This window comes from Dorea formicigenerans, assembly GCF_025150245.1.
Classification (GTDB): Bacteria; Bacillota; Clostridia; order Lachnospirales; family Lachnospiraceae; genus Dorea; species Dorea formicigenerans.
The window spans coordinates 1,407,746-1,465,416 of the sequence record NZ_CP102279.1; the positions used below are offsets into that span (position 1 = coordinate 1,407,746).

56 protein-coding genes, 1 tRNA gene, 1 pseudogene and 1 riboswitch (2 of these 59 running past the window's edge) are annotated in these 57,671 nt (G+C 42.4%); of the genes and pseudogenes, 55 read left to right on the forward strand and 3 right to left on the reverse strand.

What is annotated here, in order from left to right:
* The 16 genes from ffh to NQ560_RS07015 all read left to right on the forward strand — a co-directional run.
* On the forward strand, window positions 1–87 hold the final stretch of the coding sequence (gene ffh, locus NQ560_RS06940) for a signal recognition particle protein (protein ID WP_005333015.1). The gene continues 1,272 nt to the left of window position 1, outside the view; the window shows 87 of its 1,359 coding nt (coding positions 1,273–1,359); the start codon falls outside the window, past its left edge; the stop codon is at window positions 85–87.
* A gap of 79 nt (window positions 88–166) precedes the next feature.
* A complete protein-coding gene (gene rpsP, locus NQ560_RS06945; RefSeq protein ID WP_005333014.1) occupies window positions 167–412 on the forward strand; it encodes a 30S ribosomal protein S16 in 246 nt (81 codons plus the stop codon).
* Between the two features lie 25 nt (window positions 413–437).
* Window positions 438–668, forward strand: coding sequence for a KH domain-containing protein (locus NQ560_RS06950; RefSeq protein WP_005333013.1), 231 nt, complete (start codon window positions 438–440; stop codon window positions 666–668).
* 146 nt (window positions 669–814) lie between these two features.
* Window positions 815–1,321 carry a ribosome maturation factor RimM gene (gene rimM / locus NQ560_RS06955; protein WP_005333007.1) on the forward strand — a complete coding sequence of 169 codons (507 nt, stop codon included), beginning with the start codon at window positions 815–817 and terminating at the stop codon, window positions 1,319–1,321.
* A gap of 11 nt (window positions 1,322–1,332) precedes the next feature.
* Window positions 1,333–2,109 carry a tRNA (guanosine(37)-N1)-methyltransferase TrmD gene (trmD, locus tag NQ560_RS06960; protein ID WP_005333004.1) on the forward strand — a complete coding sequence of 259 codons (777 nt, stop codon included), beginning with the start codon at window positions 1,333–1,335 and terminating at the stop codon, window positions 2,107–2,109.
* Between the two features lie 205 nt (window positions 2,110–2,314).
* Window positions 2,315–2,662: a 50S ribosomal protein L19 gene (gene rplS / locus NQ560_RS06965; protein WP_005333002.1), complete on the forward strand. Its 348-nt coding sequence runs from the start codon at window positions 2,315–2,317 to the stop codon at window positions 2,660–2,662.
* Window positions 2,663–2,738: 76 nt separating this feature from the next.
* Window positions 2,739–3,446 carry a signal peptidase I gene (gene lepB, locus NQ560_RS06970; RefSeq protein WP_005333000.1) on the forward strand — a complete coding sequence of 236 codons (708 nt, stop codon included), beginning with the start codon at window positions 2,739–2,741 and terminating at the stop codon, window positions 3,444–3,446.
* A 4-nt stretch (window positions 3,447–3,450) separates the two neighbouring features.
* A complete protein-coding gene (gene ylqF, locus NQ560_RS06975) occupies window positions 3,451–4,305 on the forward strand; it encodes a ribosome biogenesis GTPase YlqF (protein WP_005332998.1) in 855 nt (284 codons plus the stop codon).
* A 36-nt stretch (window positions 4,306–4,341) separates the two neighbouring features.
* Window positions 4,342–4,905, forward strand: a complete 564-nt coding sequence (gene lepB, locus NQ560_RS06980; protein ID WP_005332996.1) for a signal peptidase I — start codon at window positions 4,342–4,344, stop codon at window positions 4,903–4,905.
* Window positions 4,898–5,557 (forward strand): ribonuclease HII, encoded by a 660-nt coding sequence (locus NQ560_RS06985; RefSeq protein WP_005332994.1) that lies wholly within the window; start codon window positions 4,898–4,900, stop codon window positions 5,555–5,557. The genes lepB (NQ560_RS06980) and NQ560_RS06985 overlap by 8 nt, the downstream gene beginning before the upstream one ends.
* Complete coding sequence (locus NQ560_RS06990) at window positions 5,550–5,918, forward strand: YraN family protein (protein ID WP_005332992.1); 369 nt, start codon at window positions 5,550–5,552, stop codon at window positions 5,916–5,918. The genes NQ560_RS06985 and NQ560_RS06990 overlap by 8 nt, the downstream gene beginning before the upstream one ends.
* 74 nt (window positions 5,919–5,992) lie before the next feature.
* Window positions 5,993–6,829 carry a peptidoglycan editing factor PgeF gene (pgeF, locus tag NQ560_RS06995; RefSeq protein ID WP_005332991.1) on the forward strand — a complete coding sequence of 279 codons (837 nt, stop codon included), beginning with the start codon at window positions 5,993–5,995 and terminating at the stop codon, window positions 6,827–6,829.
* Window positions 6,830–6,880: 51 nt separating this feature from the next.
* A complete protein-coding gene (locus NQ560_RS07000) occupies window positions 6,881–7,837 on the forward strand; it encodes a mechanosensitive ion channel family protein (RefSeq protein WP_005332990.1) in 957 nt (318 codons plus the stop codon).
* Window positions 7,838–7,945: 108 nt separating this feature from the next.
* Window positions 7,946–8,018, forward strand: a tRNA-Thr gene (locus NQ560_RS07005).
* 117 nt (window positions 8,019–8,135) lie between these two features.
* The gene (locus NQ560_RS07010) at window positions 8,136–9,485 is read left to right on the forward strand and encodes a sensor histidine kinase (protein ID WP_161597502.1); all 1,350 of its coding nucleotides are present in this window, start codon (window positions 8,136–8,138) and stop codon (window positions 9,483–9,485) included.
* Window positions 9,482–10,300 carry a LytR/AlgR family response regulator transcription factor gene (locus tag NQ560_RS07015; RefSeq protein ID WP_005332989.1) on the forward strand — a complete coding sequence of 273 codons (819 nt, stop codon included), beginning with the start codon at window positions 9,482–9,484 and terminating at the stop codon, window positions 10,298–10,300. The genes NQ560_RS07010 and NQ560_RS07015 overlap by 4 nt, the downstream gene beginning before the upstream one ends.
* 122 nt (window positions 10,301–10,422) lie before the next feature.
* Here NQ560_RS07015 and thiC read toward each other — a convergent pair whose 3' ends face one another.
* Window positions 10,423–11,733: a phosphomethylpyrimidine synthase ThiC gene (thiC, locus tag NQ560_RS07020; RefSeq protein ID WP_005336130.1), complete on the reverse strand. Its 1,311-nt coding sequence runs from the start codon at window positions 11,731–11,733 to the stop codon at window positions 10,423–10,425.
* A 116-nt stretch (window positions 11,734–11,849) separates the two neighbouring features.
* Window positions 11,850–11,960, reverse strand: a riboswitch (TPP riboswitch).
* Between the two features lie 246 nt (window positions 11,961–12,206).
* Here thiC and lepB (NQ560_RS07025) point away from each other — a divergent pair.
* The 18 genes and pseudogenes from lepB (NQ560_RS07025) (at window position 12,207) to NQ560_RS07110 (ending at window position 29,175) form a co-directional block, all read left to right on the forward strand.
* Window positions 12,207–12,767, forward strand: coding sequence for a signal peptidase I (gene lepB, locus NQ560_RS07025; RefSeq protein ID WP_005332986.1), 561 nt, complete (start codon window positions 12,207–12,209; stop codon window positions 12,765–12,767).
* A gap of 45 nt (window positions 12,768–12,812) precedes the next feature.
* Window positions 12,813–14,213 carry a uracil-xanthine permease family protein gene (locus tag NQ560_RS07030; protein ID WP_005332984.1) on the forward strand — a complete coding sequence of 467 codons (1,401 nt, stop codon included), beginning with the start codon at window positions 12,813–12,815 and terminating at the stop codon, window positions 14,211–14,213.
* A 308-nt stretch (window positions 14,214–14,521) separates the two neighbouring features.
* Window positions 14,522–15,277 carry a nucleotide-binding protein gene (locus tag NQ560_RS07035; protein ID WP_040015488.1) on the forward strand — a complete coding sequence of 252 codons (756 nt, stop codon included), beginning with the start codon at window positions 14,522–14,524 and terminating at the stop codon, window positions 15,275–15,277.
* Window positions 15,278–15,281: 4 nt separating this feature from the next.
* Window positions 15,282–16,604, forward strand: a complete 1,323-nt coding sequence (locus tag NQ560_RS07040; protein ID WP_081445665.1) for a nitrogenase component 1 — start codon at window positions 15,282–15,284, stop codon at window positions 16,602–16,604.
* Window positions 16,604–17,812, forward strand: a complete 1,209-nt coding sequence (locus NQ560_RS07045; protein ID WP_005332976.1) for a nitrogenase component 1 — start codon at window positions 16,604–16,606, stop codon at window positions 17,810–17,812. Before NQ560_RS07040 ends, NQ560_RS07045 begins: the two co-directional genes overlap by 1 nt.
* A gap of 2 nt (window positions 17,813–17,814) precedes the next feature.
* Window positions 17,815–20,211, forward strand: a complete 2,397-nt coding sequence (hypF, locus tag NQ560_RS07050) for a carbamoyltransferase HypF (RefSeq protein ID WP_005332975.1) — start codon at window positions 17,815–17,817, stop codon at window positions 20,209–20,211.
* A 35-nt stretch (window positions 20,212–20,246) separates the two neighbouring features.
* Window positions 20,247–20,456, forward strand: coding sequence for a HypC/HybG/HupF family hydrogenase formation chaperone (locus NQ560_RS07055; RefSeq protein WP_005336157.1), 210 nt, complete (start codon window positions 20,247–20,249; stop codon window positions 20,454–20,456).
* Window positions 20,456–21,514 carry a hydrogenase formation protein HypD gene (hypD, locus tag NQ560_RS07060; RefSeq protein ID WP_005332973.1) on the forward strand — a complete coding sequence of 353 codons (1,059 nt, stop codon included), beginning with the start codon at window positions 20,456–20,458 and terminating at the stop codon, window positions 21,512–21,514. Before NQ560_RS07055 ends, hypD begins: the two co-directional genes overlap by 1 nt.
* Before the next feature lie 20 nt (window positions 21,515–21,534).
* The gene (gene hypE, locus NQ560_RS07065; protein ID WP_005332972.1) at window positions 21,535–22,554 is read left to right on the forward strand and encodes a hydrogenase expression/formation protein HypE; all 1,020 of its coding nucleotides are present in this window, start codon (window positions 21,535–21,537) and stop codon (window positions 22,552–22,554) included.
* Window positions 22,555–22,592: 38 nt separating this feature from the next.
* Complete coding sequence (locus tag NQ560_RS07070) at window positions 22,593–22,865, forward strand: TM1266 family iron-only hydrogenase system putative regulator (protein WP_005332971.1); 273 nt, start codon at window positions 22,593–22,595, stop codon at window positions 22,863–22,865.
* On the forward strand, window positions 22,859–23,614 hold the full coding sequence (locus NQ560_RS07075) for a nitrogenase iron protein NifH (protein ID WP_005332969.1): 756 nt from the start codon (window positions 22,859–22,861) through the stop codon (window positions 23,612–23,614). Before NQ560_RS07070 ends, NQ560_RS07075 begins: the two co-directional genes overlap by 7 nt.
* Window positions 23,615–23,677: 63 nt before the next feature.
* Window positions 23,678–25,096 (forward strand): nitrogenase component 1, encoded by a 1,419-nt coding sequence (locus NQ560_RS07080; protein WP_040015464.1) that lies wholly within the window; start codon window positions 23,678–23,680, stop codon window positions 25,094–25,096.
* Window positions 25,093–26,253 (forward strand): nitrogenase component 1, encoded by a 1,161-nt coding sequence (locus NQ560_RS07085; RefSeq protein WP_005332965.1) that lies wholly within the window; start codon window positions 25,093–25,095, stop codon window positions 26,251–26,253. Before NQ560_RS07080 ends, NQ560_RS07085 begins: the two co-directional genes overlap by 4 nt.
* Before the next feature lie 104 nt (window positions 26,254–26,357).
* On the forward strand, window positions 26,358–26,915 hold the full coding sequence (locus tag NQ560_RS07090; protein WP_005332963.1) for a DUF3841 domain-containing protein: 558 nt from the start codon (window positions 26,358–26,360) through the stop codon (window positions 26,913–26,915).
* Window positions 26,891–27,469: a DUF3841 domain-containing protein gene (locus NQ560_RS07095; RefSeq protein ID WP_005332961.1), complete on the forward strand. Its 579-nt coding sequence runs from the start codon at window positions 26,891–26,893 to the stop codon at window positions 27,467–27,469. The genes NQ560_RS07090 and NQ560_RS07095 overlap by 25 nt, the downstream gene beginning before the upstream one ends.
* A 360-nt stretch (window positions 27,470–27,829) precedes the next feature.
* Window positions 27,830–28,057 (forward strand): annotated as a pseudogene (locus NQ560_RS15765) (DUF3841 domain-containing protein); the annotation flags it as partial.
* A gap of 142 nt (window positions 28,058–28,199) precedes the next feature.
* The gene (locus NQ560_RS07105) at window positions 28,200–28,373 is read left to right on the forward strand and encodes a hypothetical protein (RefSeq protein WP_005332957.1); all 174 of its coding nucleotides are present in this window, start codon (window positions 28,200–28,202) and stop codon (window positions 28,371–28,373) included.
* A gap of 19 nt (window positions 28,374–28,392) precedes the next feature.
* Window positions 28,393–29,175, forward strand: a complete 783-nt coding sequence (locus NQ560_RS07110; protein ID WP_005332948.1) for a prepilin peptidase — start codon at window positions 28,393–28,395, stop codon at window positions 29,173–29,175.
* A gap of 302 nt (window positions 29,176–29,477) precedes the next feature.
* Here the strand turns inward: NQ560_RS07110 and NQ560_RS07115 are convergent, their stop codons facing one another.
* Both NQ560_RS07115 and NQ560_RS07120 read right to left on the reverse strand, forming a co-directional pair.
* Window positions 29,478–30,287: an ABC transporter permease gene (locus NQ560_RS07115; protein WP_005332947.1), complete on the reverse strand. Its 810-nt coding sequence runs from the start codon at window positions 30,285–30,287 to the stop codon at window positions 29,478–29,480.
* A complete protein-coding gene (locus tag NQ560_RS07120; protein WP_005332946.1) occupies window positions 30,280–31,047 on the reverse strand; it encodes an ABC transporter ATP-binding protein in 768 nt (255 codons plus the stop codon). Before NQ560_RS07120 ends, NQ560_RS07115 begins: the two co-directional genes overlap by 8 nt.
* 194 nt (window positions 31,048–31,241) lie before the next feature.
* On the opposite strand from NQ560_RS07120, the gene NQ560_RS07125 reads away from it, so the two are divergent.
* The 21 genes from NQ560_RS07125 to NQ560_RS07225 all read left to right on the forward strand — a co-directional run.
* Window positions 31,242–31,850 (forward strand): epoxyqueuosine reductase QueH, encoded by a 609-nt coding sequence (locus tag NQ560_RS07125; protein WP_040015463.1) that lies wholly within the window; start codon window positions 31,242–31,244, stop codon window positions 31,848–31,850.
* A gap of 75 nt (window positions 31,851–31,925) precedes the next feature.
* Complete coding sequence (argH, locus tag NQ560_RS07130) at window positions 31,926–33,305, forward strand: argininosuccinate lyase (RefSeq protein ID WP_005332943.1); 1,380 nt, start codon at window positions 31,926–31,928, stop codon at window positions 33,303–33,305.
* A gap of 16 nt (window positions 33,306–33,321) precedes the next feature.
* Complete coding sequence (gene asd, locus NQ560_RS07135; RefSeq protein WP_005332942.1) at window positions 33,322–34,407, forward strand: aspartate-semialdehyde dehydrogenase; 1,086 nt, start codon at window positions 33,322–33,324, stop codon at window positions 34,405–34,407.
* A gap of 21 nt (window positions 34,408–34,428) precedes the next feature.
* The gene (locus NQ560_RS07140; protein WP_005332941.1) at window positions 34,429–35,124 is read left to right on the forward strand and encodes a FadR/GntR family transcriptional regulator; all 696 of its coding nucleotides are present in this window, start codon (window positions 34,429–34,431) and stop codon (window positions 35,122–35,124) included.
* Window positions 35,125–35,410: 286 nt separating this feature from the next.
* Complete coding sequence (locus tag NQ560_RS07145) at window positions 35,411–36,631, forward strand: MalY/PatB family protein (protein ID WP_005332939.1); 1,221 nt, start codon at window positions 35,411–35,413, stop codon at window positions 36,629–36,631.
* 16 nt (window positions 36,632–36,647) lie between these two features.
* Entirely contained in the window at window positions 36,648–37,973 is a 1,326-nt protein-coding gene (locus NQ560_RS07150) for an APC family permease (RefSeq protein WP_005332937.1), read from the forward strand.
* Between the two features lie 122 nt (window positions 37,974–38,095).
* On the forward strand, window positions 38,096–39,376 hold the full coding sequence (locus NQ560_RS07155; RefSeq protein ID WP_005332936.1) for an NAD(P)/FAD-dependent oxidoreductase: 1,281 nt from the start codon (window positions 38,096–38,098) through the stop codon (window positions 39,374–39,376).
* Window positions 39,373–41,511: a molybdopterin-containing oxidoreductase family protein gene (locus tag NQ560_RS07160; protein ID WP_005332934.1), complete on the forward strand. Its 2,139-nt coding sequence runs from the start codon at window positions 39,373–39,375 to the stop codon at window positions 41,509–41,511. The genes NQ560_RS07155 and NQ560_RS07160 overlap by 4 nt, the downstream gene beginning before the upstream one ends.
* Before the next feature lie 4 nt (window positions 41,512–41,515).
* The gene (locus NQ560_RS07165) at window positions 41,516–42,028 is read left to right on the forward strand and encodes a 4Fe-4S dicluster domain-containing protein (RefSeq protein ID WP_005332932.1); all 513 of its coding nucleotides are present in this window, start codon (window positions 41,516–41,518) and stop codon (window positions 42,026–42,028) included.
* A 24-nt stretch (window positions 42,029–42,052) separates the two neighbouring features.
* Window positions 42,053–42,925, forward strand: coding sequence for a DMT family transporter (locus NQ560_RS07170; protein ID WP_005332926.1), 873 nt, complete (start codon window positions 42,053–42,055; stop codon window positions 42,923–42,925).
* Between the two features lie 52 nt (window positions 42,926–42,977).
* A complete protein-coding gene (locus NQ560_RS07175; protein ID WP_040015462.1) occupies window positions 42,978–43,358 on the forward strand; it encodes a RidA family protein in 381 nt (126 codons plus the stop codon).
* A gap of 330 nt (window positions 43,359–43,688) precedes the next feature.
* The gene (locus NQ560_RS07180) at window positions 43,689–44,972 is read left to right on the forward strand and encodes an ATP-binding protein (protein WP_005332924.1); all 1,284 of its coding nucleotides are present in this window, start codon (window positions 43,689–43,691) and stop codon (window positions 44,970–44,972) included.
* Window positions 44,965–47,070, forward strand: a complete 2,106-nt coding sequence (gene ppk1 / locus NQ560_RS07185) for a polyphosphate kinase 1 (protein ID WP_040015461.1) — start codon at window positions 44,965–44,967, stop codon at window positions 47,068–47,070. The genes NQ560_RS07180 and ppk1 overlap by 8 nt, the downstream gene beginning before the upstream one ends.
* An 88-nt stretch (window positions 47,071–47,158) precedes the next feature.
* Window positions 47,159–49,369: a DNA topoisomerase gene (locus tag NQ560_RS07190; RefSeq protein WP_005332921.1), complete on the forward strand. Its 2,211-nt coding sequence runs from the start codon at window positions 47,159–47,161 to the stop codon at window positions 49,367–49,369.
* A 58-nt stretch (window positions 49,370–49,427) separates the two neighbouring features.
* Complete coding sequence (locus NQ560_RS07195; RefSeq protein WP_005332919.1) at window positions 49,428–50,096, forward strand: LbetaH domain-containing protein; 669 nt, start codon at window positions 49,428–49,430, stop codon at window positions 50,094–50,096.
* Window positions 50,097–50,356: 260 nt separating this feature from the next.
* Window positions 50,357–51,946 (forward strand): sodium:solute symporter family protein, encoded by a 1,590-nt coding sequence (locus NQ560_RS07200; protein WP_005332918.1) that lies wholly within the window; start codon window positions 50,357–50,359, stop codon window positions 51,944–51,946.
* A gap of 173 nt (window positions 51,947–52,119) precedes the next feature.
* Window positions 52,120–54,108 (forward strand): 2-isopropylmalate synthase, encoded by a 1,989-nt coding sequence (locus tag NQ560_RS07205; protein WP_040015460.1) that lies wholly within the window; start codon window positions 52,120–52,122, stop codon window positions 54,106–54,108.
* A 212-nt stretch (window positions 54,109–54,320) separates the two neighbouring features.
* Complete coding sequence (locus NQ560_RS07210) at window positions 54,321–55,760, forward strand: acyl-CoA carboxylase subunit beta (RefSeq protein ID WP_005332916.1); 1,440 nt, start codon at window positions 54,321–54,323, stop codon at window positions 55,758–55,760.
* 14 nt (window positions 55,761–55,774) lie between these two features.
* Complete coding sequence (locus NQ560_RS07215; RefSeq protein WP_117656984.1) at window positions 55,775–56,545, forward strand: OadG family transporter subunit; 771 nt, start codon at window positions 55,775–55,777, stop codon at window positions 56,543–56,545.
* A 24-nt stretch (window positions 56,546–56,569) separates the two neighbouring features.
* Window positions 56,570–56,935, forward strand: coding sequence for a biotin/lipoyl-containing protein (locus NQ560_RS07220; RefSeq protein WP_005332914.1), 366 nt, complete (start codon window positions 56,570–56,572; stop codon window positions 56,933–56,935).
* A 34-nt stretch (window positions 56,936–56,969) separates the two neighbouring features.
* A protein-coding gene (locus NQ560_RS07225) for a sodium ion-translocating decarboxylase subunit beta (RefSeq protein WP_005332909.1) crosses the window boundary here: on the forward strand, window positions 56,970–57,671 show its 5' portion. 450 nt of this gene lie beyond the right edge of the window; only the first 702 of its 1,152 coding nucleotides appear in the window; its start codon is at window positions 56,970–56,972; its stop codon lies beyond the right edge, outside the window.

Below are 57,671 nucleotides of genomic sequence, written 5' to 3' on the forward strand. Positions count from 1 at the left end.
ATGATCAAGCAGTTCAACGAAGCAAAGAAGATGATGAAGACATTTGCAAAACCAGGCAAAAAAGGCAAGTTCAAGTTGCCTTTCTAAAAATGGTATATGGTGCAAGGCACTTTATATAAATAAAACTATTAAAAATAAATATTTTCATTTATGGAGGAAAAGAACAATGGCAGTAAAAATCAGATTAAGAAGAATGGGACAGAAGAAAGCACCTTTTTATAGAATCGTAGTAGCAGATTCCAGAGCCCCAAGAGATGGAAAGTTCATCGAGGAGATTGGAACATATGATCCAAACCTTGAGCCAAGCGGAATTTCTGTAGACGAGGAAGCAGCTAAGAGATGGTTAAATACAGGAGCTCAGCCGACAGAGGTTGTAGGAAAGATCTTTAAAGCAGCTGGAATTGAGAAATAGATAATTCGTGCCTGGAGGTACAAAGATGAAAGAGTTAGTTGAAGTCATTGCAAAAGCTCTTGTCGATGATCCGGAAAGCGTAACGGTAAACGAACGCACGGAGAAGAAGACAACTATCCTGGAAGTACGTGTTGCAGATTCTGATATGGGGAAAGTAATCGGAAAACAGGGACGTATTGCCAAGGCTATCCGTTCAGTAGTAAAAGCAGCGGCAGCGAAGGAAGACAAGAAAGTGATTGTAGATATTCTGGATTAATCAGGATGGATATAGGGACAGACCGGGTTTTACCAGGCCTGTCTCTCTTTATGAAGAAAGAAATGTGTCCGCCAGAACAGTGAAAGTTCTTCGGACGTTACCAGATATAGATTTATACGAATTGATTCGAAAAAGCGGAGGAATGTATGGAACAGTTATTGCAGGTAGGTGTCATCACACAGCCACACGGGGTGCGCGGAGAAGTGAAAGTCTTTCCGACTACAGATGATCCGGTAAGATTTAAGAAACTGAAAAAAGTAATTCTGGATACGGGAAAAGAAAAGCTGGATCTGGAAGTGGAACATGTGAAGTTTTTTAAGCAGTTCGTTATTGTAAAATTTAAAGAATTTGACAATATTAATGATATTGAGCGTTATAAACGCTGTCCGTTGCTCGTGACGAGAGAAAATGCTGTGCCGCTGGAAGAAGATGAGTATTTTGTTGCAGACATGATCGGCATGAAAGTTATAACAGAAGATGGAACAGAATTCGGAACACTGAGTGACGTGATGGAAACAGGGGCGAATGATGTCTATGTGATTGATTCAAAGGAGCATGGAGAGGTTCTTATGCCTGCAATTAAAGAATGTGTTCTGAACGTAGATATGGAAAGTGGGATCATTACTGTTCATCTGATGAATGGTCTGATTTAAGGAGTGTAATCATGCAGTTTTATATTATGACATTATTTCCGGACATGGTGATGGACGGTCTGAATACAAGTATTATCGGACGTGCCATGGATAAAGGACTTTTGGATATAGAAGCGGTAAATATCAGAGACTATGCATTTAACAAACACAACAGCGTAGATGATTATCCTTATGGTGGGGGAGCAGGTATGCTGATGCAGGCAGAGCCTGTGTATCAGTGCTATGAGGCTGTGAAAAAGAAAATAGAAGTGAAAGCTTTGCTAAGCAATCCGGGTACCAGGAAAAGCCCGCGTGTGATTTATCTGTCTCCACAGGGGAAGACATTTAACCAGACGATGGCAGAGGAATTTGCCCAGGAAGAAGATCTGGTATTTTTGTGCGGACATTATGAAGGAATTGATGAACGGGTATTAAATGAAGTTGTCACAGACTATGTGTCGATTGGAGACTATGTCCTGACTGGCGGAGAGCTTCCGGCTATGATTATGATCGATGCGATTTCCAGACTGGTGCCGGGGGTTCTGCATAATGATGTGTCCGCAGAATTCGAGAGCTTTCAGGATAATCTTCTTGAGTACCCACAGTATTCCAGACCGGAGATCTGGCATGATAAGCAGGTGCCAGCCATACTTTTGTCCGGTCATCATGCGAATATAGAAAAATGGCGCAGAGAGCAGTCTGTGATCCGCACAGCAAAGAACCGTCCGGATCTGATTGAAAAAGCCAAACTGACAAAAGAAGAGCAGAAGTTGGCGAAAGAAATTATGCTTGAAGCTACAGGACAGTAGAATTTAGAAAACTGTCAATTTACAATCTGGAAAGATTAAAAACATTGAATGGATTGCCGGAAAAATAAATGAAAAAATAAAATTAAAAACTTCTTGCAACATAAAGAAGTTTGTGATAAAATATAGCATGTTGTGAAGAAAAACGAGATGGTCCTCTGGTACATTTTGTATTAAGAACGTCCAATTAAACAAGGAGGTCACACAGATGAACGATATTATTAAGAATATTGAGGCAGCTCAGTTAAAAGAGCAGGCTCCAGAATTCAGAGTTGGAGATACTGTAAAGGTTTACGGTAAGATTAAAGAGGGTAACCGTGAGAGAATTCAGATTTTTGAAGGAACTGTTCTTAAGAGACAGGGTGGCGGTTCAAGAGAGACATTTACAGTTAGAAAGACATCTAACGGAATCGGTGTTGAGAAGACATGGCCAGTTCACTCACCTAACGTAGAGAAGGTTGAAGTAGTAAGAAGAGGTAAAGTAAGAAGAGCTAAACTTAACTACTTAAGAGACCGCGTTGGTAAGAAAGCTAAAGTTAAAGAGCTGGTAAAATAATTAAACGAAGAGAACAGAGTAAAAAAGGACAACTACATACATGTAATTGTCCTTTTTCTGATATAGGGATAAATCTATGAAAAAAAGTTCGATAAGGGGTAATTTTACGGGCAGAGAGAATGCCAGAAAAAGGGCGGCAAAGAAACGCCGGAAACAGCGGGAAGCTAAGAGAAGAAAGCTTTTAAGACAGCAGAAGAGAATGCAGCAGCCGACAAAGAAAAAAGTTGTAAAGCTGTTAAGAAACATAGACTGGTCTTTAATCCCAGTTATTGGAAAGTGGATTTTTCAGATTGCATTGACAATACTGATCGCATTTGTGTGTGTATGGTATTTCGGACAGCGTGTGAGTGTTGTCGGAGATTCCATGAAGCCGGTTCTTGAAAACGGGGATATTGTGCTCGCCAACCGGATTGTGTATAATGCAAGCAAGCCGAAGCGTGGCGATGTCATTATATTTAAACCAAAGGGAAATGAAAATTCCCATTATTATATTAAGCGGATCATTGCTCTTCCAGGAGAGAGCGTGGAGATTGTCGAAAATTCAGTCTACATCAATGGTGAAAAGCTGCAAGAAGATTATGAGACTTCCAAGATTGATGATGTCGGCATTGTAAATGAAAAGATAAAATTAGGCAGTGATGAATATTTTGTTCTTGGTGACGACAGGCAGAACAGTGAAGACAGCCGTAATGCCAATGTAGGAAATGTGAAATACAGCTACATTTACGGAAAAGCCTGGTTTGTCATCTCGCCAAAAACACACTTTGGATTTGTAAAGGAGTAGAAATATGCATTTTCAGTGGTATCCGGGTCATATGACAAAAGCAAAGCGTATGATGCAGGAAAATATTAAATTGATTGATTTGATCATTGAGCTTGTAGATGCCAGGGTTCCGTTATCCAGCAGGAATCCGGATATTGATGAGCTTGGTAAGAATAAAGCGAGACTGATCATTTTGAATAAATCAGATCTGGCAGAGGAAAGATGGAATGAGGCATGGACCGAATATTTTAAGAAAAAAGGATTCCATGTTGTGAAAGTAAATTCAAGAAAAGGCGGCGGAGTAAAATCCGTACAAAGCGTGATCCAGGAGGCATGTAAGGCGAAGATCGAGCGCGACAGAAAGCGTGGGATTCTGAACCGTCCGGTTCGTGCCATGGTCGTTGGAATTCCGAATGTAGGAAAGTCTACATTTATTAATTCACTTGCCGGAAAAGCAGCCGCTAAAACCGGTAACAAGCCAGGTGTAACGAAAGGAAAACAATGGATCCGCCTGAACAAACAGGTAGAGCTTCTGGATACACCGGGAATTCTTTGGCCAAAATTCGAAGATCAGACAGTAGGATTGCGGCTTGCGCTGATCGGTTCGATTAAGGATGAGGTGTTACAGACAGAAGAGCTGGCAGCAGAGTTGATCCGTTTTCTGGCAGCAAATTATCCGGGTGTACTGGAGAATAAGTATACCATTACAGCTGCCCCAGACCCATATGTAATGCTTGGGCGTATTGCAGAAAGCAGACATTGCCTTGTTCGTGGAAATGAACTGGATACGGAGAAGGCAGCCATGATTTTGATGGATGATTTCCGGGAAGGAAAGCTTGGACGACTTACGCTTGAGTATCCACAGACAGAAGAAGCGTAAAGGTAAATAGAAATCAGAAAGGGGAACTTACTTTCTATGTCAAGAAGACGAAGAAGGAGAGAGCCGGGAATTATAAGAGAGATATTAGGGTGGATTTTTTATATTATAGTCATTCTTGTCTTAACATATGTCATCATTACTTATGTGGGACAAAGAACAAGTGTCAGCGGGTCATCCATGGAGACGACTCTAAGCGATGGAGATCAGCTTCTGGTGGACAAGCTGTCTTACCGGTTCCAAGATCCGAAACGTTTTGATATTATTGTATTTCCATATCAGTATGAGGAAAATACTTACTATATAAAACGTATTATCGGGCTGCCGGGAGAGACGGTACAGGTAGTAGACGGTTATGTCTATATCAATGGCAGCCGCTTGGAATCAGACATTTATGGAAATGAACTGATGGACGATCCGATGGCGGCATCGCAGCCAATTACCCTTGGAGAAGATGAATATTTTGTACTTGGCGATAACCGGAATCACAGTCAGGATAGCCGTGACCCGAGTGTAGGAGAAGTGAAGAAAGATACGATCATGGGAAAAGCGTGGGTGCGTATCTATCCATTTGACAAGATGGGAGTGATCAGGCATGAATAAGCGGGAAGAAGAAAAGCTGAAAAAACAGCAGGAACGTCTGGAAAAAGAGATTGCAAGAACAAAAGCAATGAGCACATTTGAAGAAGAATACAAGGATTATCCGTACATTTGCGGGATTGACGAGGTCGGACGAGGACCGTTGGCAGGTCCGGTCGTGGCAGGAGCTGTGATTCTGCCCAAAGATGATATGATCTTGTATCTGAATGATTCAAAAAAGCTGTCCGAAAAAAAGCGTGAAATGCTGTATGACGAGATCATGAACCGCGCGGTAGCAACGGGGATTGGTATGGCAAGTCCTGCGAGAATTGATGAAATTAATATTTTGCAGGCCACTTATGAAGCAATGCGTATGGCAATTGATAATCTGAAAGTGCGTCCGGACATTTTGTTAAATGATGCGGTGACGATTCCACAGGTAGACATTTTGCAGGTGCCGATCATCAAAGGTGACGCGAAAAGCATTTCTATCGCGGCAGCGAGTATTATTGCAAAAGTGACGAGAGACCGGCTGATGGTGGAATATGACAAGGTACTGCCGGGGTATGATTTCGCAAGTAATAAAGGATATGGAACGAAAGCACATATTGCAGGGTTAAAAGAACTGGGACCGACACCGATCCACAGAAGATCTTTCATACATAATTATGTATAAGAAGAATAATCGCAGGACAGGCACCGGCTATGAAAGGAAAGCAGGTGCTTATCTTGAATCTTTGGGATACAAGATTGTGACATATAATTATCGCTGCAGGCTGGGAGAGATCGATCTGATTGCAAGAGACGGAGAATACCTTGTCTTTGTAGAAGTGAAATATAGAACTACGGGTGTAAGCGGCTATCCGGCAGAGGCAGTCGATGCCCGTAAACAACAGACTATCGCAAAATGTGCCATGCATTTTCTGATGAAGCAGGGGAACGATGACGTACCATGCAGATTCGACGTGGTTGCCATAGCCGGAGCTGAGGGTCAGGAAGAAATCACGCTATATAAAGATGCATTTACACTGATGTAGTTAATGTAGCTTTTGGATTTGAAAATATGTAAATGCAGCAACGAAGTATGGACAGATGAAGTTAGGAGAAATATATGAGTCTTGGATTAAAATATAAGAATAATGAGCAGATATTTGCAGAGCGGCAGCGCGGCGGTGTGCCGTATCTGTCCTATCCGCTTTTTGAAAATACAGGAATCGTCAATCATGGATTTTCTACCAGACTTGGTGGAGTCAGTACCGGGTGCTTCAGTTCTATGAACATCAGCCTGACAAGAGGAGATGATCCGGAGGCGGTGAAAAAGAATCGTGAACTGATTGCGCAGGCAATCGGCGTAGAAGTGGCAGATTTTACTTATACGCAGCAGACACATACGACGAATGTAAAGCGCGTATACGCCAGGGAGAGGGGACAGTCCTTTCCTGAGACAGACGGAATGATTACGGACGTGCCGGGAATCTGTCTTGTAACTTCTTATGCAGATTGTGTACCACTTTATTTTGTGGATCCGGTGAAGAAAGTCATTGGACTGAGCCATTCTGGATGGAGAGGAACAGTTGGAAAGATTGGAAAAGTAACTGTGGAAAAGATGGAGGAAGAGTTTGGTTGTGATCCGGCAGATATTTTAGGAGCGGTAGGACCGTCTATCTGTCAGGATTGTTATGAAGTCAGTGAAGATGTTATTAAAAAATTCCGTGAGAATTATGACGAAAATCTCTGGCCTGAAATTTTTTATCAGAAAGAAAATGGGAAATATCAGTTGAATTTATGGAAGGCAAATGAGTCTGTTTTTTTAGAATCAGGAATTCTTCCGGAGCATATTGCAGTGACCAATGTATGTACACACTGCAACCCGGATATTTTGTTCTCACACAGAACAACAGGAAATGAACGCGGAACATTGAGTGCATTTCTTGCCCTGAAGAAATAGAGAGACTGGATATGAAAATGTAAACTAGAAAGTAAAGCAGGAGACAATAATATGAATAGCATGTTGTTAAAATTGGCAACAACACAGGGAACATCCTTAAAAGTGGATTCAGGGGATGTGTCACAAGGGGTGGCAGATGCGACAAAAGGAGTGACAGATGCAACGCAGGATGCAGTGAATGAGGTGAATCAGGCAACGCAGTATCTGCAGGATCATCTTTCAGACCTGATCGGATTTGGAGTGAAAGTGCTGATCGCAATTGCAGTATTTATGATCGGGCGTGTTCTGATCCAATTTATACGGAAAATTGTGAGAAAATCGCTGGCAAGGTCCAGTGCAGACAAAGGAGTAGAGCAGTTCGTAGACTCTGTTTTGAAATTTTCTTTATATTTTCTGTTGATTTTTATGATTGCAGCAAAATTAGGAGTTGATACAACTTCAGTGGCAGCGATTATTGCTTCTGGCGGTGTAGCAATCGGTCTTGCTCTGCAGGGAAGCCTTTCTAATTTTGCAGGCGGAGTATTGATTCTGCTTCTGAAACCATTTGAAGTGGGAGATTATATTATTGAGGATACAAACCACAACGAAGGGACGGTAAAGGAAATTCAGATTTTTTATACAAAGTTATCGACCGTTGATAATAAAACGATTGTGATTCCAAATGGAATGCTGACCAACAACAGTCTGACGAATGCAACGGCTAAGGCGGAGAGAAAGCTGGATCTGAAAGTAGATATTGCTTATGAAGCGGACTTGCGAAAAGCAAAGGCGGTCATTGAGGAGATTATCAGACAGGACGATGCGACCATCAAGAATGAAGAAATTCTGGTATTTGTCCATGAACTTGCAGAAAGTTCGGTAGTCATTGGTGCCCGTGCATGGGTGAAGAATGAAGATTACTGGAATGCAAGATGGAGGATTCTGGAAGAAATCAAACTGAAACTGGATGAGAATGAGATTGAGATGGCATATCCGCATCTGACTGTCCAGATGGGAAAAGAGAACTGATAAGAAGCAAGAAGTAAAAAATGCTTCAGAAACTAAAAAAGTTCTTGCAAATCTGAGAAGATTCGATATAATAGTAGTTGTGGTTGTCGTACGTCAATCACAACATTTGCTGGAATAGCTCAGTTGGTAGAGCACTTCACTCGTAATGAAGGGGTCGTCGGTTCAAGTCCGATTTCCAGCTTCTTTTTTATATAGATGTGCATATAAGGGTTCTTCGAGAAAGAAGGATCCTTTTCTTTTTACAAAATGTCAAATGATACATAATAATTATACGGATAATAAAAATGGAGGAATTTTTATGTCGGGTGAAATAGCTTTTGCCAATACCGCTTTGGAAAGTTTCGCAGCATTAGTTACATTCGTATTGCTGTTTGCATGTATTGCAAAGATTAAAATGCAACGTGGAATCAAACATGTTACATCGAAGGAAGCAAAGAGGAATACATTAGATTATATTCTGATCATCTGGCTTGTGATTCACATGATCGTACTTACGGCAGATGTACTGAGCTGGACCGCTATGGATTTCGGAAAGAATGAAGTGTGGCTTCTATTTATGTTGAATCTGACTTTTACCTGTCTCTCTCTGGAATGTATGGTCTATACCTATTATGTAAAAGAGACAATCTATCAACACGAGAAGATTGGAAATACTTACGTGTATCTCGTCATGCTGTCAACAGTGATTGCAATCATATTATGGATCACCAGTGATATCAGTGGGAAGTTTTATTATCTGGACACACAGGGGAATTATACAAAAGGTTCGATTTATTGGCTGTGTCAGTTTTATTGTATTATTGTGATGTGTGGAAACATTGTGATTTTGTTAAAACACAGGAAAGCGCTTGTCAGACATGATGTGTTAAGCCTTCTTATGTACGGATTGATACCGATTGCATCGATTCCGGCACAAATGCTTTGGAAATCAACCACATTTAATCTGGCGACAACGCTGGTGCTGATCTATATTTGCATTAGTGTCCATATGGCACAGTATGATCGGATCGTGGAACAGGAAAAGATTCTGATACAGCAGGAACATGAATTGTCCATGAATCAGATGCAGATGATGATTGCCCAGATTCAGCCACATTTCCTATATAATTCGCTGACAGCACTGGCGCAGCTTTGCAGCAAAGATCCAAAAGAAGCGAAGAAGGCAATCATCAATTTTGCGGATTACTGGCGCAATCATATAAACGCAATTGACAAAAAAGAATCAATTCCATTTGAAGAAGAACTAAAATATGTTAAAATATATTTATATCTGGAACAGCTTCGATTTGGAGATGATCTGCATGTAGAATATGATCTGCAGAAAACTGATTTTAAAGTACCAATGTTATCTGTGCAGCCTTTTGTTGAGAATGCAATAAACTGGGGAGTTGGACAGAAAGAAGATGGGGGAACTGTTCGAATTACGACAAGAGAGAATGAAGAACAGATTGAACTTTGCGTCATAGATGACGGAGTCGGGTTTGATATATCAAAGATGGAAGAGCAAAGTGATGGAAGACAGCACATAGGAGTCCGTAACGCAAGAATCCGGTTTCAAAAGATGTGCAATGGAACTGTAGATATTTACAGTGAGAAGGGAAAAGGAACTAAAATACGAATTAATTTACCGAAAGGGGGACAATCATGAACATTATAATAGCGGATGATGAACCATTGGCATTGGAGATGACGTGCGAAGCTGTCCGGGAGGTATGCCCGAAAGCAAATATTTACCCGTTTAGCAAACCGTCCAGATTACTGGAGTTTGCAAAGGAGACGAGATGTAAAATCGCATTTTTAGATATCTGTATGCGTGGTGTGAGCGGCATCGATGTGGCAAAACAGTTAAAAGAAATTATTCCGGACATTAATATTATCTTTGTTACAGGATATGATGAGTACACAAAAGACGCAATGGCAATACATGCCAGCGGTTATATTGAAAAACCAGTAACGGCTGGGAAAGTCAGAAAAGAGACGGAAGATCTTCGCTATCCATTGCCGGCTGAAAATGAACCAAGATTGAAAATTCAGTGCTTTGGCAATTTTGAAGTATATGACAGAACTGGAAAGCCGGCACATTTCAGCAGATCGAAGGCGAAAGAGGTAATGGCATATTTGGTGGATCGCAACGGTTCTTCCTGCTCAGTGAAGGAACTGGCAGCAGTTTTATTTGAAAATGAACCCTATGATAAAAAACAACAGTGGTATATTCAGAAGATTTTGTCATCACTGCAACAGACGTTGAAGGAGCTGGAAGCAGAAGATGTAATAGAGAAAAGCTACAATAATATTGCCATTGTTCCGGAGATGATCGACTGTGACTATTACAAATTCAATAAAAAAGATGCAGAGTTTATGAATGCATATAAAGGGGAGTATATGTCACAGTACGAATGGGCTGCGTACAATAAAAAGTATCTGAATGACATTCATAAGAGATGGAAAAAGGAAAATAAATAAAACGGCTTTTAGAGAAAAAGCTTCCAGATGAAATGTATTTGTATCTGGAAGCTTTTTCTATGTATTCCTTTTTTTATGTATTCTATCTCCTGAGAAGATTCCTGCTATAAGTGGCAGGTGAATTATAAAATATCGATGTATTCGCCGGCAAGTGCTTTGTTCATGCTTCGTACGGCACAGAATTTACCACACATACTGCATGTATCACTGTGGTCATCCTCCGGACGACGGCTGTCGCGGATCGCTCTTGCAGTATCTGGGTCAAGAGCACAGGCGTACTGTGCTTCCCAGTCCAGTTTCTGGCGTGCATCAGCCATTTTATCATCAATATCTCTTGCACCAGGGATACCTTTGGCAATGTCAGCGGCGTGGGCGGCAATCTTAGAAGCGATGATGCCTTGTTTTACATCGTCTACATTTGGCAGTGCCAGATGCTCGGCAGGTGTTACGTAGCAAAGGAAAGCAGCACCGTTCATGGCAGCAACTGCGCCTCCAATGGCAGCAGTAATATGGTCATATCCAGGAGCAATATCTGTGACGAGTGGTCCAAGTGTGTAGAATGGAGCGCCCATACAGATGCTTTGCTGAACTTTCATATTGGCTGCGACCTGGTCAAGTGGTACATGTCCAGGACCTTCGACCATGACCTGTACATTATGTGCCCATGCACGTTTTGTCAGTTCGCCGAGGCGTACAAGCTCTTCAATCTGGCATACATCTGTGGCATCGGCCAGACATCCCGGGCGGCATGCATCACCAAGGGAGATGGTAACATCGTATTCTTCACAGATATCCAGAATTTCGTCGAAATGTTCATAGAACGGATTTTCTTCTCCGGTCATGCACATCCATGCAAATACAAGACTTCCTCCGCGGCTTACGATATTCATTTTACGTTTGTGTTTTTTGATCTGTTCAATAGTTTTGCGGGTGATTCCACAGTGCAGTGTTACAAAGTCCACACCGTCCTCAGCGTGAAGACGTACTACATCGACGAAATCCTGTGCAGTCAGAGTAGCAAGATCTCTTTGATAGTGGATGACGCTGTCATAGACCGGAACAGTTCCGATCATTGCCGGACATTCGTGTGTCAGCTTCTGCCGGAAAGGCTGAGTGTTGCCGTGGCTGGATAAATCCATAATGGCCTCTGCTCCGAGATTTACAGCACTCATCACTTTCTGCATTTCGATATCGTAATCTTTACAGTCTCTTGAGACTCCGAGATTTACATTGATCTTCGTGCGAAGCATACTGCCGACGCCTTCCGGATTCAGACATGTGTGGTTTTTGTTGGCACAGATTGCAACCTTGCCTTCAGCAACGAGCTTCATCATCTCGTCAGTGGACATATGCTCTTTTTGAGCAACGGTCTTGATTTCAGGCGTGAGAATTCCTTTTCTGGCTGCATCCATTTGTGTAGTGTAGTTTCTCATGTTCATTTTGCCTCCATTTTCATTTTTTGTCTGAGTTTTTCTATAGCGGTACAAGGTGGTGTCCCCAATGTATCGCTTGTATAAAAAAAGAAGATGCGTAGAGCATCTTCCTTAATTATCGCGTTAAGATATGTTCCCTACGTTGGCATTATCCAAATCAGGTTATGGGTCGAAGCGGAATTACGCTTCCTCTCAGCCGGTTTTCACCAGCTCCCCGTATGTAATTTTCGGAATGCCCATAGAATGATATGTATTGCATGGAACGTTCCGATTTACCAGTTATTATAGACCTGAAAAAATGTAAAAGCAAGATGAAAATGTGATTTTTGCCATTTTTGCCATAACTGGAAGCATTGAAAAATAGAAATTAGTTTCCTGCATAGGGCAATGTGTGGTAGAATAGAAACATCTTGTGAGCTATAACACATGATATTTTGAAAAGAGAATGTTCAAGTAGAAGGGAAGATATATATATGAGTGGAAAGAAAGGGGAACATGAACCGGAAAAAGAAGGGGTACTTGCAACGATATGGGATTATGCCAAGACATTTCTTATTATTTTTCTGGTCGTGTTTGCACTAAATAAACTGGTCTATATCAATGCGGTGATTCCGTCTGAATCTATGCAGACAACAATTATGAAGGGAGACCGGATCATCGGCAGCCGGCTTGCATACAAATCAAAAGATCCGCAGAGGTTTGATATCGTCATTTTTAAATATCCGGATGATCCATCTAAGATATTTATAAAAAGAGTCATTGGTCTGCCTGGGGAGACTGTGGAAGTGAAAGACGGAAAAGTATACATAGATGGAGCAGAGAAGCCATTGGATGACAGTTTCTGTAACGAAGTACCGATCGGAGATTTCGGACCATATGAAGTTCCACAAAACTGCTATTTTATGATGGGGGATAATCGTAATAACAGTTTGGATTCCAGGTACTGGAAGAAGCATTTCGTAGAAAAAGATGCGATTCTTGCAAAGGCCGTTTTCCGCTACTGGCCGTTTAGTGAGATTGGGAAGGTTGAGTAGACCGGACTAATAAAAGTAAGAAAAAGGATTTGAGAGGGAAAAACAATGAGTACAACAAACAAAGAAGAAAAAGTGGCAGATGTCAGCACGGAGAATATATACCGGCTGAACGGAAGAGTGCCACTGAAAAAAGCAATTCCATTCGGGCTGCAGCACGTACTGGCCATGTTTGTATCAAACCTGGCGCCGGTGCTGATCGTTTGCAGTGCCGCGCTGGTAAGAGGAACAGGGGAACACTTGACTTCTGCAGAGATCACCCAGCTTTTACAATGTGCTATGTTCGTGGCAGGTATCGGAACATGTATGCAGTTATATCCGGTGTGGAAGATCGGGTCTGGGCTTCCGATTGTTATGGGAGTCAGCTTTACGTTTCTTGGAAGTCTGTTAGTAATCTGTACCAATCCGGAACTTGGATATGAAGGGATGGTTGGTGCTGTTATTTTAGGCGGTATTTTTGAAGGACTGGTAGGTCTTAGCGCCAGATACTGGAAGCGCTTCCTGACACCAGTCGTATCCGCGTGTGTAGTTATCGCAATCGGACTTTCGTTATTGTCCGTAGGTATGGATTCCTGGGGCGGCGGAAGCGGAGTTGCTGATTTTGGTGCATGGTATCATCTGGTTGTTGGAGCATTTACACTGATTGTATGCCTGGTAGCCAGATATTTACTGAAAGGGGTATATAAGAATCTGAATGTCCTGGTAGGATTGATTCTTGGATATCTGTTGGCAATCATTTTTACGGTTGCAGGCATTGCGCCGATGGTAGACTTTTCCGGAATTACAAAGACTGTACAGGAAGTTGGAGTCTTCAGTCTGCCGAAGCTGGTCTTTCTGACCAGCCATAAACCAATCTTTGATATGGGAGCATTTTTGACAATTGCTATTGTATTTCTTGTATCTGCGGCAGAGACAACTGGTGCAACAAGCGCCGTATGTACCGGTGCTTTAGATCGCGAGATCAAGATGGAAGAATTGCAGGGGTCACTTGCTGTAGATGGATTCTCCAGTGCACTTTCCGGCTGTTTTGGATGTCTGCCGTTGACTTCTTTCAGCCAGAATGTAGGACTTGTAACGATGACGCAGGTCATCAACCGGTTTACGATTTTGATGGGAGCATTTATTTTGATTTTGTCATCACTTTTCCCGCCGCTGGGAGCATTTTTTAATTCCCTGCCACAGGCAGTTCTTGGCGGCTGTACAGTTATGATGTTTGGTTCTATTATGTATGAAGGAATCAAGATGCTCAAAGAATGTGAGTTCGATGACCGGACGATGGTCATTGTATCACTGGCATTTGCAATCGGTGTAGGACTGACACAGACATCCGGCAACTTCTTCAGTGCATTTCCACATGAGGTGGGAGATATCTTCAATGGAAATGCAGTGGCAGGTGTGTTTGTGGTATCTCTGCTGTTGAGTTTGTTTTTGCCGAAAAAGAAAAAATAATTTTGTGAATAAAATAGCATATGTTGACCAAAAGTAGTTTGGCAGGTTATAATACAAAAAGACAATTTAAAAGAAGATAATTAAAAAAGACTCTGACGGCAAGGTAATCCGAGCGGGAATAGTCGAATATATCGGACACAGGGAAGATGCAGTTGGGGAAAGTGCATCTTCCTTGTACAAGAATCCATCATGCAGAAATCGCATCTGTACAGATTTCTCAGGGTGAATACTACTTTAGTGGCAGATATAAGGACTTTTTTCCGGAAGGAGAAAGGTCCTTTTTCGTTGGGAAAAATTTGGAGGAAGACATGTTAAAGGTAGCGATTTACGGAAAAGGTGGAATTGGGAAATCCACAGTAACTTCGAATCTGGCGGCAGCATTTGCTACAATGGGGAAAAGAGTCATTCAGATAGGCTGTGACCCGAAAGCAGATTCTACAATTAATCTGCTGGAAGGAAAGCCTCTTCGTCCGGTCATGAACTATATGCGGGAGGAAGACGAGGAACCGGAGAAATTAGAAGATATTTCAAAGGAAGGATTTGGCGGCGTACTGTGTATAGAGACAGGCGGCCCGACGCCGGGACTGGGATGTGCTGGCAGAGGTATTATCGCAACATTCCAGCTTCTGGAAGATTTGAGACTTTTTGAGACATACAAGCCGGATGTAGTGCTCTACGATGTTCTCGGAGATGTTGTGTGTGGCGGCTTTGCAGCACCGATCCGGGAAGGCTATGCAGAAAAAGTATTGATTGTAACGTCCGGAGAAAAGATGGCGTTGTATGCGGCTAATAACATTTCCAGCGCAGTTCGCAATTTTGAAGACCGAAGCTATGCACGGGTGTTTGGCATTGTACTGAATCACAGAAACGTGGAAAATGAGGTGCAAAAAGTGCAGGCATTTTCTAAGGAAAGCGGAATTCCAATCGTGGGAGAGATTCCAAGAAGCGATGAGATCATCCGTTACGAAGATCAGGGACAGACGGTGATTGAAGGAAATCCAGAGTCAGAGATTAGTGGAAGATTCTATGACCTCGCAAAAAAATTACTGGAAAGCGAGGAGTAAGGACATGGTGGGAATTACGAAGATGAAAGCAGAAAAACAGAAAGCGGAAAAAGAAGCATTTTTCTGTACAACGAAGGAACTGAGCAGGCTTGGCCTGGAACAGATTCCGACACAGTTTCAGTCACATAAGCATCTGATCTACAGTTCGCCGGCTACACTGGCATTCAATTCACCGGGAGCAGAAGGCTTTGGCGTGAAGCGTGCCGGTCTTGCAGTACCAGATTCCATTATGTTGATCGTGGCTCCGGGGTGTTGTGGAAGAAATACTTCACTGATCAGTTCGATGAAGGAATATAATGACCGGTTCTATTATCTGATGATGGACGAGACCGATATTGTGACAGGAAGACATTTGAAAAAAATTCCAAAAGCAGTAGAGGAAATCTGTAGTGTCTGTCCGAAAAAACCGTCGGTCGTTATGATCTGCATTACCTGTGTGGATGCCCTTCTTGGAACGGATATGGAGCGGGTGTGCAAAAAGGCGGAAGAACAGGTAGAGATTCCGGTCAGACCTTGTTATATGTATGCACTTACAAGAGAAGGCCGAAAACCACCGATGGTACATGTAAGGCAGTCCTTATATTCACTGCTTGAGCCGGGAAAAAAGAAAGGCAATGTAGTCAATCTTTTGGGATTTTTCTCGCCGCTTGTGGATGACTGTGAAATTTATGATCTGCTGCACAGTGCGGGAGTGAAGACGATTCATGAGATTTCCAGATGTAAGGATTATATGGAATATCAGACTATGTCAGAAGCAAATTTCAATCTGGTACTGCACCACGAAGCAAGATTTGCAGCAGAAGATTTTCACAACCGGCTTCAAATTCCATTTATCGAGCTTCGAAGACTTTATCAGATAGACAAGATTGAAAATCAGTATCATGCACTTGGTAATGCACTCGGTGTTGCATTTTATGATGAAAAATATAAAAAGCAGGCAGAAGATGCACTGGAAAAATTCCGGCAGAGGTGTCCGGATGCTTCTTTTGCAATCGGAGAATGCCTGAACGCTGATCCATTTGAACTATCATTAGCCTTGATACGTTACGGATTTTCTGTACCGGAAATTTATGGGACAATCACGGTGGAGAACTTCACATACATTCGTTCTCTGGCAAAAATAAGTCCAGAGACGAAAGTATTTTCCAATATGGAACCGACGATGATTTATTATGACCCGGCGAAAAGCGATGTGAATCTGGCAATCGGAAAAGATGCCTGTTATTATCATCCGGATTGTCCATATGTCATGTGGAACGGGGAAGAACAGCCATATGGATATGCAGGAGTGAGAAGATTATTCGAACAATTACTGGAGGTAGTATAGTGAGAGGACTTAGAAAATATCTGACACCATTTGCACCGGATCAGTCTGGTGCGGTGTCCGTGTTATATGAACTTGGGGGACTGATCGCAATCTGTGACGCCGGCGGCTGTACAGGAAATGTATGTGGTTTTGATGAGCCGCGCTGGTTTGAACAAAAAAGTGCCTTGTTCAGTGCGGGACTGCGTGATATGGACGCAATTCTCGGACGAGATGACCGTCTGGTGGAGAAGCTGGTGGATGCAGCTTCAAAGCTCGATGTAAAGTTTGTAGCAATCATCGGGACACCGGTTCCGGCAGTAATCGGAACGGATTACAAGGCACTTGGAAGAATGTGCGAGAAAAAATTAAATATGCCTGTTATCACCATTGATACAGATGGTATGGAATTATATGATGTGGGCGAAGAAAAAGCATGGCTGGAGCTTTTCCGGACATTTGCAGAAAAGGAAATGATTGATAAGGCAAGTGAAAGAATTAAGCCGAATCTGGATATTGAGAAAAAACAGGGAAAGATCGGGGTTCTTGGATTAACGCCGCAGGACATAAGTGACCTTCAGGCACCAAAGAAGATTCGAGAATATTACCAGGAAAAAGAAGGAAAAGAAGCAATCTGCTACTGCATGGGAGAAAATGTCTGCCGGAGCACGGATGGTCTTGATAATCATCGAACAGCAGGAGAGGTTGAAAAAAATATTGTAGCTTCCCCGGCGGCTCTGGCAGCTGCGAAATATCTGGAAAAAACATTTGGCACACCTTATGAGGTCACTTACCCAATTGTAGAAGAGCTGGTTCCGGATATGGATTATCGGAGAAAGAAAATCCTAATCGTGCATCAGCAGGTTATTGGAAATGCAATGCGTGCAGAAATCAGACGAAGATGCCAGAAAGTAAATGGTGATCCAGCTGTTGATAACAATGCAGTTATTACGGTAGCAAGCTGGTTCATGATGAAGCAGGAACTCTCCGAAGAAGGTGACATTTCACTTCGAGAAGAAGATGATTATATGGAGCTTATCAAGAAAGAGGATTACGACATTGTTTTTGCAGATCCGATGATGAAACGCATGACTGAAGATGCTTATAAAATGGCTGGAACAGGTTGTGTGGCGGATGCACATGAGACGGAAAGAAAAAGAATTTTTATAGATGCCACACATTTTGCCGTGTCAGGAAAATTGCGTGAGGAAATGAAAAAGCGGGAGGCGTAGAGATGAAAGAAACATTGACCAGACGAATCCGTGTCTACGGAATTGTTCAGGGAGTCGGTTTTCGTCCAACTGTAAGCCGTCACGCAACGACTTGTAATATCCATGGGAGCGTCAGTAACAAAGGTCCTTATGTAGAGATTTTCGCACAGGCGCCAGAAGCACAGGTGGATAGATTTGTGACCATGATCCGTGAACAGTCTCCGAAACGTGCAGCAATCTTGAAGATGAATATAGAAGACGTTGAAAATCCGGAAATTTATAAAGATTTTCAGATTGTTGAGAGCGAAAAGACGAAAGGGGAAATCTTTGTCTCTCCAGATATTGCAATCTGCGAAGAGTGCAAGGAAGAGATGTATCAGCCGGGGAACAGACGGTATCTGCATCCATTTATTAACTGTACATGCTGCGGACCGAGACTGACTATTTTAGATGCACTTCCGTATGACCGGGAACGTACCAGTATGAAAGAATTTCCAATGTGTCCGGACTGTGAACACGAATACCATGATCCAGAGGACCGCAGATTTGATGCACAGCCTGTTTGCTGCAATAATTGTGGACCACAGGTGTATCTGGCAGAAAGAAGCGAACGAGGACGAGACGCGGTTACTTACGCCAGACGCGTAATCGCGGAAGGCGGAATTGTGGCAGTCAAAGGAATCGGTGGGTTTCATTTGTGCTGTGATGCGACAAAGGAATCAGCCGTGGAACTTTTGAGGACAAGAAAAAAACGTCCGGTCAAACCATTTGCAGTGATGGCACGTAACGAAGAGGCGGTGCGCAGTGTATGTGAACTTAGCGAAGAACAGGAAAAGATACTGACCGGGCATCAAAAACCGATACTGTTGCTGGATAAAAAAGAAGGCGTAAGCAAACTTGCAAAATCGGTAGCTCCTTTTAATCCGAAGGTGGGGATAATGCTTCCTTATGCACCGGTTCAACTATTGTTATTTCAGTATGATGACGGCATTCAGATGCCGGATTTTCTCGTGATGACCAGTGGAAATATTTCCGGTGCACCAATTTGCAGAGATGACCGGGAAGCAAAAGAGGAACTGTCACATTTATGCGACTGCATACTTTCTCATGACCGGAAGATCCGTATCCGTGCAGACGATTCCGTGATGGATTTTTACCGGGAAGAACCGTATATGATCCGAAGAAGCCGGGGGTATGCACCACTCCCATATATGCTTTCAAAAGCGTGGCAAGGGCAGGTACTTGCTGTGGGCGGAGAATTGAAAAATGCATGTTGTATTGGACATGATGACCGGTTTTATCCGGCGCCGTATGTAGGAGATCTGGAAGATCTTCGGACGGTGAAAGCGCTTCAGGAGACAATCACGCGACTGACTGCTTTGCTGGAAGTAGAGCCAGAGCTTGTAGTGGCAGATCTGCATCCGAAGTACAATTCCACAATGGTGGCGCATGAAATGGAGCTGCCAATGATACAAGTGCAGCATCATTATGCGCACGTTTTATCCTGTATGGCGGAAAATGACTGCGCAGATCCAGTCATTGGCGTTTCCTTTGATGGAACCGGATATGGAACGGATGGTACTATCTGGGGCGGTGAGATTCTGTACGCAGATTATGAACATTTCGAACGAATAGGCAGTATTGAGCCATTCTGGCATGTAGGCGGAGACATTGCTTCCCAAGAAGGATTTCGTATTGCAGTCTCCATCATTGGTGGACTTGTGAGGGAGAAAGAAAAAGCAAAAAATATCATAAAAGAATTGGAATTATGTACCGAACCAGAAGCAAATGTGATTCTTACTATGGCACAGCGACATTTGAATGCAATTGAGTCTACAAGTGCAGGAAGGTTGTTTGACGCAGTAAGTGCGATCTTGGGGATTCAAAAAAGCTCTACATTTGAAGGGGAAGCGTCCATGGCACTGGAATTCGCAGCAGAGGCATGGCAGAAAGAACATGAGGCAAAGAATACGGAAAATACCAAAAACGCCAAAAATGCCGAGAATGTCAAGAATGCCCCAAATGCTAAGAATGGTAAGCATACAGATGTTAAGGAGCATGAACATATTTTCTTGCAGACGAATGCAATTGTCTGGCAGATGATCGAGGGCAGAAGACAAGGGGAAGATGTCGGAAAGCTTGCGTATATATTTCATCAGTTGCTTGCAATGGAGATCTGCGCTGCCTGCGAAAATGTACGAACGCAGAAGAAATGTAATCAGGTGGCGCTAAGCGGCGGCGTATTTCAGAACCGTCTATTGCTGGAACTCGTGGAAAAGGAACTTTTAAATCGAAAGTTCCAGGTATTGCGGCATCATCTGATTCCACCAAATGATGGCGGTATCGGGCTTGGCCAGGCAGTTTACGGCATGGCATATCTGAATAAAAAGAAGCAGACAGATAGTGAAAACAGATCTTGAAAGATAAAAAGAATAGATTATGGGAGGTTAAGAGCATGTGTGTTGGATTATCAGCAAAGGTAGTGCGAATAAATGAAGGCATGGCAGTGGTAGATGCTGATGGAGCAAAGAGGGAGGTTTCTGCGGAACTTCTGGATGAACTGGAGCCGGGAGATTATGTAATGGTACATGCAGGAGTTGCAATCGCGAAGATTACGGATGAAGATGAAAGTGAGACAGATCAGCTCATGGAGGATTTATTATAATGGAAGAAAAAAAGAAAACAGCCAGAGAGATCATCGAAGGCTATGATGGTCCTCCGGTGCGGATCATGGAAGTGTGCGGAACCCATACACATGAGATTTTCAGACTTGGAATCCGGAAACTTTTGCCAGAACAGGTGGAACTGATTTCGGGACCGGGGTGTCCGGTCTGTGTAACACAGGTCGGATTCATTGACGAAGCAATTTATCTGGCACTGGAAAGGCAAGTGACGATCTGTACATTTGGTGATCTTGTACGTGTACCGGGAACTAATATGAGTCTTGCCGGGGCAAGAGAAAAGGGTGCGAAAATCCGTATTGTTTATTCTCCAGTAGATGCGAAGGAGTATGCCAAAGAACATCCAAAGGAGCAGGTTACATTCCTTTCAGTCGGATTTGAGACCACCACTCCGTCTGCTTGTCTTTCTGTGAAAAAAGCAAGGGAAGAGGGCTTGACGAACTACTCGATTCTGACAGCGAATAAAACGATGCCGCAGGCATATGAAGCATTGAAGGGAAGCGCAGACATTTTCCTGTATCCGGGACATGTTAATGCAATCACCGGGACGAAGCTGTGCGAAGAACTGGCAAAAGAAGGAGTCAGCGGTGTGGTAGCAGGATTTACAGCAAAAGAACTTTTGACAGCGCTGGCAGTGGCACTGGCACGGTTTCAGGAAGGCAGGCCATTTTTTGTAAATTGTTATCCGCGTGTAGTAACAGAGAATGGAAGCCCACAGGCGCAGAAGCTGGTAGAAGAGATGATGGAACCTTGTGATAGTGAATGGAGAGGACTTGGCGTAATCAAAGGTTCAGGAATGAGACTTCAAGAGGAATGGAGCGCATTTGACGCACGGAAGAAATACAAGATTCCGTCGATTCAGGGAAAAGCAAATCCTGCATGCCGGTGCGGAGATGTTCTTCAGGGAAAATGTAAACCTTCTGATTGTAAGGTATTTGGTAAGGTCTGTACACCACAGCATCCGGTTGGCGCATGCATGGTGTCAGGAGAAGGTGCATGTTCCGCGTACTATATGTACGGCGAAGCAGAAAAAATGAAATAAAAAGCTGGGAGTGATATATTATGAATAATGGAATAAAAGATCAGACAGTCACCATGGCACACGGTGCCGGAGGACGTCAGACATCAGAATTAATCGATAACATATTTGCGGCACATTTTGCAAATCCGGATTTGACTGCGGATGATGCGGCTGTGTTAAATCCGCCAGTTGGGAAAATGGCAGTGTCTACCGATGGATTTATCGTATCACCTGCATTTTTCCCAGGAGGAAATATCGGAAAACTGTCTATTTGCGGAACAGTCAATGATCTGGCGTGTATGGGAGCAAAGCCACTGTATCTGACCTGTGCATTTGTCATTGAGGAAGGATTTCCAATGGACAAACTGGAAGAAATTGCGTCAGCAATGGAAAAAACCGCCAAAGAAGCAGGTGTTCACATCGTGTCCGGTGATACAAAGGTAGCCGGAAAAGGGCAGGTGGACGGAGTATTTATCACAACAACAGGAATGGGACAGATTGAAGATGGAGTTAAAGTCGGCGGCGAGCTTGCAAAACCCGGTGATGCGGTTATTGTAACAGGAGATATCGGACGTCATGGCTGTACAATCCTGCTTGAGAGAGAAGATTTGGGAATTGAGGCCGATATCAAGAGTGATTGTGCACCCCTTTGGAAGACGGTGGAAGCAGTGATGAACAGGACACACGATCTGCATGTTATTCGTGATGCGACACGTGGCGGCGTGGGAACTGTATTATATGAAATTGCGAAGCAGAGCCAGGTAGGCGTACAGCTTGACAGCGCCAATATTCCGGTTCAGCCGGAAGTAAGGGGTGTCTGTGGCATGTTGGGACTGGAACCATTGTATCTTGCATGTGAAGGAACTATGGTCATCATTGCACCGAAGGAAGAAGCAGCGAAGATTGTGGAGACATTGCGTCAGTGCCCATATTCAGAAAATGCTGCTATTATTGGTGAAATTACAGAAGAACAGCCGGGAAAAGTTGTAATGATGACGGAGATTGGAACCCAGGCATTATTGCCACAGCCAGGCGGAGAATTATTGCCGAGAATCTGCTAAGATCAGATTACTTAGAAATAAGAGCAGGGAGAGAAAGTATGGAAACAAGAGTAGCAGTGATTTCTATTATTGTAGAAAACCCGGAGGCGACGGAGCAGTTGAATCAATATCTGCATGAGTCTGGAAAATATATTATTGGAAGAATGGGAATCCCGTACCGTCAAAAAGGAATCCATATTATCAGTATTGCGATTGATGCGCCGCAGGACGTGATCAGTGCGCTTTCTGGAAAAATAGGGCGCCTTAAGGGAGTGTCGGCAAAGACTGCTTACTCCAATGTCATCACCAAACCGGAGGAATTATCATGTTAAAAATTGCAGTTTATGGCAAAGGCGGTATCGGAAAATCTACGACAGTATCCAATATGGCGGTCGCACTGGCTGAAAAAGGATTATCAGTTATGCAGATTGGCTGTGACCCAAAGGCAGATTCTACGATTGCCTTGCGCGATGGAGAACCTATGCCGGCAGTATTGGATATCTATAATGAGAAAAAAGGCAATGTGACTTTGAAAGAGATTACAAGAATCGGATACAAAGGAGTTGTCTGTGTGGAGTCAGGAGGACCGACCCCGGGACTTGGCTGTGCAGGACGCGGAATTATCACTGCACTGGAGAAACTAAAAGAGACCGGAGCATATGAAGTCTACAAACCGGACGTAGTCCTTTACGATGTACTTGGCGATGTAGTGTGTGGCGGATTTTCCATGCCTATGCGGAGTGGGTATGCAGACTATGTATTTGTTGTAACTTCGGGAGAAAATATGTCCATTCATGCCGGAGCGAACATTGCAATGGCACTGGAACGCTTCCAGAATCGCGGATATGCAAAACTTGGCGGATTTATTCTGAACCGGAGAAATGTGCCAAGAGAAGAAGAAAAAGTGCAGGAACTGGCAGAAGATTTCCATAGTGGTACTATTGGGTACCTCTCCAGAAGCGAGCTTGTAATGGCAGCTGAAGAGCAGAAAAAAACGTTGATGGAGTGTTATCCTGACAGTGAGATGGCAGATGAATACCGTGCTCTGAGTGAGGCGGTTCTGGCGATATGTAAGAACTAAGCTGCCGAGGCATTTTTGAACAAAATGTGAAATGTAGTGGGAAAGAATTTAGAGAGGGAATTTATGTTAAAACGAGTAGGACAGACGGAAATGGAGAAAAACCATGTAACCCCGGAAGGAGCCATGATCAGAATAAAAGATGCGTCCTATCCGGCACCATTTCATCCGGGATTGGAGTTTAACTCTCCGGTTCATGGAAACTGGAATATTGTACACACCGGAATGTTGATGCCGGAGACCATTCAGATATATGTCTGTGCAGATAACTGTATGCGTGGTGTTGTATTGACGGCGGCCGAGATGAATGCGGCAGATCGTTTTTCATACGTGATCATCGAAGAAGACGATCTGTTGAACGGAAATCTGGAGGATATCACAATTGAAGGCGTCACAGATGTATTAAAGAAACTGGAACGAAAACCCAAAGCAGTGCTCTTATTTACCGTGTGCCTCCATCATTTTCTTGGCTGTGATCTTAAGATGGTCTATGAGGAACTTGACAGGCGTTTCCCGGAAATTGCATTTGTACGCTGTTATATGGATCCGATTATGCAAAAAACTGGTCTGACACCAGATCAGAAACTGCGAAAAGCAATGTATGATCCATTAAAAGCACAAAAAGCAGATCCACATATCGTCACGTTGCTTGGACATAATTTCCCATTGGACGAAACTTCTGACATCAAACGATTCCTGAAAAAATGTGGCTGTGAACTCAGAGAGATTACGACTTGTGATACATGGGACAAGTATGAGAAACTTGGTGAAGCGAATATATTTCTTTCTATCTATCCGACAGCAAAATACGGGGCGCAGACGCTGGCAAAAAGACTGGGACGAGAACACATTTACATGCCGGCAAGTTTTGATTATGAAGAGATAAAGCAGCAGATGGAAAGATTGGCAGAGATACTGGAAAAGACACTGGTATCTAAGATAATTCAGACGTCTGAAGAACAGATAGAGACATTAAATGTGTTGATAGATGCACAAAAAGATTTCTATTACGAAAAAGAGATTGAAGCTTGCGAAGAAACTATTAAAAAAGTAAGAGAAGTTGTTGGAGACACACCAATCGTCATCGACTATCTCATGCATCCGAGACCGCTTGGACTGGCAAAATATCTTTTAGAACATGGATTTTGTGTGGAAGCTGTTTATCTGGATGGTGTAAGCCCGGAGGAAGAACAGGAATTTTACTGGCTTAGCAAACATGCGCCGGAACTGGAGCTTCGCGCGACCATTCAGCCAAAGATGCGCGTGCTTCCAAGAAATCATGAAGGAAAAATGCTGGCACTGGGACAAAAAGCAGCATGGTTCACCCAGAGCCCATATTTTGTGAATGTAGTTGAAGGCGCAGGGTGGTATGGATTTGATGGAATCCGGAAAATGGCAGAACTTATGATCCGGGCTTACAAAGAAGAAAAAGAAGTGGAGGATCTGGTTGTGCGAAAAGGATGGGGGTGCGAAAGCTGCATATGAGACAGACATACAAAATTATACCAATTTACACGGCGGATGTGTCGGGTGTCTGTTCTGCACTTTATGAACTGGGCGGTATGACAGTGATGCATGATCCGTCCGGCTGTAATTCTACTTATAATACACATGATGAGATCCGCTGGTATGACCAGGACAGCCTGATCTACATCTCGGGACTTACTGAAATCGATGCGATTATGGGAAATGATGAAAAGTTCCTGAATGATATCATGGATGCAGCACGGGAATTAAAACCGAGGTTTATTGCACTTGCCGGATCGCCGATTCCATATATGAACGGAACAGATTTTCCGGCACTGGCAGAAGTGCTGGAACAGGAACTTGGGATTCCTACATTTTCTGTACCGACCAATGGTATGCACGATTATGTATATGGTGCAGGACTAGCTCTGGAGCAGATTGCAAGGCAGTTTGTGCCTGCAAAGGCAGTTTGCGAAGAGAAAAATATACAGCCACATACGGTTAATCTTCTTGGTGTCACGCCACTTGATTTTGGAGCATATAGCCGTGCCGGATATATGAAAAAAAATCTGGAAAAATGTGGCTGGAAGGTGTTATCAACCTGGGCGATGGGAGATGATCTTGAAGTATTGAGCCATGCACTGGAAGCAGAAGTAAATCTTGTTGTATCTTCCGTGGGATTGCGCACCGCAAAATATCTGGAAAAAGAATATAAAATGCCATATGTAGTTGGGACGCCAGTAGGAACATTTACAGAAGAAATCGTACAGGCATTGGAGAAGAAAGAACGATACCCATATAAAAGATTACGTGAAGAAAATTCGGATAAGGAGCAGCCTGGAAGCGGCAAAAACGATAAAGAAGTTATGCTGATCGGTGAACCGGTCACGACAGAGTCACTGGCTTTGGCTATTGAACAGAAATATGGAATACCAGTTCATGTATTATGCCCGTTACAGGAGACGGAAGATTTATTGTTTCGAACAAGCCGGCAGGTTCTTGGAGAGGAAGACATGGAAGAAGCTTTAAAAGATGCAGATATCATAGCAGCAGATCCAATGTACCGTCCGATCTGTCCGAAAAAATGTGAGTTCTACGAACTTCCACATCTGGCATTTTCCGGAAGAATTTACAAGAAAAAGCTGGAAAAAATCGAAGATTTCTGGAAGTATTAAAATCAATGATAACTGCAGTGCATTTTATGAGCCATCTTATGTGATCGCAAGAGCATATCAGAACGGTGGGTTTTAAATGAAGGTATGTAAAAAGGAGGGAGCGTATGTCGAATATTACCGTCTGGACTAAACAGCATGAAAATGTGTTAAAAGAGTTGGAGACGACCGGTCGTTATATTGCGAAGCGGGAGTATATCAGGATGGATTTGAAAGAACAGGCTCCGGTCGTGCTGGAAGCTTATGACTGGCTGGTAAAGCACGGACCGGACAGAGCGAATAAACCGGCAGACGTGGAGTATCCGGTATGGGTGTCATTTACCAACGAAGGAACAATGATGAACAGTGAAAATACAGTAATTTTAGAGTTGTCACTGGATCCTGCAATCATTACATCAGTTAATATCGCAAAGTGGGGACATATTTTAAATTACGGATATATTCCGAAAGACGAAAATGACTTAAGACGCCACAGACAACTTCTGGATGATTATGGAATCAGTGATGTAAAAGCAGTTATTTCCCAGTTCTATCCACAGATTAAGCGTGAGATACAAAATAGCTGGGAGCGGTTGTTTGATGATACAATCCTTATGGGAAGCGATGCGAAATATGGAAATGTATGGGAGTTGAAGAGAGAATGGCTGACAGATGTAATACGATAAGACTGTATTCTTTTCAGACTGATGTTGTATATCAGGTATTGAAACGGGACGGCGTATGTTATTCAAAAGAAGAGTATGTACGAAAAAAATATAAGGAGTCTGCGAAGGTATTTATAAATGCATATGGCTGGTTTGTAAAGGAGGCGCAGCATATAGTTCCAAAACCAGAAGGAGCCGAGTATCCATACTGGGCATTCACAGATCTTTATAATGTGGATCAGACAGGAGATGGACATGTGCTGACGTTAGACGTGCCAATAGGAGAAGCAATCTTGTTCGACATGTTCGACTGGACGAAGATTATGCAGATGCATTATATCGGTGAAAATGAATCGGAAGAAGCAACATTTTCCGAAGAATTGAAAAATATGGGGATGAATGAATTTCAGATTATGACCAGTAATTTTTATCCGGAGCAGAAAGCGAGAATTCAGGAAAGCTGGAAACGTCTGTTTGGTCATCAGCAAGCAATCGAGGCGGGGGATAACAGTGGTGTTCACAGTGTGCAGGCAGGACTGTGGTGCATCAAAGATGAGTGGATTATAAAAGAATAATCATTGTGAGTTTTCCCAAAATATGCTATAATTCCAAAAAAATCGCATAATTTGACAATTTGTGACATATCGTCTATTTTATGTAAGCAATTACTTGATGGATAAGTATAACAAAGATATTATAGCAATAAATGATGTTGGGGTCAAAAGCCCCAACTATGATGCCTACGGATTGTTCCGTGCGTTGCACTTCCACAATCCTCCCCATTATTCGCATATCGTGGGATTGTCATCCTACTTTTAGGCTCATATTGGGGCGGGGCCCAAGGTCTTTCATCCACTTATGAGCAAGCTCATGTGGATTTAGACCTTTTGCCCCTGGCATCTTTTAAATAAAGGTATGTAAAAAGGAGGGAGCGTATGTCGAATATTACCGTCTGGACCAAACAGCATGAAAATGTGTTAAAAGAGTTGGAGACGGCCGGTCGTTACATTGCGAAACAGGAGTATATCAGGATGGATTTGAAAGAACAGGCTCCGGTCGTGCTGGAAGCTTATGACTGGCTGGTAAAGCACGGACCGGACAGGGCGAATAAACTGGCAGACGTGGAGTATCCGGTATGGGTGTGCGATCCGACTTTTACATCGGGCAGACGCTCAAGTGGCTCTGGGGCATGCAAAATCGGTGCGGCTGGCGCTCCAGGTAACTGGACAGGAATGCTATGGCAGGAGTGGTACTTTTTTCGACGCTTCCAAGGAGGGAGGCGTCGCTGAGAGTATTTGGACAGAAGTGCTTAATTTAAGCAAAGCACCGGGAGATTTCTGGGTGCTTCAGATGGCAGAGGACGGATATACCGTTGAAAAGTTCGTTTACCGGGAAGGTGATTACACCGTCTGGTACACATTAGAGCCAAAATCATATACGGTCTACTATGAAGACTATATGGCTGGCAAAGAAGAATAAGATAGATGAGTAGAATAACATGTTAATTGTATTAGAAAGTATTTTATGGGTGATCCGGTTCTTTTTCGGAGCCTGTATCTTTAGTTTTTTGAATGTGGTGATTGACCGTTTGCCAAGAGCAGAAAGTGTGGTAAACGGAAGAAGTCATTGTACGAATTGTGGCAGAGTATTACATGCGTGGGAACTGATCCCGTGTGTCAGCTACATATTCCTGCGCGGACGATGTGCAGGTTGTAAAAGCCGCATTCCGGGAAGAGATTTCTTCGTGGAAGTGATTGGCGGCGCAGCATTTATCGGCTGTGGAATTCGTTATGGCTGTGGCAGTCTTGGATTGTTATCAATGCGTGGTACAGTCATGTTGAGTTATTTTGGAATACTACTTGTGGTAGCCCTTATTGATTGGGATACCCAGATTATTTATGATAGATTTCATATTTTTATATTGATATTAGCAATTGCAAATATATGGCTCGTTCCGGAGCACGGGCTTATAGACAGGCTGATCGGAGCGCTGATCATCTCTGTTCCGATGCTGCTTCTGGCACTTGCAATCCCGGGAGCATTTGGCGGTGGGGATATCAAGTTAATGGCGGTCTCCGGAGCATTTCTTGGGACAGGATCGGTAGTGTGCGCCATGTTTTTCGGGCTGCTGACAGGAGGCGCTTACGGAGCATTTATGCTAAAGAGCAAGAAATTAGGAAAAAAAGATGTATTTGCATTCGGACCATTTCTTGCATTCGGACTGGCGCTTGCGGCATTATATGGAAATCAGATCGTTACATGGTATCTGCATTTTTTATAAAGAGAGTAACGAACAGTTACTAAAGAGATAAAAATCAGGTATAGATAAACAAGAAGCCGTATCTTCAGCGGCGAGCGGGATGCATACACTGAATATGGATCTTTCCAGATTGATGCAACAGGGATATATTACAAGAGAAGAAGCAATGAAATTTACTAATAATAAAGCAGAGTTAATACAGTATATGTAAGTAAAACAAAAAACACGCTATTATGTACAGGACCGTCACAAGAGGTGATAGGTCCTTTTTTCATATAATAGGAAATTGCACATTCTTTGTTCTTCAAAAAAGAATTGAGATATTAGTAATGCTTCCGGCACCAACGCTCAAGTAGATTGATGAGCGAATAGAGAAGTGTTGCCATGAGACAGAGAAGAAGGATACTCATAAGAAGCCAATCCATCTTAAAGACCTGGCTCGCGTAGATGATCAGATATCCAAGCCCTTCTCTGGCAGCCAGAAATTCACCGATGATCACGCCTACGAGGCAGAGTCCGATGTTGACTTTCATGTTACTGATGATTGCCGGAAGAGAAAAAGGAAGTACGACTTTTAGAAGCGCGTGTCTCCGATTTCCACCCAGTGTATAGATGAGTTTCAGTTTCCCTGGATCGACGGTCATAAAACTGGTGTATAAGTTCAGAATGCTTCCAAAGATTGCTACAGACATTCCGGCGACGATAATTGTTGTTTTTGTTGCTCCAAGCCAGACAATAAGAAGTGGTGCCAGTGCAGACTTCGGCAGACTGTTCAGTACTACTAGGTAAGGATCCAGGATCTCTGATAACCGTCTGCTGAACCAGAGAAGAATGGTAACCAGAATACTGGTGGCGGTGACGAGCAGGAAGCTTAAGATTGTCTCGTATAGTGTGACATTGGTGTGCAGAAAAATGCTTTTATCCAGCACCATGCCCCAGAAACATAGTGCAATCTTTGACGGGCTGCTAAAGATGAAGGAGTCGATGATACCTACATTTGCAGTGAATTCCCAAAGAAAGAGAAAACTGAAAAGAATCAGAATCCGGGAGATACCGACAATGTATTTGTGCTTCTTTTGCTGTTTCAGATAGTTGATCTGATTTTCAGAAAGTTCATTTAAAAATTCAGTCATCTGTATTCAGCTCCTTCCATATTAAGTTGAAGTAATGTTTGAATTCCGGGGAGTTCCGGCGGTTCAAAGGAGTATCCTGTTCTAAATCAAAAATGAGTGGAACAGTCTGACGTATATTAGCCGGGCGTCCGGAAAGGACAATGATCCGGTCGGCAAGGGAGATGGCTTCTGACAGGTCGTGAGTTACAAGAACGGCTGATTTTCCTTCCTGCCGGATGATCTGACCAATATCGTCCCCGACATTTAAGCGGGTCTGATAGTCCAATGCGGAAAATGGTTCATCCAACAGTAGGAGATCTGGATCCAGAACGAGCGTACGGATCAGGGCGGCCCGCTGGCGCATGCCGCCGGAAAGTTCCGAGGGCCTTGCATTTTCAAACTGTTTTAGCCCATAGATGTCTAAAAGATTATGTGCCTTTTCCCTGGTCCTTGCAGTCAGCATATGCTGAATTTCCAGTCCTAAAATAACATTATTGTAAATGGTCCGCCATTCAAAAAGTTCATCATGTTGTAACATATAGCCTACATTTGTAGTGCTTTCGTGAAGGTATTTCCCATTGATTTTAATGAAGCCTTTTTCCGGTATGAGAAGTCCGGCAATAATAGAAAGAAGCGTTGACTTTCCGCAACCCGAAGGTCCGACGATGGCAACGAATTCTCCTTTATTCAGGATAAAGGAGATGCCATTTATGGCAGGAGTTTCTCCGTCCGGATTGTGATAAGCATAGTGAATATTCTTAAGTTCCAGTACTTGATCCATGGAAACCTCCGCAAATGATAATCCTATATCTTATCATATGTATCTTGAAAGAAAATGTGTGGTCAGTTTTATATCAAACGAAAAATGTATATTTCCGTGGTCATAAAATGGTTCATAAATATGGATTTTCCCTTGTCATCTTGTTATGAAAAAGTTATAATTGCATGTGAGTACGCAAGATAGGAACGATGAGTATGAATTATCAAAAAGAATTAGACAAGTTATTGGATACACTGACAAAAGAAGGACGTGTTCCAAGGCTTCTGTTACACAGTTGCTGTGCTCCATGCAGCAGTTATGTGTTAGAGTATCTGAGCAATTATTTTGAAATCACAGTGTTCTACTATAATCCGAATATTTATCCGGAGACAGAGTATACGAAGCGGATTCTGGAACAACAGAAACTGATCGATGATATGAATTTCAAATATCCGGTCAGCTTTGTAGCGGGAGAATATGAGAAAGAGAAATTTTACGAGATGGCCAGGGGACTTGAGGAGGTCAAAGAAGGCGGCTCCCGGTGCATGAAATGTTATGAGCTGCGTCTCAGAGAGACTGCAGAGATTGCAAAAGCAGGAGAATATGACTATTTTACAACCACGCTTAGCATCAGTCCACTGAAGAATGCAGCAAAGCTCAATGAAATCGGGCAGCGTCTGGCAAAAGAATATGGTGTGGAATATTTGATTTCAGATTTTAAGAAGAAAAATGGTTACAAGCGTTCCACAGAACTGTCAAAAATTTATGGTTTGTACAGACAGGATTACTGTGGTTGTGAATTTTCTCAGAGACAACGAAAGTAAGACACTGTTGACTTTAGATAAAAATATGGTACACTTTTATACAGTACAGTATTAAATGACGGAAAGGAAGAGATTATGGCACAATTATGGGGAGGTCGTTTCACAAAAGAGACTGACCAGTTAGTATATAAGTTCAATGCATCTATCTCATTTGACCAGAGATTTTATGAGCAGGATATCAAAGGAAGTATGGCACATGTTACCATGCTTGCAAAGCAGGGAATCTTGACCGATGCAGAAAAAGAGACAATTATTACAGGACTTCAGGGGATTCTTGATGATGTGAAATCAGGAAAACTTGAGATTACTGATAAATATGAAGATATTCACAGTTTTGTTGAGGCAAACCTGATCGACCGTGTGGGAGATGCAGGTAAGAAGCTTCATACAGGACGAAGCAGAAATGATCAGGTTGCACTGGATATGAAGCTTTATATCCGTGATGAAGTGCAGGAGACAGATACATTGATCAAGGAGATGTTAGAGGCGATTCTTGGAATTATGGAGAATAACCTTGAGACATATATGCCGGGATTCACACATTTACAGAAAGCACAGCCAATCACACTGGCTCATCACATGGGCGCGTATTTTGAGATGTTCAAAAGGGATCATGAGCGTATGAAAGACATTTATGCAAGGATGAATACATGTCCGCTTGGATCCGGAGCCCTTGCAGGAACGACTTACCCATTAGACCGTGCCTATACAGCAAAGCTTCTTGGATTTGACGGACCAACTATGAACAGTATGGATGGTGTTTCTGACAGAGATTATCTGATTGAGTATTTGTCAGCGCTTTCCATGATTATGATGCATCTGAGCCGTTTCTCAGAGGAAGTGATCATCTGGAATTCTAATGAATATAAGTTTGTTGAGATTGATGATGCTTATAGTACCGGAAGCAGTATTATGCCGCAGAAGAAGAATCCGGATATTGCAGAGCTTGTAAGAGGTAAGACTGGACGTGTCTATGCTGCACTGACCGGACTTCTTGTTACAATGAAAGGAATTCCGCTTGCATACAACAAAGATATGCAGGAAGATAAAGAACTTCCATTTGATGCAATCGATACAACAAAAGGATGCTTACAGTTATTTGCAGGCATGCTTCGTACGATGACATTTAAGAATGACCGCATGGAAGAGAGTGCAAAGCACGGATTTACAAATGCGACAGATGCAGCGGATTATCTTGTGAATCACGGAGTTCCGTTCAGAGACGCACACGGAATTGTTGGACAGCTCGTGTTACTTTGTCTGGATAAGAAGATTCCGTTGGATGATCTTCCACTTGAGGAGTATAAGAAGATTTCACCTGTATTCGAGGAAGATATCTATGAAGCAATCAGTTTAAAGACATGTGTAGAGAAACGTAATACAACTGGTGCACCGGGTGTGAAACCGATGCAGGAAGCAGTGGATAGTTATAAAAAATATATGGAAGAGTACTAGAAGGGAGACATACGAGATGGATCAGAAATTAAGAGTCGGAATATTAGGAGCAACAGGAATGGTTGGACAGCGCTTTATTGCACTTCTGGAGAACCATCCATGGTTCGAGGTTGTAACAGTTGCAGCCAGCCCGAGATCAGCAGGCAAGACATATGAAGAAGCAATCGGAGACCGCTGGAAAATGGATACACCGATGCCGGAAGGAGTTAAGAAACTGATCGTTGCGAATGTTAACGAAGTCGAGAAAGTAGCTTCTTCTGTAGACTTTGTATTTAGTGCAGTTGATATGACAAAAGACGAGATTCGCGCAATCGAGGAAGCGTATGCGAAGACAGAGACACCGGTTGTCTCCAATAATAGTGCACACCGCTGGACAAAAGATGTTCCGATGGTAGTGCCGGAGATTAACTCAGACCACTTTGAGTTGATCAATGATCAGAGAAAACGTCTTGGAACAACTCGCGGATTTATTGCAGTAAAACCAAACTGCTCTATCCAGAGTTACACACCTTGCCTTGCAGCATGGAAAGAGTTCGGACCAAAAGAAGTTGTTGCTACAACATATCAGGCAATTTCCGGAGCAGGTAAAACATTCAAAGAGTGGCCGGAGATGGTAGAGAATATTATTCCATACATCGGTGGAGAGGAAGAAAAGAGCGAGCAGGAGCCGCTTCGTGTTCTTGGAACATATGAGAACGGACAGATCACACTTGCAGATGCTCCGAAGATTACATGCCAGTGTCTGCGTGTGCCGGTTCTGAACGGACATACAGCCGCAGTATTTATCAACTTTGAGAAGAAACCTACAAAAGAGCAGCTTATTGAGAAACTGGAAAGCTTCAAAGGATTTCCGCAGGAGGCAGGACTTCCAAGTGCACCAAAGCAGTTTGTCCGCTACATGGAAGAGGATAACCGTCCACAGGTAAGATTAGACGTAGACTATGAGAACGGAATGGGTGTATCCATCGGACGTCTCAGAGAAGATTCTATGTTCGACTTTAAGTTCGTAGGACTTTCACACAATACAGTCCGCGGAGCAGCAGGCGGTGCCGTGCTTTGTGCAGAAGCTCTGACAGCAAAAGGATATATTCAGGCAAAATAATCACAGAGGGGATATGAATACATGGCAAAACAGGGAGGTCAGACTCCACTTTACGAACAAGTGGTCAAGATGGTCAAAGATCAGATTGTATCCGGGGTTTATACAAAGGGAGATCTGTTGCCAAGTGAAAAAGAAATGATTGATAATTTTGGGGTCAGTCGAATCACCGTCCGGAAAGCATTATCGATTCTGTCTGATATGGGTTATATCCGAACAGAAAAAGGGCGGGGGAGCGAAGTGATTCTAGATGTAGAAGACTTGCTGTCACGTGGAAAATTTTCAGAAGAGATGACTGCATATCGCAGACTATGCATGGAAGCAACACAGGTTCGGATTTTGTTAGAGCCGGAGATCGCAAGACAGGTTGCGATAAAGGCGACAGACGAGCAGCTTGCATCTCTTCGCATCTGGGAGAATCATATTCGGATGAAAAATCCAACGAATGAATTTCATTTGGCACTTGCAGAAATACTGGGTAATCAGGAACTTGTAGAAATGTTGCAACAGTTGATCGAGGTGGAGGAGTCAAAAGCGCCCAAAGATATGGTGTTGCCAGAACAACAGGAAAAGGTTGCACAGACATTAAGTTTACAACATCAGAAGATTTTGAGAGCAATCGAGGCGAGAGATGCTGAGTTCGCATATTTTTACATGAAAGAACATGAAAAATATGCAGAACAGATGTATGAAGATTATTTCAGACGTGTTATGGCGTAATATATGTTAGAATTTAGATTAGATAGAACCATCTGGATATAATATAGCAAATTGTATTCATAAAAGTTAAAAGTCATAAAAGGATAACAAGAAAGGAAGTATAGAGATATACTTCCTTTCTTGTTATCTAATTCTATAGATAGACATAACAACATGAAAATATTTATAGAAGATGTTCGTTAATATTTTGTGCAATACTGTCAAAAAAACGGCGAAGTTATTATGCGATAATACAGAAAAACGAGAAATGTTATTTACATAATTGATTAAACAGGGAAGATATGTTATGATATATAACAAGTTAGAAGTGCAACAAGAAAGGAAGGTCAAGGGAAATATGTATGATTTTGACAAAGTAGTTGACCGCAGAGGTACAAGTAGTATTAAGTGGAATGTACAATGGGATTTTGGTCAAAAAGACGGATTGCTTCCATTCTGGATCGCAGATACGGACTTCGCATCTGAGCCGAAGATTCTTGAGGCAATGAAAAAAAGATGTGATCATCCGATTTTTGGTTATGCGGATCCATGGGATAGTGTGTATGATGCTATCCAGGGATGGTGGGATCGTAGACATGGATTCCACGCAGAAAAAGACTGGATGTTCATCAGCAGTGGTGTGGTAACCAATATTTACTTTAATATGCAGATGCTTGTTCCAAAAGGAGGGAAAATTCTTGCATTCACACCTGTATACGATCCATTCTTTGCAGCAATTGAAAACAGTGGACATGAATTAGTAGCATGTCCAATGGATCGGGTTGATAATTACTTTACTATCAACTATGAAAGATTCGAGGATGAATTAAAGAATGGTGTAAAAGCGGTTATGTTCTGCAACCCACATAATCCGGTCGGACGTGTGTGGACAGAGGAAGAGCTCCGTAAGCTTGTTGAATTGTGTGTGAAATATGACGTATATCTTCTAAGTGATGAAGTACATGCAGACTATGCTTTGACACGCAACTATACAACGCTTGGAAAGTTCCCGGAGATTTATGACAAACTGATTATTTACACAGCAATCAGTAAGTCATTTAACATGGCAGGTCTTGTATCTTCTTGTCTGATTATTCCAAATGTGGAATTAAAGAAACAGGTAGTTGCAGATTTTGAGTCTCGTTGGATGTTCGGACCATGTGACCTTGCATTTACAGCAATGGAAGCGGCTTATACATACGGTGACACATGGATGGATGAGGCACGCGCATATGTAAAAGCAAATGCAGATGCCACAGAGAAATTCATTGCAGAGAGAATGCCAAAAGTTCAGGTTACAAAGTATGAAGGAACATTCCTGATGTGGCTGGATATGAATTGTTATGGTCTGACAAGCGAAAAGATTACAGAGATTCTTGCAAAAGAATATGGGGTAGCGCTCGGAGACGGCAGCCACTATGGAAAAGATGCAGAAGGATTTATGAGATTTAACATTGGTTGTGCAAGAGAGACTTTGATGAAAGGTCTGGAACTGATGGCAGCAATGTATGATAAGTATGTGAAATAGGAATGAGGAGAACATTATGGGTGAAGAGAAGAAACAGGGAGAACTGAAAAAAGTTCTTGGCCTTGGGGATTTGATGGGAATCGGTATCGGACAGATCATCGGTTCAGGTATTATGTCACTGACAGGTATTTGCATTGCGCTGACAGGTGCAGGAACACCATTTGCTTTCCTGACAGCAGCACTTCTTGTTTTGTGTCCAAACATGGTTCTGGCTGTTCTTGGAGCAGCAGTACCGGCGACAGGTGGCATGTATACATATGTACGTGATTACATAGGAAGAAAGACTGGATTCTTTTATCTGGCACTTCTGGTAGCAGGACAACTAGTCCTTGCAATGTTTGCGATTACGTTCGCAGTTTACATGCATGATCTGCTTCCGGGAACAAATCAGACAGTTGTAGCATTTGTACTTTTAACAGTTTGCTTTATTATGAACATCCTTGGTGTTGAGATGGCTGCAAAACTTCAGAACATCCTCGTTATTGTTCTGGTAGCTGCAATGGCATTATTCATTATCTTTGGGTTGCCAAAGGTTGACTGGTCAGCATTTGACAGCATCGATAAAATTATGCCAAACGGATTTATTAACTTTATGACAGGTGCGAGCTTGCTTACATTTGCCACAGGTGGAGCGGAGTTCTTAAGTGAGCTTGGCGGAGAGATGAAGAATCCTGGACGTGATCTTCCGAGAGCGATGATCGGCTGTACAGTAGTAGTAGCTGTTATCTATGCATTTATCGGAGTTGTCGCAGCAGGAGTCCTTCCGGTTGACCAGATTGCAGGCGAAAGCTTATCACTTGTAGCAAAAGAGATTTTCCCGAAAGGATTGTATGTATTTTTCGTTGTTGGTGGAGGAATGTTTGCAGTAGCATCTACACTGAATGCAAGTTTTACTTGGGTAACAAAAGGTCTTCTTGTTGCAGCTGAGGAAGGCTGGCTTCCAAAGAAAGCGGCATATGTTGGAAAAAGGGGAACACCGGTTGTACTGCTTACAGTATTTTACATTATTGGTGCAATTCCGATTCTTACAGGCATGAGCCTTGAGACAATTTCAAGACTTGGTAATGGTCTGAGCCTGATTTATGTATTATTCCCAATTGCTACAGGATATCTGATTTATAAGAAAAATCCAGAAGCTATGGCAAAATCACCATTCAAAGTTGGAAAAGTTCCACTTTATATCTTTACAACAATAGGTCTGATTGGATATGTAATTGCAGCTGCTTTGAACTTTGCTGATATTCAGAACGCATGGCAGATGATCGTTGTATTCTTTGCAATCGTAATTATCTATGCGTTTGTAAGAGAAAAGAAAGTAAAAGAAATTGTTGGAGAAAAATAAAAACAATGCCGGAAATCATAAATGTGGCACATTTATGATGGTGGAAGGGATGCCAGAAAGCATCCCTTCTTGTGGCAGAAAAGTACCTTATGCCTAAAAAAGCACAATAAGGAGAAATTTAGATGGAACGTTTTGCGATTGTTGGGTTTGGCTGTGCCGGATATCATGCCCTTGCCCAGATTCGGGAGAATGGCTGCGCAGCTCATATAGATGTCTACAGTGATACCGATATGCCTCCGTACAATCCGATGCTGACTACTTATTATGTGGCTGGCAGACTTCCGTACGAAGGCTTGTTCCCGTTTGGAACACTGGAAGAGATTAGAAAAAAATATCAGGCTGATTTCATCACACAGGTGAGAGTAAAACAGATTCTGGCAAAAGAAAAAATCATTATTACAGAAGATGGCAAAGAGCAGAAATATGACAAGATTCTTGTCAGTACCGGTGCAACAGCGTTTGTTCCAGGTTCTTTTGCAACACTAAAAGATGCAAACTGTATGAGAACTGTAGAAGATGCGAAAAGTTTGAGGGAAAAACTGGAAAAGAAAGACTACAAGGATGCGGTAGTAGTCGGAGCGTCCATGGTAGGAATTAAAGTGGCAGAACTTCTTTATCACAGAGGCATTCATGTGACGCTGGCAGACATGGCACCACATATTTTTGCACTTGCAGCATATCCAAAAGTTTCAGAGATAATTGAGAAGAGACTTGCAGATATAGGAATTGATATGGCTTTCGGACAGGCAATTACGAAGGCGGATGAACATACGGATGAAGAAGGAAATGTGACAGGATATACGGTATATCTTGGAGACGGAAGTAAGATTGAGACAGATCTTCTGATTTTGAATATCGGTACAAGAGCAGCAACAGGTATTTTGAATCCAGAAGAAGTTACAATTGAACGTGGAATCATCGTAAATGAAAAAATGGAAACAAGTGTTCCAGGCATTTATGCAGCAGGAGACTGCTGTCAGGGAAATAATTTACAGTCCGGACAGACGATGATCATCGGTCTCTGGGCAAATGCAGGAGTTCAGGGGAGAGTTGCCGGAAACAATATATCTGGCAAGTCAGCTCAGACAGACGGGAATATTTTACATAACATTACACATTTCCTGGACATGGATTTTATTGGACTTGGAGATAACCGCCTGACTGGTGAGGTCTATGAATATGTGAATCCCGGCAAGGGATTCTACTTACAGGCTGTCATAGATAATGGCAGACCGGTCGGGTTTAATATATTAGATAATTATGGAATTTCCGGAGTGCTAAAGGCACATTTGATCCGGATTCTGCGAGGAGAACCTTGCAGATTTACACCGGAGCAAAAAGGACAGCTCTTACATTTCGGAATCGAAGAGTATTTTATTGAGTATTTGGAGGCAGCACTATGACGGATTTAGAAAAAAGAATCAAAGCGAAGATCCCGGGACCGGACACTGGAATTGAGATCAGACGCACCATGTGTGATATCTGTTCTCCGGGAATGCATTGTGGAATCAATGCTTATGTGAAAGATGGAAAAGTCATCAAAATCGAAGGCATGGACGGACATCCCTCTAACGATGGGAGACTTTGCAGCAAAGGGCTTGCAAATCGTGAGTACATTTACCGGGAAGATCGTATCAAAACTCCACTGAAGCGGGTGGGAAAACGCGGGGAAGGAAAGTTTGAGCCGATTTCCTGGGATGAGGCTTATGCTGAGATTGCGGAACAGTTAAATAAATGCAAAAAAGATTACGGACCGGAGAGCGTTGCTTTTTATTCCGGATATTCCAAATGGTACAGACAGATACTCCGAAGACTGGCTTATGCATTCGGAAGTCCGAACTATGGCTGTGAATCCAGTGCTTGTTACACGGCCGCATTTATGGCGTGGAAAGTAGCAGCAGGTGAGCAGGCAGATGGAGACTGGGACCATTCGGATTTGTTTCTTGGCTGGGCATTTAACCCATTTTATTCCAGTTACATGCAGGCGAGACATGCCATGGAACTAAAAGAAAAGGGTCTGAAATTTATTATCGTGGATACAAGAAGAACACCGGCAACAGAAAAGCTGGCAGATCTTTTTCTACAGCCAAAGAGCGGTACCGACGGAGCACTTGCTCATGCGATTGCAAATGTTCTGATTGAGCGTGGCTGGATTGACAAGCCTTATATTGATGAATATGTGTATGGTTTTGAGGAGTATGCACAGTATGTGAAAGGATTTAATGAATCCAATATTGAGGAGATTACGGGAGTTCCGTATGCTCAGGTCGTGCAGGCAGCTGAGATGATTCATGAGAATCCCAAAATGAGCTTTAATGAATCTTCTGCACCAATCTGCCACCATAGAAATGGTTTACAGAATTACCGTGCGATTACGGCGCTTCTTGCAATTACCGGAAACTTTGACCGGATTGGAGGTCAGATTCTGACTCCGCATACTTATATGCATGTGGCATGTGGATTCCCGACAAGAGAAGAAGAATATCTTTATGAGACAAAACCAAAGAATACAAAACTTCCTATCGGAGCCGGAAGATTTCCTCTTTGGGATTATCTGGAAGGAGAGATGCAGTCCATGGATTTGTCCAGGCAGATTCTGGAAGGTACACCGTATCCAGTAAAGGGAGTATTTGCACTTGGGTTAAATGTAAGAATGTTCCCGGAATCTAAGAAAATGTTCGAGGCACTTAGAAACCTTGAGTTTTATGTAGATACAGACTTATTTATGACAGATGCTGCAAAATATGCTGATATCGTGTTGCCAGCATGCTCTTCTTTTGAGCGTGGAGAATTCAAGCCTTACCGTGGAGGACTTGCATGGTACACCAATTCGGCGATCGAGCCGATCGGAGAGGCGAGAAGCGATGTGCAGATCTGTACGGAACTTGCCCGTGTTATGGATCTTCCAGACGAGTCGTTAAAACAAGGCTATGATTATTTTATCCAGCATTATATTCTGGATGATTATCATGTGAAAGTAGAAGACTTAAAGAAAGTCGAATTGCCAGTGAAGATCGCTGAGGTTACGCCGTATGTTCCGATGCAGGATCTGAAAAAAGGACTGAAAACTCCGACTGGAAAATTTGAGTTAAAGAGTGCGATTATTGAACAACACCCGGAATGGGGACTGGATGCATTGCCGACTTACAAAGAACCGTTGGACGATGCCGATCCGGAAAAATATCCATTTGTATTTACATCTGGATCCCGAATTCCGAATGCGCTTCACAGCAGACTGCATAAAGTACCTAGAAACCGCTCTTTGAGACCAAATCCGACTGCAGATATGAATGCACTGGATTGTGAAAAAATCGGAGTAAAAGAAGGAGATAAGATTGAAATCTCCACAGAGCGCGGTGCAATCACAGTCAAGGTAAAACCGACTATGACCGTTCCAGAAGGGCTTGTTAATCTGTTCCATGGTTATTCTGAAGCTGATGCAGAGAGTATTATGGACGAAAATCACCTGGATCCATATTCAGGATTTCCGGCATATCGGTCGACTCGGTGTATGGTAAGAAAAAAGGAGGAGGCATAACATCATGAAGAAATTTTTATTTTTTGATTCTGAAAAATGTTCTGCCTGCGGAGCCTGTGCGCTTGCATGCATGGATCAGAACGATATTGATATTCCGGCAGGAGAACAGCCATTCCGGAATACATTTACACTAGAAGAAAAGACAGGTGCATTACATTTTTATTCGGTAAGCTGTATGCACTGTGAGGATGCTCCTTGTGTTATGGGCTGCCCTTGCGGCTGCCTCTATAAAGATAAGGAGACAGGATTTACACTGTATGATAATACGAATTGCATCAGTTGTCATTCTTGCGCTATGGCATGCCCGTATGGAGTGCCGACATTCCGGGAAAATGGCAAGATGGAAAAATGTGATGCATGCATTGAAAGACAAAAAGCCGGAATGAAACCGGCATGCGTCAAAGTCTGCCCAACAGGGGCGCTTGTACTTCTGACAGAAGAAGAATTTAGGGAAAGACAGAGAATAGAGCAGGAAAAGAAAGCAAAACTGATGATGAAAAAGCAGTTCGAAAGATAAGTTGAGGAAAGGACTTTAAGGTTTATGGCAGTAGGATTTATATTTGTGGCACTTTCAGCTACATGTCTTGGTGTGATGCCCTCATTTCAGAAGCAGGTGTTACTGGATGGTTTGCCGATGAACAGTCTGATGTTCTATGTGAACTGGATTATCACACTGGTGTGTCTGGTTATGGCATTGGTAAAGAAAAGGAGTTTTAGAGCTTTGAAGATACAGATTGTCCAGTCACTTCTGATGGGTGTATTTGGACTTCTTATCACAGCATTATTATTGAATAACAGCTATCTGTATCTACCGGTTGGAACAGCGATTATGTTGAACTTTTTATACCCGTCTATTGTATGCATTGTGATGGGAATAGTATTTAAAGAAGGATTTAGCAAATACCAGATTGCGGCGATTGTTGTATCTGTGATCGGAATGGGCTTTTTAACAGGAGCAGGTGGAAATATGCCGATGATCGGAATTGTTCTTGCTGTTGCATCCGCATTCGTATATGGTGGATATCTGATTGCGAATGAAAAAGGACCGGCAAATGAATTACCGATTGAAGTGAAGCTTTTTTATGTATCACTTCCGGGAACAATTTTGTACTGTTTTATTGCTCCGATGACAGGCACTTTAGTTGCACCGCCAAAGAGCATAGATGTTGCATTTATCATTGCAGTAGGCTTATTTAATGCAGGCGGATATTTCTTTATGATGTATGGAATCAGTAAACTCGGAGCAGCAATCGCATCTTTTGTCTCCATGCTGGAGCCAATTGTCAGTGTGATTTTCAGTACACTCTGGTTCCATGATCCGGTCACGATTGGGATAGTAGTCGGAGGTGGACTTGTCATGGCAAGTATCTTGCTGATTGCCATAGACGGGGCGAAGAAGGGAAATAGTGCATAGCAATCCGGACGGATTGTTACATATAAAATTAAATTTGCAGGAGGAAACTATCATGAGTAAAAGAAACGTAAACAGTGAAAAAGCACCGGCAGCAATCGGACCATATTCACAGGCAATCGAAGTGGAAGGAACGATTTATGTGTCTGGTCAGCTCCCGATTGATGCAGCAACAGGAGAATTTGCATCAGATGAGATCAAAGGACAGACAAAGCAGTCTCTGGAAAATATTGCAGCAATCCTCAAAGAAGCAGGATGCACAATGGAGAATGTCGTAAAAACAACAGTTTTATTGCAGGATATGAATGATTTTGCAGCAATGAACGAAGTATACGCCGGATATTTCTCAGCACCATTCCCGGCAAGAGCAGCTTTCGAAGTAGCAAAACTTCCAAAAGGTGCAAAGGTTGAGATTGAAGCTGTTGCAAAACGCTAATGAAACAAATTACATGATAAGAGATAAGGAAATGCAGTTGATAGTCAGCTGCATTTTTTGTGTCTGTCAGTAAAATTAATGATGTGGGATAATGATGCGAAAATATAATTCTTGTACATTTGTTTATGGTATGTTATACTACTTTCACGCAGATAATGTTCTTATTATCTGCAAAAGTATCTAATAATTTCAATCATTTCGGAGCCTAAGAATGATCGGGCATAAATTCCAAAGTGATGAACAGTTGAGAAACAATATAGTGCGAAATTTGCCTCCGGATATATTTACTCCTGGCTGTTGCCGTGCTATTTTGCTGGGAGGAAGGTAGAAATGAAAAAGGAAGTGTGCTATACTAAAACGAATAAGAAAAGAAGAGTAACAGGAGAGACAGGAATGAAATATGCAGATCCTTATACTCCGGGTGCAGGATTTATGCCAGGACATATTGCAGGACGAAAAGAGACACTGGAAAGAGCAGAAAAATATTTGAATACAATCGTATTAGGATATCCTCAGCAGTCCGTAATTTATTACGGATTACGTGGTGTAGGAAAGACGGTGTTGTTAAATGCAATAGAATGTAAAACGGATGATATGCCAATTTTAATGGGACATATTGAGATTGCAGAGAAAAGAAATTTTACACAGCAGATTACGAATTATTCTAAAAAATTCATTCATAAGATGAGTTTTAAAGAAACTGCGAAAGATTTTGTCAGCAGAGTGCAGGACTTATTAAAAGCATTTACAGTCACTTATAATCCGGAAGATCAGTCTTTCAAAGTTGGAATGGAAGAACGGGAGTATATTGTGACAGGAGATCTGTCGGAGGATCTGACAGATTTATTTGTTGCAATGGGAAAGATGGCTGATAAAACCGGGTACGCAATTTGTTTTTTTGTTGATGAGATTCAGTATATGAAAGAGGAGGAGATTGCGGCTCTTGTAAATGCTATCCACAGGTGTAATCAATTGCGCTTGCCTCTTATGATTTTTGGTGCCGGATTGCCTAAGATTTTGAAAACGCTTGGAAAAGTGAAATCATATTCGGAAAGACTTTTTCGTTTTGAGGAGATTGATGCATTATCAGGGCAGGATGCAAAGGATGCCATCGTAAAGCCGGCAGAGCCACTTGGCGGAAGTTATACAGAAGAAGCTTTAAGATGGATTATCAGTGAGACGCAAGGATATCCGTATTTTATACAGGAATTATGCAGTGCTATATGGGAGCATCTGAATCCGGAACAGACGGTGATAGGTATCGATGATGTAAAAGGGGCCGTTTTAAAATTTTATGAAAATCTCGACCGCGGATTTTACAGGCTTCGTTATGACCGATGTACACCAAAAGAAAAAATGTTTATTTTTGCAATGGCGAAATGTGAGAAATTACCATGTTCGATTTCGAATGTCGCTAAAATTATGGAAACAGAAGTCTCTTCAATATCGCCTTACCGGGCACAACTCATTAATAAAAGTATGATCTATGCAACGGGATATGCGGAGATTGATTTCACAGTGCCGGGGTTCGACCAGTTTTTAAAACGTTTGAATCCGGAACTTCAATTAGATGAGGTAGAGAAAGTTCAGAAAGGGGATGCAGGTGATGAGTAAGGAGCTTTTAAATTATACACAGAACCGGGAACTTTCCTGGTTGAAATTCAATCACAGAGTATTGGAAGAAGCGCAGGATGAGTCAGTACCGCTATTGGAGCGGATGAAATTCGTGGCGATTTTTACCAGCAATCTGGATGAATTCTTTATGATTCGTGTTGGAAGTCTTTATGATATGGTGCACACAGATGCCAAGGCAAAAGACAGCCGGTCCGGCATGACAGCGCAGGAGCAGATCCATGCAATCCTGACAGAAGTTGCACCTTTATATAAAGAGCGCGATAAGACTTATGCTGAGATAAAAAAAGAATTACATCCATATGGTGTGTGTGGGCTTGATTATAAAGAGTTGGAGCCTCAGGAAAAGAAATATGTAAAGCATTATTTTAAAACTCAGATATTACCAATTCTTTCACCTCAGATCGTGGATGCGAATCATCCATTTCCGCATCTTTTGAATAAAGAATTGTATGTAACGGCAAGTTTGAAGATGGATAACAAAAGTATGATGGGAATTGTTCCGGTGCCACAGTTCGTGTCGGACATTTTGTGCCTTCCGGGACATGATATCCGATACATTCGTATGGAAAAGGTCATCCTGGAGCATCTGAACCTGGTATTTCCGAAGTACGAAGTGTCGGAAGCGAATTATATCTGTGTAACGAGAAATGCTGATGTGTCTCCGGATGACGAGGCTTTGGAAGTGACGGATGACTTCCGGTATCTTATGCAGCAGACTATTCACAAACGCCGCCGTATGGCGGTAGTCAGACTGGAGACTGCAAATAAACTGTCTGAAGAGACACAGAAATATTTCTGTGAGAAGTTTGAGATTGAGCCGAATCAGATTTTTCGAACAAAGATGCCGATGAAATTAGATTATATTTTTGGTATCAGTGGGAATTTACCGGAAGCTATGAAACGCTCTCTGACTTATACGCCATTTTCGCCACAGAACAGTGGACATGTGGCAGCAGGTAATGTGATGCGCCAGATAAAGAAAAAAGATATCCTGTTATTCTTTCCGTATGAGAGTATGGATCCGTTTTTGCGCCTTATAAAAGAAGCGTCGGTGAATCCGGATGTTATGACGATCAAGATTACGATTTATCGTCTGGCAAAGAAAGCAAGGCTGGTAGAATATCTGTGTGCGGCAGCAGAAAACGGAAAAGAAGTAACGGTTCTGATCGAACTGCGTGCAAGATTTGATGAGCAGAATAATATTGACTGGTCTGAGCGCCTGGAAGAAGCAGGGTGCCGTGTGATCTATGGATTTGACGGTTATAAGGTGCATTCAAAGATTTGTCTTATTACTTATAGAAGCCGCGGAGAAATCCAGTATATTACACAGATTGGAACTGGTAATTACAATGAAAAGACAGCGGCAATGTATACAGATTTGTCGCTCATGACAGCAAATTCGGCAATAGGGAAAGATGCGGCAGAATTCTTTAAAAATATGTCAATTGGTAATCTGGCAGGACAATATGATTATTTGATCGTATCACCGACCAGCCTGAAGCAGAAGATTCTTTATCTGATGGATGAGGAAATCAAAAAAGGTTCTAATGGGCGGATCATTATGAAAATGAATTCTGTTACGGATGTAGATTTTATACAGAAAGTATCAGAAGCATCACGTTCAGGAGTGAAAGTGGATCTGATCGTGCGGGGAATCTGTTGTATTTTGCCGGGTGTAACTGGCTATACGGACAATGTCCGTGTGATGAGTGTTGTCGGAAGATATCTGGAGCATCCGCGTATTTTCAGTTTTGGAAGTGGAAATGATCAGAAGATTTATATTGGATCAGCAGACATGATGACACGTAATACTGAGAAGCGTGTAGAAGTAGCTGCCCCGATACTGGATCAGGATATCTGCAGGCAGATCAATCACTATTTGAAAGTGATGTTAAGTGATAATGTAAAAGCAAGAGTTCTTGGAAGTGACGGAAAATACAGGCGTAAAGAGCAGAAAGAACCGTATATTGATTCACAGAATGTCTTTATGCAAGAGGCATTGCAGGCAAAACCGCCACAGGAAGTACCGGAGAAAATTGGTTTATTGAAGAGAATCGGACGGATATTCAGCAGGTAAAAAATTAATTTGCTAGTATTCTATGAGGGTGATAAGAATTCGGATGTAATTAATAAAAAAGGTAAAGTAAGGAGTTAACGTAATAAATATGGGGAAATCACTATATATAGCTGAGAAACCCAGTGTTGCACAGGAGTTTGCGAAGGCATTGAAGCTGAACACCAGAAGGCAGGACGGGTATCTGGAATCAGAGGATTCCATTGTGACCTGGTGTGTAGGACATCTGGTGACTATGAGTTATCCGGAGGAGTATGATCCTGCCTTGAAAAAATGGAGTCTTCAGACGCTGCCGTTTATACCGACAAGATTCAAATATGAAGTTATACCGTCGGTAGCGAAACAGTATAAGATTGTAGCAGGGCTTTTGAACCGACCGGATGTAGAGACTATCTATGTCTGTACCGATTCAGGACGCGAGGGAGAATATATTTACCGTCTGGTAGAACAACAGGCGCAGGTACATGGAAAAAATAGACGAAGAGTGTGGATCGATTCCCAGACAGAGGAGGAAATACTGCGAGGAATCCGCGAGGCAAAGGATTTAAGTGAGTATGACAATCTGGCAAGTGCTGCTTATCTGCGAGCCAAGGAAGATTATCTCATGGGAATCAATTTTTCAAGATTATTGACATTAAAATATGGAAATAGCATTTCTAATTATCTTGGAACGGATTATTCAGTTGTTTCTGTAGGGCGTGTAATGACTTGTGTTCTTGGAATGGTTGTAAGAAGAGAACGCGAGATCCGTGAGTTCATCGAGACACCGTTTTATCGTATTCTTGCGACAATTGGAGAACAGGGTCAGACATTTGAAGGAGAATGGCGCGCAGTAAAGGGTTCCAAGTGGTTCGAGTCATTTGATCTATATAAGGAAAATGGATTTAAAGAGCGCGAAAAGGCGCAGCAGGTCATAGATTATCTGACGCAGGAACAACCGGTAACAGGTCAGATTGCGTCCATTGAAAAGAAAAAGGAAAAGAAAAATCCACCGTTGTTATTTAACTTGGCGGAGCTGCAGAATGAATGTTCGAAACGCTTTAAAATCAGTCCGGATGAGACACTGAAAATTGCGCAGGAACTTTATGAAAAGAAATTGACGACCTATCCGAGAACCGATGCGCGTGTGCTTTCCACGGCTGTGGCAAAAGAGATACATAAGAATCTCAATGGACTTATGAAATATGAGTCGGCAGTTTTGTTTTTACAGGAGATTGTAGGATTCGGAAGTCATAAAGGTCTGGCGAAGACAAGATATGTCAATGACAAACAGATTACCGATCACTATGCCATTATTCCAACCGGACAAGGCATGAGTGCGCTAAGTGGACTTTCCTGGACGTCACGGGCGGTCTATGATGTAATCGTAAGACGATTTTTAAGTATATTTTATCCGGCGGCGGTTTATCAGAAGGTTGCCATTACAACAAAGGTAAAAGAAGAGTCTTTCTTTGCAAGCTTTAAAGTACTGGCAGAGCCTGGCTACTTAAAAGTTGTGGGAGTTCCGGGAGAAAAGAAGGGAGAATCTGGCAGCGCTGCAGGAGCAGAAGACAGAAATGTAAGTGGAAGTGTGACTTCCGCAGAAACAGGTGATGGTTCCGGTGATAACAATTCGGGTGACAATGGTGACGGTAACGAAGATATGGCATCGTCCCAGGCATTTTTTGAAAAAATCCAAAGCCTGAAAAAAGGGATGACTCTCCCAATCCAGGGAATGGAGATTAAGGAAGGAAAGACATCTCCACCGAAACGCTATAATTCCGGTTCTCTGATTCTTGCTATGGAAAATGCAGGACAATTGATTGAAGATGAAGAGCTTCGCGCACAGATTAAAGGAAGTGGAATCGGAACCAGTGCGACCAGAGGTGAAATCCTAAAGAAGCTTTTTAACAATAAATATCTGGCACTCAATAAGAAGACACAGATTGTCACACCGACCATGCTTGGAGAAATGATCTATGATGTGGTTGACCATTCTGTACGGTCGCTTTTGAATCCGGAGCTGACAGCAAGCTGGGAGAAGGGGCTGACCTATGTGGCTGACGGAGATATCACCTCTGACGAGTATATGATGAAACTGGACCGCTTTGTGTCCAGCCGCACGGAAGGCGTCAAAGGACTGAATAATCAATATCAGCTCCGCGCCTGTTATGACCGGGTTGCACCGTTCTATAAGAATGAGAAGCAGACGATGAAGTACACAAAATCCAGGCGTGCAAAGAGTGGAACAAAGACCAGTGCAAAATCGGGCAGTAAGTCTAGTGGAAGAAAGAGTACAAAGACAGCAAATGCCAGCAAATAGGTACAATAAAAAAGATTAAAAAAATAATAAGTAAACTGTGAGCAGGAGGAGTTTAGAAATGTTCGAAGAAATGACAGTAGCAAAGATGTATAATCTTAATGAGACAATTGCAAAGGATATCTTTGAAGGAGTGACTTACCCATGGGAAGTACTTCCGAAGATCAGTGATTTCATTGTAAAACTGGGAGAGACACTTCCGGCAGACGAGTATGATAAAGTAGGAGAAAATGTGTGGATTGCAAAATCTGCAAAAGTATTTGAATCAGCATATATCCACGGACCGGCAATCATCGGAAAAGATGCAGAGGTTCGCCACTGCGCATTTATCCGTGGCAATGCAATTGTAGGAGAGGGAGCCGTAGTCGGAAACTCTACAGAACTTAAGAATGTTATACTGTTCAATAAAGTACAGGTTCCACATTACAACTATGTTGGAGATTCCGTACTTGGATACAAAGCACATATGGGAGCAGGATCTATCACTTCCAATGTAAAATCAGACAAGAAACTGGTCGTAGTAAAATCGCCAGAAGGACAGATTGAGACCGGAATCAAGAAATTCGGAGCCATGCTCGGTGATGAAGTAGAAGTTGGCTGCGGAACAGTATTGAATCCGGGAAGTGTAGTCGGAAGCCACAGCAATATCTACCCGCTGTCCAGTGTCAGAGGATTCGTACCTGCAAACAGTATCTACAAAAAGCAGGGTGAAGTAGTAGAGAAATATTAAAAATCCGCATGTATCTAATTATATAAAAACACAGAAAGAGGCTGTACACGATTGTACAGCCTCTTTCTGTGTTTTTAGAAATATCTGGCATGCGGAAGGCAGTGCCCCAAAAAACGGAAGAGGTGACAGAAAAAACAAGTTCTCTGTATTGACAATACATTTCCCGTATGGTATTGTATAGAAAGACTTTAACACTTTAAAGCGCAACGGTTTAAAGCAACGAATTCAAACAAAAGACTAGTTATTTGGAGGAATGAGAGATGTCAAAGGAAGTATTATGTATTATCTTGCTTGTCGTGTTCTTTGCGATTATGATCTATGTCGGATTTTATTCCAGAAAGCATGCGGCAGATGTGAATGGTTTTGTTCTTGGAGGGCGTGGCGTTGGTCCGTGGCTGACGGCTTTTGCATTTGGAACGTCATATTTTTCAGCTGTTATTTTTGTAGGCTATGCGGGACAGTTTGGATGGAACTTTGGTCTTGCCAGTACATGGGCGGGGCTTGGAAATGCATTTATCGGGTCATTGCTTGCATGGAATGTGCTTGGAAGAAGAACACGTATTATGACACAGCATGTAGATGCTAAGACGATGCCGGATTTCTTTGGTAAGAGATTTGACAGTGTGCCGCTTAAGGTAACGGCATCGGTCATTGTATTCATTTTCCTGATTCCGTACACGGCGTCCTTATACAATGGACTTTCCAGTCTCTTTGGACTTGTGTTTGATATTCCGTACTGGCTTGTTATTTTAATTATGGCGGTACTGACTGGATTCTATGTTATTTTCGGTGGATACATGGCAACGGCGATCAATGATTTTATTCAGGGAATCATTATGCTGTTTGGAATCTGCGCAGTAATCGGAGCAGTACTTGCCGACAATGGAGGATTTCAGGAGGCAACAAAGGCGTTGGCTTCTGTGACAGGCGACGCGGGCTGGCAGGGAGCATACACCGCATTTCTTGGACCGGATCCGCTGGCACTTTTATTTGTGGTAATTCTGACTTCCCTTGGAACATGGGGGCTGCCACAGATGGTCGGTAAATTTTATGCCATTAAGAGCGAGAAAGATATACATAAAGGAACGGTTATATCCACAGTGTTTGCCATTATTGTTGCCGGAGGCTGTTATTTCCTTGGAGGATTCGGAAGACTGTATGCAGATAAAGTAACCATCAATCCAGCCACCGGAAAACCGCTGTTTGACACCATTGTGCCGACCATGTTATCTACACTTCCGGCACTTGTCATAGCGGTGGTCATTGTGCTTGTATTATCCGCATCTATGTCCACTCTTTCATCACTGGTGCTGACATCAAGTTCTACATTTACACTGGATGTGATCAAGCCTGCATCTAAGAAAGAAATGTCTGAGAAAAAGCAGGTGTTTGTTATGAGAGTGTTTATTGTATTTTTTATTTTTATATCGGCAGTGATTGCAATCTTTAAAGATGCACATCCGGAAGTAACATTTATCGCACAGATGATGGGAGTTTCCTGGGGTGCTCTTGCAGGATCATTTTTGGCACCGTTCTTATATGGATTATACTGGAAAGGCGTGACAAAAGCTTCTGCATTTGTTTGTTTTATATGGGGGTGTGCGGTAGCAGTAATCCAGCTTGTCATTACACTTGGAGGAGTTGATGTGAGCGGCTGGGAACCGGTACTTGGATACATTTTCAAATCTTCAATCAATTCCGGTGTGATCGCTATGGTCGGTGGACTTATTCTTGTTCCGGTTGTAAGTCTCTTTACAAAGAAACAGGCGAAGAAAGTAATCGATGATCTGTTTGCATGTTATGAAGAGAAAGTTATGACGACAAGAAAAGAAGCTCTTGAGGATGAGTAAAAAAATGACAGAAAAATTGAGTCTTGAACTCAAAAAAGCATAAGAATATTAAAAAAAATCAAGGAAAGTGATTAAATATGTCACTTTCCTTTTTTTTATTCCTGTGTTAGTATGAGTGAGTCTTAAAAAAAGACAACTAATTTGATGAAAATTAATTTGGAAGGATGATAGATATGAATAATTTTGAAAAGTACGAAAAGACTTATTTTATGCCACCGGTCGTCACATATGATTGGGTGAAGAAGACAGAGATTGAAAAACCGCCGGTATGGTGTAGTGTTGACCTGCGAGATGGTAACCAGGCGCTGATCGAGCCAATGAGTCTTGAGGAAAAGTTGGAGTTCTTCCAGATGTTAGTAGATATCGGATTTAAGGAGATTGAGGTTGGATTCCCGGCAGCATCCGATACCGAGTACAAGTTCATGAGAACGCTGATTGAGAAGAATATGATCCCAGATGATGTGACCGTTCAGGTACTGACTCAGGCAAGAGAGCATATTATTAAGAAGACATTTGAAGCTGTTAAGGGTGCGCCTCATGCGGTGATCCATCTGTACAACTCCACATCTGTTGCACAGAGAGAGCAGGTATTCAGAAAAAGCAAAGAGCAGATCAAGAAGATTGCAGTCGATGGAGCAGAATTACTTCTGAAGCTGGCAAATGAGACAGATGGTAACTTTACATTTGAATACAGCCCGGAGAGTTTCTCTGGAACAGAGGTTGATTATGCGGTCGAAGTTTGTAATGCAGTCTTAGACGTATGGAAACCAAGTGCGGACAACAAGGCAATCATCAATATTCCGACAACCGTTGAAAATGCGATTCCACATGTATTTGCATGCCAGTTAGAGTATGTAGATAAGAACCTGAAATACAGAGATAATGTTGTATTAAGTCTTCATCCACACAATGACCGTGGTTGTGGTGTTGCAACTGCGGAACTTGGAATTCTGGCAGGAGCTGACCGTATCGAAGGTACATTATTTGGAAATGGAGAGCGTACCGGTAATGTAGATATTGTGACATTAGGTTTAAATATGTTCTCTCACGGAGTGGATCCAAAGCTTGATTTTACTGATATGCACCATATTCGCGAAACTTATGAGAGACTGACAAGAATGCATGTCTATGAGCGTCAGCCGTATGCAGGAGATCTGGTATTTACAGCATTTTCAGGATCACATCAGGATGCTATTGCAAAAGGAATGGCGTGGAGAGAAGAGAAGAAGTGCGATACATGGACAGTTCCATATCTGCCGATCGATCCACAGGATGTTGGAAGAAAATACGATTCAGATGTTATCCGCATCAACAGCCAGTCTGGTAAAGGTGGTGTGAACTACATTCTGAAACAGAGCCATGGAATCAATCTTCCAAAAGAGATGCGTGAGGAAGTCGGATATCTTGTGAAAGGTATTTCTGACCGTGCACATAAAGAGCTGACTCCGGAACTTGTATATCAGATTTTCTCTGATAACTACATTAATACAAAACCGGTATTTCATATTGACGAGTGTCATTTCAAACAGGTCAATGGAATTACAGCTGAGGTTACGATCAATCATGAGAAAGAGAGCCAGGTCATCACCGCAACGGGTAATGGACGTTTGGATGCGGTCAGCAATGCAATCAAACAGTATTTCAACGTCAGCTATGAACTGAGCTTTTACGAGGAACATTCTCTGACAAAAGGATCATCCTCCAAGGCTGTTGCATATGTTGGTATAATCTGCCAAGGAAAGACATTCTGGGGTGCTGGAATTGACGCCGATATTATCAAGGCATCCATTGAGGCACTCACAGTTGCAGTTAATAAGCTGGAAGAGATTGGAAATTCCAATACATGTAAAGACACACGTATGATTGAAATTATGAATTATATTCAGGAGAACTATATTGATATTACATTAGATGACCTTGCTGAGAAGTTCTTCTTGTCTAAACCATACATTTCCAAATACATTAAGGAGAAATCCGGCGTCACATTTGGAGAACTGGTAAAGAAAATCCGTATGAAGAAAGCAAGAGCACTTCTTAAGAGCAGCAATATGACAGTGGAAAATATTGCATTATCTGTCGGATATCAGAATGTGGAGCATTTCAATCGATTGTTCAAAAAGGCATATAATATGACTCCAATTCAATTTAGAAATGAAAAATAAACAGAATTTATAGACCTATAAAAGCGGTTTTGAGCTAATTGCCCAAACCGCTTTTTGATTTTTAACAAAAGTCATAAATAATTAACAAAATTTGTCAAATCCTTAACAAATGTGCCTTGTAGGCGTTGCCATTTTTCGGTAAAAAAGTTATAATAAATTCGGCGAAATTTTGGTATAACCATATTTTAATAAAGAAAATGGAGGGCTAAATTATGGGCAACATGGCAACAGAAAATGCAGCAGGTAATCGCATTGAACAGTTACTTGATGCAGGCAGCTTTGTTGAAATCGGCGGAGCAGTAACAGCCAGAACAACAGATTTCAACATGCAGGAAAAGAAAACTCCGGCAGACGGTGTCATTACCGGTTATGGAGTGATCGATGGTAATCTGGTATATGTGTACAGCCAGGACGCTTCAGTATTGAAGGGATCAATTGGTGAGATGCATGCCAGAAAGATCGCGAACATTTATGATATGGCAATGAAGATGGGGGCTCCTGTTATTGGACTTGTAGATTGTGCAGGTCTCAGACTTCAGGAGGCAACAGACGCACTTGAGGCATTTGGAACATTATATTTAAAACAATCACTTGCATCAGGAGTAATTCCACAGATTACAGCAATTTTCGGAACCTGTGGCGGAGGCTTGTCCTTAGTACCAGCTCTTACAGATTTTACATTTATGGAAGAAAAGAATGCGAAGTTATTCGTAAATTCTCCGAATGCGATTCCAGGAAATACAGTAGATAAATGTGATACATCTTCTGCAAAATTCCAAAGTGAAAAGACAGGTCTTGTAGATGGTGTCGGAACAGAAGAAGAGATTCTTTCAGAGATTCGTACATTAGTAAGCATTTTACCATGTAATAATGAGGAAGATGCATCATACACAGAATGTTCAGATGATCTGAATCGTGCATGTTCAGAGATTGAAAATGCAACAGAAGATACGGCAATAGCCCTTGCTGAAATCGCAGATGATCATGTATTCTTTGAGACTCAGAAGAATCATGCGAAAGACATGGTAACAGGCTTTATTCGTTTGAATGGTATGACAGTTGGTGCTGTTGCGAACAGATCTAAAGTTTATGATGAGAATGCAGAAGTTGTAGAAGAGTTTGATGGAGCACTTTCTGCAAGAGGCGCAAGAAAAGCAGCCAGATTCGTAGAGTTCTGTGATGCATTTAATATTCCGGTTCTTACACTGACGAATGTATCAGGATTTGCAGCAACTATGTGTGCAGAAAGAAGCCTTGCAAAGGCAGCAGCAAAATTAACTTATGCATTTGCAAATGCAACTGTACCAAAAGTTAACGTTGTAATCGGAAAAGCATTTGGAAGTGCTTATGTGACAATGAACAGTAAATCTCTTGGTGCTGATATGGTCTATGCATGGCCGACAGCAGAAATCGGAATGATGGAAGCAGATCTTGCAGCAAAAATTATGTATGCAGATGCTGATGCTGAGACAATCAACGAGAAAGCAAAAGAATATGCCGAGCTTCAGTCCAGTCCGGTTTCCGCAGCAAGAAGAGGTTATGTAGATACAATTATCCAGCCTGCTGACACTAGAAAATATGTCATCGGAGCATTTGAGATGTTATTTACAAAAAGAGAAGAAAGCCCGATGAAAAAGCATGGAACAGTTTAGAGAGGTGAGGCAAAGTGAAGAAAAAGATTAGCTTATTGCTCTGCCTGATGATGACCGCAATCGTATGCCTGACAGGATGTGGTAAGACACAGACTACTTTGGAATATGATGAGGCAATGATTGAGCAGGAGACAGAGTTTCTGATAAACTACTGCCAGAATGTAGACAGTGATACACTGGCACAGTGGAACGACCAGAACGAATTCAGCAAAGAGTATCAGTTCATGATGTCTGGATTGAAGTTCACACCGGACAGCTTTGATGGCGCAGTTGACAGCTGGCAGGCAGGAATCAAAGAATGCGGTGAGTATGTCGGACATGGAGATTATACATTTGAAGCGAAAGATGATGAGCTGACAGTATCTGTACCGGCACAGTTCAAAGATCGTGATGCTACGATTGAATTTGTGTTTGATAAAGATTTATACCTTGAAAGTATGACAGTCAGTGCGAAGTTCTCACTTGGAGAGATTATGGAAAAGGCAGGCTTAAATACACTGCTTGGAATGGGAACTGTATTTGCAGTACTGATCTTCATTTCATTCCTGATTTCTTTGTTTAAATACATTCCGGCAATCCAGAATGCATTTGGCAAGAAAAAAGATGAGCAGAAAGAAGAAACGAAAGCGGCTGTAAGTGAGACAGTCGAAGAAGTGGATGAAACTGATGATCTGGAATTGATTGCTGTTATTTCAGCAGCAATTGCAGCAGCAGAAGAGACAACGACAGATGGATTTGTTGTCCGCAGCATTAAGCGCCGTCCGTCAAATAAATGGAATTCATAGTGAGTAATTAAGGAGGATATCAGAATGAAAAATTATACAATTACAGTGAATGGTAATGTTTATGATGTAACAGTAGAAGAGACAGGAGCAGGCGCAGCACCTGCACCAGCTGCACCGAAAGCAGCACCAAAAGCAGCTCCAAAGGCAGCACCGAAAGCGGCAGCAGGAGCAGCCGGATCTATTGAAGTAAAAGCAGGAGCAGCCGGAAAAGTATTCAAACTTGACACTACTGTAGGTCAGGCAGTGAAGAAGGGTGATGCTGTTCTTACAATCGAGGCAATGAAGATGGAAATCCCAGTTGTAGCACCGGAAGATGGAACTGTAGCAAGCATCAACGTAGCTGTTGGTGATGCAATCGAATCCGGAGCAGTATTAGCAACATTGAAATAGTACTGCCGACACATATACGACTGGAGGTTAAGAAATGGAATATATAACAACAACATTAGGAAACCTCGTGCATCAGACGGCGTTTTTTAGTCTTACATGGGGCAATGTGGTCATGATTGCGGTGGCTTGTTTCTTCTTGTACCTGGCAATCAGACATGGATTTGAGCCTCTGCTTCTTGTGCCAATTGCATTTGGTATGCTGCTTGTAAATATCTATCCGGATATTATGTTGCATGCAGAGGATGCATCAAATGGAACGGGTGGACTTCTCTACTATTTCTATAAGCTGGATGAGTGGTCAATTCTTCCGTCACTGATCTTCCTTGGAGTAGGTGCGATGACAGACTTTGGACCGTTGATTGCGAATCCAAAGAGTTTCCTTCTTGGAGCAGCAGCACAGTTCGGTATTTTTGCTGCATACCTTGGAGCAATGTGCATGGGATTCTCCGACAAGGCAGCGGCAGCAATCTCAATTATTGGAGGAGCAGATGGACCGACATCTATCTTCCTCGCAGGTAAACTGCAGCAGACGGCGATCATGGGACCAATTGCAGTGGCGGCCTATTCTTATATGTCACTGGTGCCGATTATTCAGCCACCGATTATGAAATTACTTACAACGGAGAAAGAACGTAAGATCAGAATGGAACAGTTAAGACCTGTATCTAAACTCGAGAAGATTCTCTTCCCGATTATTGTTACAATTGTAGTCTGCGTCATTCTTCCAACAACAGCA

Coding starts and splice junctions, on each gene's coding strand:
- rpsP (WP_005333014.1), top strand. CDS start 167: ATGGCAGTAAAAATCAGATTAAGAAGAATGGGACAGAAGAAAGCACCT.
- NQ560_RS06950 (WP_005333013.1), top strand. CDS start 438: ATGAAAGAGTTAGTTGAAGTCATTGCAAAAGCTCTTGTCGATGATCCG.
- rimM (WP_005333007.1), top strand. CDS start 815: ATGGAACAGTTATTGCAGGTAGGTGTCATCACACAGCCACACGGGGTG.
- trmD (WP_005333004.1), top strand. CDS start 1,333: ATGCAGTTTTATATTATGACATTATTTCCGGACATGGTGATGGACGGT.
- rplS (WP_005333002.1), top strand. CDS start 2,315: ATGAACGATATTATTAAGAATATTGAGGCAGCTCAGTTAAAAGAGCAG.
- lepB (WP_005333000.1), top strand. CDS start 2,739: ATGAAAAAAAGTTCGATAAGGGGTAATTTTACGGGCAGAGAGAATGCC.
- ylqF (WP_005332998.1), top strand. CDS start 3,451: ATGCATTTTCAGTGGTATCCGGGTCATATGACAAAAGCAAAGCGTATG.
- lepB (WP_005332996.1), top strand. CDS start 4,342: ATGTCAAGAAGACGAAGAAGGAGAGAGCCGGGAATTATAAGAGAGATA.
- NQ560_RS06985 (WP_005332994.1), top strand. CDS start 4,898: ATGAATAAGCGGGAAGAAGAAAAGCTGAAAAAACAGCAGGAACGTCTG.
- NQ560_RS06990 (WP_005332992.1), top strand. CDS start 5,550: ATGTATAAGAAGAATAATCGCAGGACAGGCACCGGCTATGAAAGGAAA.
- pgeF (WP_005332991.1), top strand. CDS start 5,993: ATGAGTCTTGGATTAAAATATAAGAATAATGAGCAGATATTTGCAGAG.
- NQ560_RS07000 (WP_005332990.1), top strand. CDS start 6,881: ATGAATAGCATGTTGTTAAAATTGGCAACAACACAGGGAACATCCTTA.
- NQ560_RS07010 (WP_161597502.1), top strand. CDS start 8,136: ATGTCGGGTGAAATAGCTTTTGCCAATACCGCTTTGGAAAGTTTCGCA.
- NQ560_RS07015 (WP_005332989.1), top strand. CDS start 9,482: ATGAACATTATAATAGCGGATGATGAACCATTGGCATTGGAGATGACG.
- thiC (WP_005336130.1), bottom strand. CDS start 11,733: ATGAGAAACTACACTACACAAATGGATGCAGCCAGAAAAGGAATTCTC.
- lepB (WP_005332986.1), top strand. CDS start 12,207: ATGAGTGGAAAGAAAGGGGAACATGAACCGGAAAAAGAAGGGGTACTT.
- NQ560_RS07030 (WP_005332984.1), top strand. CDS start 12,813: ATGAGTACAACAAACAAAGAAGAAAAAGTGGCAGATGTCAGCACGGAG.
- NQ560_RS07035 (WP_040015488.1), top strand. CDS start 14,522: ATGTTAAAGGTAGCGATTTACGGAAAAGGTGGAATTGGGAAATCCACA.
- NQ560_RS07040 (WP_081445665.1), top strand. CDS start 15,282: ATGGTGGGAATTACGAAGATGAAAGCAGAAAAACAGAAAGCGGAAAAA.
- hypF (WP_005332975.1), top strand. CDS start 17,815: ATGAAAGAAACATTGACCAGACGAATCCGTGTCTACGGAATTGTTCAG.
- NQ560_RS07055 (WP_005336157.1), top strand. CDS start 20,247: ATGTGTGTTGGATTATCAGCAAAGGTAGTGCGAATAAATGAAGGCATG.
- hypD (WP_005332973.1), top strand. CDS start 20,456: ATGGAAGAAAAAAAGAAAACAGCCAGAGAGATCATCGAAGGCTATGAT.
- hypE (WP_005332972.1), top strand. CDS start 21,535: ATGAATAATGGAATAAAAGATCAGACAGTCACCATGGCACACGGTGCC.
- NQ560_RS07070 (WP_005332971.1), top strand. CDS start 22,593: ATGGAAACAAGAGTAGCAGTGATTTCTATTATTGTAGAAAACCCGGAG.
- NQ560_RS07075 (WP_005332969.1), top strand. CDS start 22,859: ATGTTAAAAATTGCAGTTTATGGCAAAGGCGGTATCGGAAAATCTACG.
- NQ560_RS07080 (WP_040015464.1), top strand. CDS start 23,678: ATGTTAAAACGAGTAGGACAGACGGAAATGGAGAAAAACCATGTAACC.
- NQ560_RS07085 (WP_005332965.1), top strand. CDS start 25,093: ATGAGACAGACATACAAAATTATACCAATTTACACGGCGGATGTGTCG.
- NQ560_RS07090 (WP_005332963.1), top strand. CDS start 26,358: ATGTCGAATATTACCGTCTGGACTAAACAGCATGAAAATGTGTTAAAA.
- NQ560_RS07095 (WP_005332961.1), top strand. CDS start 26,891: ATGGCTGACAGATGTAATACGATAAGACTGTATTCTTTTCAGACTGAT.
- NQ560_RS07110 (WP_005332948.1), top strand. CDS start 28,393: ATGTTAATTGTATTAGAAAGTATTTTATGGGTGATCCGGTTCTTTTTC.
- NQ560_RS07115 (WP_005332947.1), bottom strand. CDS start 30,287: ATGACTGAATTTTTAAATGAACTTTCTGAAAATCAGATCAACTATCTG.
- NQ560_RS07120 (WP_005332946.1), bottom strand. CDS start 31,047: ATGGATCAAGTACTGGAACTTAAGAATATTCACTATGCTTATCACAAT.
- NQ560_RS07125 (WP_040015463.1), top strand. CDS start 31,242: ATGAATTATCAAAAAGAATTAGACAAGTTATTGGATACACTGACAAAA.
- argH (WP_005332943.1), top strand. CDS start 31,926: ATGGCACAATTATGGGGAGGTCGTTTCACAAAAGAGACTGACCAGTTA.
- asd (WP_005332942.1), top strand. CDS start 33,322: ATGGATCAGAAATTAAGAGTCGGAATATTAGGAGCAACAGGAATGGTT.
- NQ560_RS07140 (WP_005332941.1), top strand. CDS start 34,429: ATGGCAAAACAGGGAGGTCAGACTCCACTTTACGAACAAGTGGTCAAG.
- NQ560_RS07145 (WP_005332939.1), top strand. CDS start 35,411: ATGATATATAACAAGTTAGAAGTGCAACAAGAAAGGAAGGTCAAGGGA.
- NQ560_RS07150 (WP_005332937.1), top strand. CDS start 36,648: ATGGGTGAAGAGAAGAAACAGGGAGAACTGAAAAAAGTTCTTGGCCTT.
- NQ560_RS07155 (WP_005332936.1), top strand. CDS start 38,096: ATGGAACGTTTTGCGATTGTTGGGTTTGGCTGTGCCGGATATCATGCC.
- NQ560_RS07160 (WP_005332934.1), top strand. CDS start 39,373: ATGACGGATTTAGAAAAAAGAATCAAAGCGAAGATCCCGGGACCGGAC.
- NQ560_RS07165 (WP_005332932.1), top strand. CDS start 41,516: ATGAAGAAATTTTTATTTTTTGATTCTGAAAAATGTTCTGCCTGCGGA.
- NQ560_RS07170 (WP_005332926.1), top strand. CDS start 42,053: ATGGCAGTAGGATTTATATTTGTGGCACTTTCAGCTACATGTCTTGGT.
- NQ560_RS07175 (WP_040015462.1), top strand. CDS start 42,978: ATGAGTAAAAGAAACGTAAACAGTGAAAAAGCACCGGCAGCAATCGGA.
- NQ560_RS07180 (WP_005332924.1), top strand. CDS start 43,689: ATGAAAAAGGAAGTGTGCTATACTAAAACGAATAAGAAAAGAAGAGTA.
- ppk1 (WP_040015461.1), top strand. CDS start 44,965: ATGAGTAAGGAGCTTTTAAATTATACACAGAACCGGGAACTTTCCTGG.
- NQ560_RS07190 (WP_005332921.1), top strand. CDS start 47,159: ATGGGGAAATCACTATATATAGCTGAGAAACCCAGTGTTGCACAGGAG.
- NQ560_RS07195 (WP_005332919.1), top strand. CDS start 49,428: ATGTTCGAAGAAATGACAGTAGCAAAGATGTATAATCTTAATGAGACA.
- NQ560_RS07200 (WP_005332918.1), top strand. CDS start 50,357: ATGTCAAAGGAAGTATTATGTATTATCTTGCTTGTCGTGTTCTTTGCG.
- NQ560_RS07205 (WP_040015460.1), top strand. CDS start 52,120: ATGAATAATTTTGAAAAGTACGAAAAGACTTATTTTATGCCACCGGTC.
- NQ560_RS07210 (WP_005332916.1), top strand. CDS start 54,321: ATGGGCAACATGGCAACAGAAAATGCAGCAGGTAATCGCATTGAACAG.
- NQ560_RS07220 (WP_005332914.1), top strand. CDS start 56,570: ATGAAAAATTATACAATTACAGTGAATGGTAATGTTTATGATGTAACA.